This is a genomic window from Methylobacterium nodulans ORS 2060 (assembly GCF_000022085.1).
GTDB lineage: Bacteria > Pseudomonadota > Alphaproteobacteria > Rhizobiales > Beijerinckiaceae > Methylobacterium > Methylobacterium nodulans.
Genome location: NC_011894.1, coordinates 2,582,318 through 2,639,988, shown reverse-complemented (window position 1 = coordinate 2,639,988; position 57,671 = coordinate 2,582,318). Strand labels below are relative to the sequence as shown.

40 protein-coding genes and 2 pseudogenes (1 of these 42 cut by a window edge) are annotated in these 57,671 nt (G+C 65.3%); 12 read left to right on the top strand and 30 right to left on the bottom strand.

Annotation, left to right across the window (positions count from 1 at the left end; genetic code table 11):
* The first annotated feature begins 157 nt into the window (after window positions 1–157).
* Window positions 158–289 (top strand): hypothetical protein, encoded by a 132-nt coding sequence (locus MNOD_RS49930; protein ID WP_280113454.1) that lies wholly within the window; start codon window positions 158–160, stop codon window positions 287–289.
* A gap of 410 nt (window positions 290–699) precedes the next feature.
* Complete coding sequence (locus MNOD_RS12200; RefSeq protein WP_015927380.1) at window positions 700–1,557, top strand: IS5-like element ISMno12 family transposase; 858 nt, start codon at window positions 700–702, stop codon at window positions 1,555–1,557.
* A 771-nt stretch (window positions 1,558–2,328) separates the two neighbouring features.
* Here MNOD_RS12200 and MNOD_RS12195 read toward each other — a convergent pair.
* Genes MNOD_RS12195 through MNOD_RS12185 form a run of 3 tightly spaced genes read right to left on the bottom strand, consistent with a single transcriptional unit; the run spans window position 2,329 to window position 5,944 of the window.
* Window positions 2,329–3,450 carry an HlyD family secretion protein gene (locus MNOD_RS12195; protein ID WP_015929195.1) on the bottom strand — a complete coding sequence of 374 codons (1,122 nt, stop codon included), beginning with the start codon at window positions 3,448–3,450 and terminating at the stop codon, window positions 2,329–2,331.
* A gap of 15 nt (window positions 3,451–3,465) precedes the next feature.
* The gene (wecB, locus tag MNOD_RS12190; protein ID WP_015929194.1) at window positions 3,466–4,590 is read right to left on the bottom strand and encodes a non-hydrolyzing UDP-N-acetylglucosamine 2-epimerase; all 1,125 of its coding nucleotides are present in this window, start codon (window positions 4,588–4,590) and stop codon (window positions 3,466–3,468) included.
* Between the two features lie 25 nt (window positions 4,591–4,615).
* Window positions 4,616–5,944, bottom strand: coding sequence for a glycosyl transferase family protein (locus tag MNOD_RS12185; RefSeq protein ID WP_015929193.1), 1,329 nt, complete (start codon window positions 5,942–5,944; stop codon window positions 4,616–4,618).
* Window positions 5,945–6,690: 746 nt separating this feature from the next.
* Between MNOD_RS12185 and MNOD_RS48960 the strand changes: the two are divergent.
* Window positions 6,691–6,918, top strand: a pseudogene (locus tag MNOD_RS48960) (transposase); the annotation flags it as partial.
* 1,066 nt (window positions 6,919–7,984) lie between these two features.
* On the opposite strand, the gene MNOD_RS43065 reads toward MNOD_RS48960, so the two are convergent.
* From MNOD_RS43065 to MNOD_RS12165, 5 genes are all read right to left on the bottom strand, one after another.
* Window positions 7,985–8,392: a hypothetical protein gene (locus MNOD_RS43065; protein ID WP_083786392.1), complete on the bottom strand. Its 408-nt coding sequence runs from the start codon at window positions 8,390–8,392 to the stop codon at window positions 7,985–7,987.
* A 283-nt stretch (window positions 8,393–8,675) separates the two neighbouring features.
* Window positions 8,676–21,038: a DUF4347 domain-containing protein gene (locus MNOD_RS12180; RefSeq protein WP_015929191.1), complete on the bottom strand. Its 12,363-nt coding sequence runs from the start codon at window positions 21,036–21,038 to the stop codon at window positions 8,676–8,678.
* 1,377 nt (window positions 21,039–22,415) lie between these two features.
* Window positions 22,416–23,087: a lytic transglycosylase domain-containing protein gene (locus MNOD_RS43060; RefSeq protein WP_341874487.1), complete on the bottom strand. Its 672-nt coding sequence runs from the start codon at window positions 23,085–23,087 to the stop codon at window positions 22,416–22,418.
* 145 nt (window positions 23,088–23,232) lie between these two features.
* Window positions 23,233–24,573, bottom strand: a complete 1,341-nt coding sequence (locus MNOD_RS12170; RefSeq protein WP_015929188.1) for an HlyD family type I secretion periplasmic adaptor subunit — start codon at window positions 24,571–24,573, stop codon at window positions 23,233–23,235.
* The gene (locus MNOD_RS12165) at window positions 24,573–26,258 is read right to left on the bottom strand and encodes a type I secretion system permease/ATPase (RefSeq protein WP_244424780.1); all 1,686 of its coding nucleotides are present in this window, start codon (window positions 26,256–26,258) and stop codon (window positions 24,573–24,575) included. Before MNOD_RS12165 ends, MNOD_RS12170 begins: the two co-directional genes overlap by 1 nt.
* A 685-nt stretch (window positions 26,259–26,943) precedes the next feature.
* Between MNOD_RS12165 and MNOD_RS41395 the strand changes: the two genes are divergently transcribed.
* Together MNOD_RS41395 and MNOD_RS12155 are read left to right on the top strand one after the other, a co-directional pair.
* Window positions 26,944–29,553: a PAS domain S-box protein gene (locus MNOD_RS41395; RefSeq protein WP_157091443.1), complete on the top strand. Its 2,610-nt coding sequence runs from the start codon at window positions 26,944–26,946 to the stop codon at window positions 29,551–29,553.
* A gap of 164 nt (window positions 29,554–29,717) precedes the next feature.
* On the top strand, window positions 29,718–30,314 hold the full coding sequence (locus MNOD_RS12155) for a response regulator (protein ID WP_015929185.1): 597 nt from the start codon (window positions 29,718–29,720) through the stop codon (window positions 30,312–30,314).
* Window positions 30,315–30,487: 173 nt separating this feature from the next.
* Here the strand turns inward: MNOD_RS12155 and MNOD_RS12150 are convergent, their stop codons facing one another.
* From MNOD_RS12150 to MNOD_RS12140, 4 genes and pseudogenes are all read right to left on the bottom strand, one after another.
* A complete protein-coding gene (locus MNOD_RS12150) occupies window positions 30,488–31,054 on the bottom strand; it encodes a helix-turn-helix transcriptional regulator (RefSeq protein ID WP_015929184.1) in 567 nt (188 codons plus the stop codon).
* Between the two features lie 169 nt (window positions 31,055–31,223).
* Entirely contained in the window at window positions 31,224–31,454 is a 231-nt protein-coding gene (locus MNOD_RS43055; RefSeq protein WP_015929183.1) for a hypothetical protein, read from the bottom strand.
* A gap of 734 nt (window positions 31,455–32,188) precedes the next feature.
* Window positions 32,189–32,782: pseudogene (locus MNOD_RS50585) on the bottom strand (transposase); the annotation flags it as partial.
* A gap of 407 nt (window positions 32,783–33,189) precedes the next feature.
* Entirely contained in the window at window positions 33,190–33,999 is an 810-nt protein-coding gene (locus MNOD_RS12140; RefSeq protein ID WP_244424717.1) for a site-specific integrase, read from the bottom strand.
* 10 nt (window positions 34,000–34,009) lie between these two features.
* Here MNOD_RS12140 and MNOD_RS46400 point away from each other — a divergent pair, with 10 nt between their 5' ends.
* On the top strand, window positions 34,010–34,348 hold the full coding sequence (locus tag MNOD_RS46400) for a hypothetical protein (RefSeq protein WP_198157597.1): 339 nt from the start codon (window positions 34,010–34,012) through the stop codon (window positions 34,346–34,348).
* 57 nt (window positions 34,349–34,405) lie between these two features.
* On the opposite strand, the gene MNOD_RS12135 is transcribed toward MNOD_RS46400, so the two are convergent.
* From MNOD_RS12135 to MNOD_RS41385, 3 genes are read right to left on the bottom strand one after another with little or no spacing between them, the layout of a single operon-like run.
* Window positions 34,406–36,172, bottom strand: coding sequence for a hypothetical protein (locus MNOD_RS12135; protein WP_015929182.1), 1,767 nt, complete (start codon window positions 36,170–36,172; stop codon window positions 34,406–34,408).
* Window positions 36,172–37,509 carry an alpha/beta hydrolase family protein gene (locus tag MNOD_RS12130; RefSeq protein ID WP_157091441.1) on the bottom strand — a complete coding sequence of 446 codons (1,338 nt, stop codon included), beginning with the start codon at window positions 37,507–37,509 and terminating at the stop codon, window positions 36,172–36,174. The genes MNOD_RS12135 and MNOD_RS12130 overlap by 1 nt, the downstream gene beginning before the upstream one ends.
* Before the next feature lie 2 nt (window positions 37,510–37,511).
* A complete protein-coding gene (locus tag MNOD_RS41385; protein ID WP_015929180.1) occupies window positions 37,512–38,603 on the bottom strand; it encodes a trypsin-like serine peptidase in 1,092 nt (363 codons plus the stop codon).
* A 261-nt stretch (window positions 38,604–38,864) separates the two neighbouring features.
* On the opposite strand from MNOD_RS41385, the gene MNOD_RS41380 reads away from it, so the two are divergent.
* Window positions 38,865–41,096, top strand: a complete 2,232-nt coding sequence (locus MNOD_RS41380; RefSeq protein ID WP_015929179.1) for a DNA/RNA non-specific endonuclease — start codon at window positions 38,865–38,867, stop codon at window positions 41,094–41,096.
* Between the two features lie 196 nt (window positions 41,097–41,292).
* On the opposite strand, the gene MNOD_RS41375 is transcribed toward MNOD_RS41380, so the two are convergent.
* Complete coding sequence (locus MNOD_RS41375) at window positions 41,293–43,656, bottom strand: lysozyme family protein (protein WP_015929178.1); 2,364 nt, start codon at window positions 43,654–43,656, stop codon at window positions 41,293–41,295.
* Between the two features lie 143 nt (window positions 43,657–43,799).
* Between MNOD_RS41375 and MNOD_RS12105 the strand changes: the two genes are divergently transcribed.
* Complete coding sequence (locus MNOD_RS12105; protein ID WP_015929177.1) at window positions 43,800–45,179, top strand: lipase/acyltransferase domain-containing protein; 1,380 nt, start codon at window positions 43,800–43,802, stop codon at window positions 45,177–45,179.
* Between the two features lie 402 nt (window positions 45,180–45,581).
* Here the strand turns inward: MNOD_RS12105 and MNOD_RS12100 are convergent, their stop codons facing one another.
* From MNOD_RS12100 to mmsB, 3 genes are read right to left on the bottom strand one after another with little or no spacing between them, the layout of a single operon-like run.
* Window positions 45,582–46,115, bottom strand: coding sequence for an amino acid synthesis family protein (locus tag MNOD_RS12100; protein WP_244424716.1), 534 nt, complete (start codon window positions 46,113–46,115; stop codon window positions 45,582–45,584).
* A gap of 49 nt (window positions 46,116–46,164) precedes the next feature.
* On the bottom strand, window positions 46,165–47,400 hold the full coding sequence (locus MNOD_RS12095; RefSeq protein ID WP_015929175.1) for an ABC transporter substrate-binding protein: 1,236 nt from the start codon (window positions 47,398–47,400) through the stop codon (window positions 46,165–46,167).
* A 49-nt stretch (window positions 47,401–47,449) separates the two neighbouring features.
* Window positions 47,450–48,337, bottom strand: coding sequence for a 3-hydroxyisobutyrate dehydrogenase (gene mmsB / locus MNOD_RS12090; RefSeq protein WP_015929174.1), 888 nt, complete (start codon window positions 48,335–48,337; stop codon window positions 47,450–47,452).
* Between the two features lie 221 nt (window positions 48,338–48,558).
* On the opposite strand from mmsB, the gene MNOD_RS12085 reads away from it, so the two are divergent.
* Entirely contained in the window at window positions 48,559–49,461 is a 903-nt protein-coding gene (locus MNOD_RS12085) for a LysR family transcriptional regulator (RefSeq protein WP_015929172.1), read from the top strand.
* Between the two features lie 49 nt (window positions 49,462–49,510).
* Here the strand turns inward: MNOD_RS12085 and MNOD_RS12080 are convergent, their stop codons facing one another.
* The gene (locus MNOD_RS12080; protein WP_015929171.1) at window positions 49,511–50,398 is read right to left on the bottom strand and encodes a LysR family transcriptional regulator; all 888 of its coding nucleotides are present in this window, start codon (window positions 50,396–50,398) and stop codon (window positions 49,511–49,513) included.
* A 125-nt stretch (window positions 50,399–50,523) separates the two neighbouring features.
* Between MNOD_RS12080 and MNOD_RS12075 the strand changes: the two genes are divergently transcribed.
* Window positions 50,524–52,023, top strand: a complete 1,500-nt coding sequence (locus MNOD_RS12075; protein ID WP_015929170.1) for a CoA-acylating methylmalonate-semialdehyde dehydrogenase — start codon at window positions 50,524–50,526, stop codon at window positions 52,021–52,023.
* A gap of 172 nt (window positions 52,024–52,195) precedes the next feature.
* Here MNOD_RS12075 and MNOD_RS12070 read toward each other — a convergent pair whose 3' ends face one another.
* From MNOD_RS12070 to MNOD_RS12050, 5 genes are all read right to left on the bottom strand, one after another.
* Entirely contained in the window at window positions 52,196–52,765 is a 570-nt protein-coding gene (locus tag MNOD_RS12070) for a LysR substrate-binding domain-containing protein (protein ID WP_050783315.1), read from the bottom strand.
* 88 nt (window positions 52,766–52,853) lie between these two features.
* Complete coding sequence (locus tag MNOD_RS12065; RefSeq protein WP_015929169.1) at window positions 52,854–53,894, bottom strand: tyrosine-type recombinase/integrase; 1,041 nt, start codon at window positions 53,892–53,894, stop codon at window positions 52,854–52,856.
* Between the two features lie 8 nt (window positions 53,895–53,902).
* Complete coding sequence (locus MNOD_RS12060; RefSeq protein ID WP_015929168.1) at window positions 53,903–54,106, bottom strand: hypothetical protein; 204 nt, start codon at window positions 54,104–54,106, stop codon at window positions 53,903–53,905.
* Window positions 54,107–54,228: 122 nt separating this feature from the next.
* Window positions 54,229–54,462: a hypothetical protein gene (locus MNOD_RS12055; protein WP_015929167.1), complete on the bottom strand. Its 234-nt coding sequence runs from the start codon at window positions 54,460–54,462 to the stop codon at window positions 54,229–54,231.
* Window positions 54,463–54,477: 15 nt separating this feature from the next.
* Window positions 54,478–54,927 (bottom strand): hypothetical protein, encoded by a 450-nt coding sequence (locus tag MNOD_RS12050; RefSeq protein WP_015929166.1) that lies wholly within the window; start codon window positions 54,925–54,927, stop codon window positions 54,478–54,480.
* A gap of 187 nt (window positions 54,928–55,114) precedes the next feature.
* On the opposite strand from MNOD_RS12050, the gene MNOD_RS46395 reads away from it, so the two are divergent.
* A complete protein-coding gene (locus MNOD_RS46395) occupies window positions 55,115–55,471 on the top strand; it encodes a hypothetical protein (protein WP_157091439.1) in 357 nt (118 codons plus the stop codon).
* Window positions 55,472–55,553: 82 nt separating this feature from the next.
* Here MNOD_RS46395 and MNOD_RS12045 read toward each other — a convergent pair whose 3' ends face one another.
* Window positions 55,554–55,823, bottom strand: coding sequence for a hypothetical protein (locus tag MNOD_RS12045; protein ID WP_015929165.1), 270 nt, complete (start codon window positions 55,821–55,823; stop codon window positions 55,554–55,556).
* A 167-nt stretch (window positions 55,824–55,990) separates the two neighbouring features.
* Here MNOD_RS12045 and MNOD_RS12040 point away from each other — a divergent pair, with 167 nt between their 5' ends.
* Entirely contained in the window at window positions 55,991–56,242 is a 252-nt protein-coding gene (locus tag MNOD_RS12040; protein ID WP_015929164.1) for a hypothetical protein, read from the top strand.
* Window positions 56,243–56,286: 44 nt separating this feature from the next.
* Here MNOD_RS12040 and MNOD_RS41370 read toward each other — a convergent pair whose 3' ends face one another.
* The 4 genes in view from MNOD_RS41370 to MNOD_RS12020 are tightly spaced (at most 2 nt apart) and all read right to left on the bottom strand, a layout consistent with a single transcriptional unit that may run on beyond the window.
* Entirely contained in the window at window positions 56,287–56,844 is a 558-nt protein-coding gene (locus MNOD_RS41370) for a hypothetical protein (protein ID WP_015929163.1), read from the bottom strand.
* A 2-nt stretch (window positions 56,845–56,846) separates the two neighbouring features.
* The gene (locus MNOD_RS12030) at window positions 56,847–57,044 is read right to left on the bottom strand and encodes a hypothetical protein (RefSeq protein ID WP_015929162.1); all 198 of its coding nucleotides are present in this window, start codon (window positions 57,042–57,044) and stop codon (window positions 56,847–56,849) included.
* A 1-nt stretch (window position 57,045) separates the two neighbouring features.
* A complete protein-coding gene (locus MNOD_RS12025) occupies window positions 57,046–57,288 on the bottom strand; it encodes a hypothetical protein (protein ID WP_015929161.1) in 243 nt (80 codons plus the stop codon).
* Window positions 57,288–57,671, bottom strand: partial view of a hypothetical protein gene (locus MNOD_RS12020; RefSeq protein ID WP_015929160.1) — the 3' portion only. The gene runs 33 nt beyond the window's last position; only the last 384 of its 417 coding nucleotides appear in the window; its start codon lies off the right edge, out of view; the stop codon is at window positions 57,288–57,290. Before MNOD_RS12020 ends, MNOD_RS12025 begins: the two co-directional genes overlap by 1 nt.

The following is a 57,671-nucleotide window of genomic DNA, read 5'->3' as shown; positions in this document are numbered from 1 at the left end:
GCTGATCGCACAGGGAGAGAGCGTGGTGCAGACGATCCACACGATCGCGGTGAGCGAGGTCGCGTCCTGGGATTGGGATGGCCCCGCTTTCGGTACTGCTGGCGAACCGGTGAGTCGGCTGAGATGGGGCGGACGTTCCGCATGGGATGAATGCGCCGTGATCCGGAAGGTTCACGATGTCGCTTCCCCCGGCGGCGCTGGTCCGGCCGAGACCGCCGTCGTCGCTCACGCCTCCTTCCCACGCGGCCACGCCTGCCTCAGCCTGCGCGACGCCCTCGGCCCGATCTAGGCCGACAGCCCGTTCGCCGGCCTCCTTGCCGCCTGTAGCAAGAGCCAGCCGAATGTCCCTGGCGGCTGGCTTTGATTCTGCTGGCGTCGTTCGCCCAGAACTGGCTGATTAGCAGTACAGCTCAGTGAGGGGCAGGCCATCCAAAATGGGCAACGCACGCGGCTGAGCAGGAGGAGGGCGTGAGAGCCGCGCGAGAGGATCGGTTTGCAGGCTAACTCGAGCTGGATCCTGTCCGGCTGGGATTTTTGGACGAGACCGCCGTCACCAGCATGGAAGGCGCTGCGGCGGAGTGCGGCGGCCCGCACGGTCAGCGACCTCTGAGAGGCGATCCGGCGCGCTTTTTCGGTCGTCAAGCCATCTGAGAGTCCGTTGGGAAAGGGTGGCCAAGAGAAAATGCGGGATGATAGAGCATGTCTGCTCGTCTCGAATGGATGAATGGCCCCTCCTTGGTCTGGACCGCTGCAAATCGGCCGCGCTATGATCGTCGCAGCCAGAGATACCCGAGTGATATGACGAACGACGAGTGGCTCACCCTGGAGCCACTGCTTCCTGTCGCGGAGGGGATCGGGCGGCCCCGGACCTATCCTATTCGGGACATCATGAACGGCATCCGCTACGTGCAGCGGTACGGCATTCCCTGGGATGCCATGCCAAAGGATCTGCCGCCCGCCAGTCTCTGCTACGATTACTGGCGGTTGCTCACCGATGGCGGCCACATGGACCGGATCAACCATCATCTCGTGATGAGGGATCGTGAGAAGTCCGGGAAAGAAGCCAGTCCAACGCTGGCGATTGTGGATGCCCAGGCGGTGAAGTGTGACGCCCCGCAAGGCGAGCGCGGGTACGATGCGGCGAAACAAGTGCTGGGGCGCAAGCGGCATCTGGCGGTCGACAGCGACGGACGCCTGCTTGCGGTGATGATCACTCCGGCCAACGTTCAGGATCAAGAGGGCGGGATCCCGCTCGTCAAGCGCTTGGTTCGTCTCTGTCCCTGGATCAAGACAATCGTGGTGGACGGTGGGTACAAGGCCCGTTTCATTGAGGCGGTTCAGGCTGGCACGAGCCGTGTCGTGGAAGTGGTCGTACGGCCGCAATTTGGGAAGGGCTTTGTGCTTCTGCCGAAACGATGGCGGATTGAGCAAAGCATCGGCGCTCTCACGGTGTCGCGCCGTCTCAAGCTGGATTACGATACGCTGCTTCACATCTCGGCGGCGGCTATGCTTTTCGCCTCTATAACTCGGCTTCTCGCGTCAATCACTATGAAATGACCCTTTCCCAACGGACTCTGAGAGCCGCAATGATTTCGCGCGGCTGGATACGACGCCGATGATCCTACAGGATCGGGCACTGCTCAAATGCAGGGCAATCCCACCGAACGGCCTTCGCCGCCCGGACGTGCGAGCTGGCGGGCGAGGGCAAGCAGGTTCTATCGCCTGTCTCGGTGCTTCTGAGCGTGCCAACCACGATAAAGACGCAATACGGCACGGGTCCTGATTGGAACCTTGGCCAGCGCGATCATGGAGTCGCGCAATGCGTATTGCCGGCGCTGCATCGGGACACGGCGAATATTGGACCGACGTAGATGCTGCCGTTTGCTGTCTACGGTCCCATGGCGATTACGACGGTGCTCTGAGCACCAAATCTTGCTGCATAGCACGCGTGCTGACTTCGTAACACTCGTGGAGGAGGCGGCGCACCGCCTCCTCGCTCTCCTCATATCCCCTTGCTCGGTAATTCGCTGCCCGTGATCCCGACCAACCAGCGCGATGGTCATGGCTTGTCTTGAAAGGAACGAGTGAATGTTGAAGAGGCGGCCTTGACGATGCAGAGCGAGGCGTGCGTGGCCTCGCCATAGGGCTTGCGTGGTAGATGTCCGCTATTGATGCTTTCGGACTCTGGCGCCATGCGGCTCTGTAGCCTGAGTGTCGGTACGACTGGCGCGTGTCCCGCGTACTTCCCAAGTACGCGCCGGGGTGAACCGATCCATCACTTGATACGGTAGGACGCTCCGCTTGGCGCCAAAGATCCGCTTCAGCGGATCATAAATCTGGTCCGACACGCATCGCCCCCTTTTTCGTCACTCTAGCTTCGCGGTCAATCCGTTGGGCTTGGGCTGGGCTGGAAAACAGATTGCTCAGCGTGACGATTACCCGAGACTTGGCTTGCTCGACGTAGCTGTCCTTGCATCCTGTGACGATGCAGCTCGATACGCGGATTTTCTGCTCGACCGCAAAGCGATTAGCATCGTTCAGCGAGATTTTTACCACCTGTCCGCGGTCGCGCGCCTTGTTTGGAGGCTGGAATTCCGGTGGCAGCGCGTCGGTGACCGGCAGGATCCGGGCGATCTGGCCCGGTACGCTCTGGTGGTGCGCCGAGACCTGCACCGGCTGGCCCTCGGACACGTCGAAGAGGTAGCTTTCCGGCATGTAGGCGAGCACGAAACTTGTGCCGGTGTAGATGGAGGCCAGCCGGTTCGAGCCCGGTGTGAGGACCTCTCCGGGATTGGCGATGGCGCTGCCGATCACACCCGACACCGGGGCGGTCAGCACGCCCTCCGCATAAACCTTGCGCAAGTTCTCAGAAGCAGCCGTTATCTCGGCGAGCGCCGCCCGGTTCGACGCCAGTTCCGTGTCAAGCGAGGTTTTTTCCGACGTGATGGTCATCAGCCGCTCGGTCGCGGTGAACGAGGCCGCGGTGACCTCGTGCAGCGAGCGATTGAGCGCAAGGCCCGAGATCTTGGCCTTGTTCAAGTCGGCCATGAACTCGTTGGCCTGCTTCGCGCCGACCTGAGCGATCGGCACCATGGCAGCAACGATTGCCTTGCGAGCTTCGAGTTGAGCAATGCGTGAGGAGATCTTCGCGCGCTCGACGGAGAACTCCGCGAGGGACTTCGAGATCGACGGCGAGTCGACGACGGCCACCTTCTGGCCGGCGAAGACCGAGTCGCCGGGGCGAACGAACACCTCGCGCACCCGCGCGTCATAGGGCGTCGCCACGTAGACTCGGTCGCGGGTGACCAAGCCGTCTGCGCTCAGCACCAGACCACCATTCGAGTAATAGTAGGTTCCTGCCGCGCCACCGCCGATCACGGTGGTGCCGACCAGGAACACCCGGAACAGCTTGCCCCAGCCAACCCGGCTCGCCTTCAGTTCAGCAGACATATCTCTCTCCCACGTTCAGGCCGCGATCGATTGACGGAGGTTGCGCGCGATCAGCGCATCGGCGATCCGTACCGATGCCGTTCCATCGCCGAACGGGTTAGAGCCGCCTAGTCGACGCGGTGCATTGCCTTGCGTCAGATCGCGCGCCATCGCGGTGATGGCGTCGTAGTTGGATCCGACCAGGGTTCCGAAACCTGCCGTGACCACCTCCGGTCGCTCAGTCGTATTCCGGGTGATCAGAATCGGCAGGCCAAAGGTCGGGGCCTCCTCCTGCACACCGCCCGAATCGCTGACCACGAGCCACGCGCGGCTGAGCAGATGGACGAAATCGAGGTACTGGAGCGGCGCAAGCAGACGCACGTTCTCGATCCCGCCGAGCATTCCCATTACGTCACTGCGCACCTCCGGATTGAGATGCACCGGCAGCGCGACGACCTTGTCCCCATCCTCGGCGAGCGAGCGCAGGGCGCGCAGCACGTCCCGCATCGGGCCGCCGATGTTCTCGCGGCGGTGCATGGTCGCGAGGATCAGCTTCTTGTCGGCCGAGATCTCGGCCACGCCCGGGTCGATCGGCGCGTAGTCCTCGCCCACCTTCGTGCGCGCAAAGAGCAGCGCGTCCACCACAGTGTTGCCGACCGTAATCACAGAAGCCGGCGCGACCCCCTCGTTGAGCAGGTTGTTGGCGCTCTCCACAGTGGGCGGGAAGTGCAGGCTCGCGCTAACCGAGATCGCGCGCCGGTTGTACTCTTCCGGCCAGGGTGAATAGAGATTTCCGGTGCGCAAGCCAGCCTCGACATGCGCCACGGGAACCCGGGATAAGAACCCCGCGGTGGCCGCGGCCGAGGCCGTGATCGTGTCGCCCTGGACCACGATCCAGTCGTAGTGCGTCGCGCGGAGTGTTGCAGCGATCTGGTTCGTCATTAGGCCGAATTTCTCGGCCAGACCAGGCTCGTTCATCACTGCTTCACCATGACATGTGACAGTGATGTCGAACAGTTGCAGGAGACCGGTGGCCAATTCAATGTGCTGACCAGTCCAGTAGGCGTCGACCTGAATACCCGGATGTGCCGCAAGGGCGCGATAGACTGGGCCGAGTTTGATGATTTCGGGACGAGTCCCGAAGGCGATAAGAATACGCATGTGCCGTCCTTTGGGGCGTGTCTGGTTAGCGCGTGGCAGTCATAAAATTTTCTGGTAGGTCGTGTGTTGTTTTCGACCACACGATCGGCTTCGTTGCGAACTGTGACTCCCCGATATAGGTCTTCCACGCACGAAAGACGGCTGCCGCGTTGATGTAGAGCCCGATCGGCCAGCGGTATGCGATACCTATCAGATCATAGGTGCCGTAGACTTCGTGGCTCGCCACTACTCGAATGGTGTATCTCACAATGAGCGCGGCGAGATTTAGGTAAATCGATGCAACAAAGACCGGCTCTATCGGGTCCGGCATCTCTGATGGATCAATCAGGCCGAGCACGATCAATACGAGGAAGACAAATGAGACAGGCGGCAGGAAGTTGGTGATGATACCCTTCCGATCGCGCACAAAAAAGTATTTGTCCCAGGCATTGCCTTCCCAGCCGAGCTTGTGCGTGGCCTCGAAGTTGATGCCGTAGACCCAGCGAGTCTTCTGCTTGATGCTCGCGGCCAAGGTCTTCGGGAAGAACTCGCGCGTAGCGACGTAGTTGAGGCCGCTCGCGTCGTCAGCGGAGACCGCCGCGAAGGCCGCGCTGAATCCGGCGCGCTTGGCTTCCACCCCGAGAATGTAGTCCTCGGTAACCGTGCCCGACATCAGCACCTGCCCGCGCGTCGCAAGGAAGTACTTCAGCAACTTCTTGGTCATCGCGGTGCCGACCCCGGCCGAAGGGATCGCCGCGCCGACCGCATTTCTCACGATCATCTCGCGAGTGTGTCGTTCGGCGAATTCGTCCATATAGGTCGAGGCGACCGGCAAGCCCTTCCCGCGGCTGAGCGAGAACACCGGGACCTGAATGAAATCGTGATCCTGGCTGTACTGCGCGTAGATGGGAAAGGTACGCGGATCAATCACGTCTTCGCTGTCGTGCAGCACAGCTATATCGGGGCAATCCTCGCGCTCGAATACCTGCTGGAACATCTCGTTCAGCATCTGTCCCTTCGAGGTAGGGCCATTGAGCGTGTTGATAATGACAGTGACCCGGTCCGGGTACTTCGCCTCGAGCTCCTTTGCGACGCGCAGGGTGCCCGTGTCGTTTGGATAGACGCCAAGGAACAGGCTTACAGAAGGGTAAGGAATGCGGGCGAGGTTCCCCTCGACCATTTTTCCAAGAACTTCCTCCTCGTGCCAATTCGCGACGAACACGGCGATTCGGGGAATGTCAGTCCTCTCGGCGAGACCAGGAAGACCTTTTCGAAGGATGCCGAATGCAATGATGTCGATGAAGGCGTCGTCAAGGGATGAAACATTGATCAGCAAACTTACGACGAGCATTACAACCAGAATGGTATCACCCATAACGCCACATCCTACGCGTGCAGAAAGTCCACGACGGTGGTGCCGGGGTCTTCTGGGATTAAACTTTTCTTAAAATCTGAGACCAGTCCAGTCAACTGGCAGGAGTACGAGTACGTACGGATTCCGACTTATCCCCTCGGACCTAGGCCTTCCGGCTTATCCATTTTCGTAGACTCTGTTGATGGCGCGGCGGTGCAGGATGAATTGCAGTAAATTTGGTATTCAGAAACAAACGGTCTAATAATGGTGACGCCATGCCGGCTTCTGGAGCATACGCCGTGTCTACAATTTTATGCTATCCAAATTGAGGTCTTGCTTCTGTGCCCCGATAACGCTCATCTCTACGTGGCGGTCCGTTCGGATCGTTGGTCGACTTGCGGCCTGTTCACCACGAATATTCTGATCGGCGCAGACGACTGGACGAGCGCAGCCGGCCGAGTCGTCAGGGCAGGCAAGTTGTCATGGCCGCTCCAGCTATCGATGATGATCTGGGCGCAGAGGATCTCCCGACTCGGAAATCCGTTGGCATGTCATCTCGACCGAATCGAGGGACGGATCGCTGCCGCCACAGTTTGACCCCGAGAGACCAACACCGCGACGGTCACGGAGCAGACGGGAGAGCATATTTGCTCCGCGGTCTGTCACATGCTCACGCCGCGCTTCTCGCATTGCTCTGGTCATGCGGTGCCGCTGCCTGCTCTGCGTACACAAGACGAGATTTGGCACCTGCCCAAAAAGCCCGAATTTCTGATGCTAGCCGGCTCTGTCAGGAGCTCGATGAGCGCGTGAACGTCTTTTTCGGCCGACCCACCGAGGGCGAATGGCGGTACTCTGGATCGACGGGACTCTCGTGAAGGTGCGCGAGGCTGGCCGCATGGTCTTCGGTGGCAGTGGGCGTCAACGTGGACAGTCGGCGCGTGGTGCCGGGCATGGACGTAAGTCCGGCCGAGGTCGAGACCGTCTGGACGGCGTTTTCAGGCCGCAGGTAAGTGACCGACAAGTCCAGCCTCAAGCTGCCGAATCTTGCGCAGGGCAGCGCCGCGCGACTGCATCAGGTCGGTCACGGCCCGTCCGAGGTCGACGTCCGAGCTCCCGTTGTCTAATTCAATTGAGTACCTTACCGGAGTACATCTTCCATTCGTATTCGTTCATTCCGTCTATAAATGCGTCCGCACGCTTGATGCCGATCAAGAAAAAATTCCGAATGAAAGCGGTTTCAATGTATTCGCAGGTTGTGCTGCTTCTGATGATCCCGCCGGATGTGTTTTCTGTGTCAAATGTAACGAATCTCGCACTATAAACCAGATTGTACTCTTTAGCAAATGAGGCAAATTCAGTTTCTGTGGGAAAAATCATTTTGTGACCTGTAAGATACTGATATCTGCTGAGACTAGGAGTCCCGCGAAAATAAACCTTTGAGCTAACAAATCTATAACTCGAGACAGATGATAAGCGGGCTCTGATCGCTTCAGAGCAAACTTTGTCTATCTTCCAATCCGCGATAAAATCGCAAGATCCTAGGAGGACAGGTAAGCCTAAAATCAGGATCATTTTTCTTAGAAAGAACAAAGGATCCACCATCTAGAAGGAATTGGTCCAGTGCTGGTTTCCGATCTCAGTGGAGGGGTCTTGGCACATCTCACCCGCTTATTAACTTAGATCATTCTGTCGCTGTGATCAAACTGTATCTACCCTGTTTCCTTCGTCTTTGTTGGGAATTGCGCATGGGGCAGCCTTCTTCCCGGCCTGCTTTTGCCCTTCCAGGGGAGTCAGACTGGCTCCGGTCATCGAGATGCGGTTCTGGCAAAGTCCGTCCGAACAGAAACAATTTTGTCATCCCGAGGGCGTGCGTGAGGACGGGTCACCCTTTTTTCGGCCGGATCACGATCAAGGCGGCGATACTTCGGGGCGCGCACCCGACGGCCCCGTGGCAGCATTGCGGTCGGAACGCTCGTCACCGGCCATGTGGGCCCTGGTCTGTTGCATCCAGCAGATCCGGTTCGCGCATCCCGAACCTTCCGCTGGCCCTCAACCGAGTAATCACCCCGTAGACGACGGCGAGGCCGTGGTGGATGCCGTTCGCCCAGAAGCCTCAGCAAGGCTCGCGGCGCACGCTCCCGCCGTCTCGGGAGTGAACTGAAGCGCGAGTTGCGTGCCCCCGGTCACCTGCACGACCAAGATCGGCATCCCGCTGCTTTGAGATCGACCGGTAGCCCATCTCTCGACCGGAAAATGGCAGTTGTCGATCCGCGTGCCCTCGGGATGCGGAGCGGTGCTGCTGCAGACCGCGCTCACCGCCAGAAGCGCACGACCCAACTCGCCCGATTGGGCAGTTGTCAGTCCGATTGGGATCACGCGGCCGCCCGCATGCACCTTCATCAGCGGCGTGGTGTCGAAACCGACCTCGACCGTGAAGCTGACTTGAGAAGGCGTCGATGACTCAGACATGGCGGGCTGAGGACTCGATGGACAAGTGAAGGCAGGATCGGCGCGCAACCGAGCGCACCTCCATTCACTGTCGTTGGGGGCGAGTCAACGCAGGCACTTGTGTTTGTCGGCGTAGGGCTCGCGGGACACACGTAGAGAGGGGTTCTCCCCCGCTGAAGACTTGTTGCCGCTCAACTAAGTAAATTCTAAACAGAGCGATAGCCTTCGGCCGAAATGCAAAGAGGCCCGGCGTACCGGGCCCCTTCGCGCTTTCGATGAGTGTCAGCCCAGGAGTGCTGGGATCTCAGGCAAGGCCGAGGTGCAGCGGGTCATACATGACCTGCGCATGCCCGGCGCTGTCCTCCGTGATCTTGAAGGCCGCGGCATCGTACGTGCCCTGGAGGTTCAGAGCCGCCGTATGCACCCCGTCGCTGACCGTGAGCACACCACCCGTGCCCTGCGCGTTCGCTGCATAGGAGGCTGAGGTTCCAGTCCCGAACAGCAGGTCGGCGAGGTCGATCTGATCGCCGGCCCCGAACCCGGTGATGCTGCCGTTGAAGTGGAAGCTGTCGTCCAGCTTCAACGTGCCGTCACCCTGGCCGAGATCAACGTGGGCCGAGGAGGCCGTGCCGAACTCGACGGTCGCGTTGCCGTCGATGACCGTGGTGCCTGAGCCGGTCACCGCACCCTCAATCGTCACGTTCCCGCCGTGCGCCCACACCGTTCCGGTATTGTCGAGCGCGCTCTTGACCACGAGGCCGCCGCTGCCGGTCGCCGCGAGGGTACCGGCGTTCTCGACCACGGTCGTGCCAGTGTCGATCACGAGGGCGTGGCTGCCGTCAGCGACGATCTTGCCGGAGGCCTCGTTGGTCAGCGTGAGCGAACCACCGCCGAGCTGGCCGGCGCCCGAGATCGTGTTGTCCACGTTCGTGAGCGTGACCGTGCTCTTGGTGCCGGCGATGGCGTTGCCATCGTCGTCCGACATCTTGACCGTGCCGCCGCCGGTGAGGGTGATGCCTTGATCGATGACCTGCAGCAGGGTGCCGCCGCCGGTCGAGTTGAGCTCGATGGTGCCGGTGTTGGTCACCGACCCGCTGAGCGGCAGCATCGCACCGTCGCTGAGGGACATGGTCCCGCTGTTGGTCACCGCCGGAGGCTGGTCGAACACGAAGTTCGCCGCGCTCAGGTCAGAGGCGTGGACGTGATCGAGTGTGATCGTCTGGCCGTCGGCGAGCGTGATCACGGCGTTCCCGGCACTGTCGTCAGCCAGGTGGGCTTGGACGTCCGTGAAGCTCGTGAATCCGCTGTAGCCGATCAGGTCGATCTTATCGGCCGCGACGTCGAAGCTGTAGATCTTGTCCTCTCCGATGGGGTTGCCGAACACGAACAGGTCCGCGGCGGTGCTGCCGGTGAGCGTGTCGTGTCCAGACCAGGCGAAGATCGGCGAGCCCTTGGCGTAAGCCTCGACGTTATCTGCGATGGTCGTCGTGCCCATGGTCCCGTCGGCGTTGGTCCAGGCCATGGTCACGTTCAGGACGGCCGCGCCGGTGTAGGTTGCCGGCGTGGTGACGCTCAGGGATGCGAGATCGGTCGTCGTCACGGTCCACGAGCCGTCGGCATTCTTCATGCCGTTGCTCAGGGTCCAGTCGGACGGGAGATCCGTGACGGTTACTGTGACCTCGGCGTGCTTACCTGTAGGATCTCCAAGCGCGAGATTGATAGGCTCGCCAGCAGTGCCCGCCGGCGCAATTTTCGTCGCTGTCTGTGCGGTAAGGCTAGCCGTATGATTCTGGAGGTCCGTGTAGCTGGCTGTTGCTCTAAAGAAGTAAATCCCCCCAGTCTCCGGGTTCTGCCCGCCCGCAGGCGAATAAGTAGAAGTTGATCCGGTTCCTGTGGATGTGCCTTTGCCCGGTTGCCAGTTCACACCATCTGTTGATCTCTCCCAAATCCACGTAACACCGGAGCTAGGAACACCGTCGGCATCCGAAAGACTTGCAGTGAGACTCGATGTCTTCCCCTGTCCGGTTGCGCTGGCTGAAATCGACACCGAGCCGGCCCGATCGACGTCGGTCACGGATGCCGTGGCCGCGCTGGTGGCTGTACCCGCGTGACCCTGGCCATCGGTGTAGGACGCCACCACCCGGAACTGCTTGCCGCTATCCGAGTAGCCCAGCGTGTAAGCCGAGGCGGTCGCGCCCGACACGTCCGTCCAGGTCGTGCCGTTCGTCGAGGACTGCCACTTGTACGTGGTTGAGCTCGGGTTGCCGTCCGGGTCGGTCACCGCACCCGCCGTGAGGGTCTGGCCCTCAGTGGCCGTGCCGGTCACCGCGCCGATCGAGCCGGCCCGATCCACGTCGGTCACGGATGCTGTGGCTGCGCTGGTGGCTGTACCCGCGTGACCCTGGCCATCGGTGTAGGACGCCACCACCCGGAACTGCTTGCCGCTATCCGAGTAGCCCAGCGTGTAAGCCGAGGCGGTCGCGCCCGACACGTCCGTCCAGGTCGTGCCGTTCGTCGAGGACTGCCACTTGTACGTGGTTGAGCTCGGGTTGCCGTCCGGGTCGGTCACCGCACCCGCCGTGAGGGTCTGGCCCTCGGTGGCGGAGCCGCTGATCGCCGCGATCGAGCCAGCCCGATCCGTGTCCACAACGGCAGAGGTCGGATCGCTGAAGACGCTGACCGTGTGGTTGTCGCCATCGGTGTAGGAGGCGACCACCCGGTAGACGTCGCCCGCGGTCTTGAAGCCGAGGTCGAACGACGAGCTGGTGGCACCCGAGACGTTGCTGAAGTCGCTGTCGCCAGCGTGCTTCACCTGCCACTGGTAGCTGACCGAGCTCGGGTTGCCGTCCGGGTCGGTCACCGCACCCGCCGTGAGGGTCTGGCCCTCGGTGGCGGAGCCGCTGATCGCCGCGATCGAGCCAGCCCGATCCGTGTCGGTCACCGCTGCCGTCGGAGCGCTCGACACCGTCACGGTGTGACCATCGGCATCCGTGTAGGTGGCGTTCACCCGGTAGACATCACCCGCCGTGGTGTAGCCCAGAGCCAGCGTCGAGGCGGTGGCACCCGAGACGTCATGGTACTGACCATCCGTCCCGAGCTTCTGCCACTGGTAGCTGACCGAGCTCGGGTTGCCGTCCGGGTCGGTCACCGCACCCGCCGTGAGGGTCTGGCCCTCGGTGGCGGAGCCGCTGATCGCCGCGATCGAGCCAGCCCGATCCGTGTCCACAACGGCAGAGGTCGGATCGCTGAAGACGCTGACCGTGTGGTTGTCGCCATCGGTGTAGGAGGCGACCACCCGGTAGACGTCGCCCGCGGTCTTGAAGCCGAGGTCGAACGACGAGCTGGTGGCACCCGAGACGTTGCTGAAGTCGCTGTCGCCAGCGTGCTTCACCTGCCACTGGTAGCTGACCGAGCTCGGGTTGCCGTCCGGGTCGGTCACCGCACCCGCCGTGAGGGTCTGGCCCTCGGTGGCGGAGCCGCTGATCGCCGCGATCGAGCCAGCCCGATCCGTGTCGGTCACCGCTGCCGTCGGAGCGCTCGACACCGTCACGGTGTGACCATCGGCATCCGTGTAGGTGGCGTTCACCCGGTAGACATCACCCGCCGTGGTGTAGCCCAGAGCCAGCGTCGAGGCGGTGGCACCCGAGACGTCATGGTACTGACCATCCGTCCCGAGCTTCTGCCACTGGTAGCTGACCGAGCTCGGGTTGCCGTCCGGGTCGGTCACCGCACCCGCCGTGAGGGTCTGACCCTCGGTGGCGGAGCCGCTGATCGCCGCGATCGAGCCAGCCCGATCCGTGTCCACAACGGCAGAGGTCGGATCGCTGAAGACGCTGACCGTGTGGTTGTCGCCATCGGTGTAGGAGGCGACCACCCGGTAGACGTCGCCCGCGGTCTTGAAGCCGAGGTCGAACGACGAGCTGGTGGCACCCGAGACGTTGCTGAAGTCGCTGTCGCCAGCGTGCTTCACCTGCCACTGGTAGCTGACCGAGCTCGGGTTGCCGTCCGGGTCGGTCACCGCACCCGCCGTGAGGGTCTGGCCCTCGGTGGCGGAGCCGCTGATCGCCGCGATCGAGCCAGCCCGATCCGTGTCGGTCACCGCTGCCGTCGGAGCGCTCGACACCGTCACGGTGTGACCATCGGCATCCGTGTAGGTGGCGTTCACCCGGTAGACATCACCCGCCGTGGTGTAGCCCAGAGCCAGCGTCGAGGCGGTGGCACCCGAGACGTCATGGTACTGACCATCCGTCCCGAGCTTCTGCCACTGGTAGCTGACCGAGCTCGGGTTGCCGTCCGGGTCGGTCACCGCACCCGCCGTGAGGGTCTGGCCCTCGGTGGCGGAGCCGCTGATCGCCGCGATCGAGCCAGCCCGATCCGTGTCGGTCACCGCTGCCGTCGGAGCGCTCGACACCGTCACGGTGTGACCATCGGCATCCGTGTAGGTGGCGTTCACCCGGTAGACATCACCCGCCGTGGTGTAGCCCAGAGCCAGCGTCGAGGCGGTGGCACCCGAGACGTCATGGTACTGACCATCCGTCCCGAGCTTCTGCCACTGGTAGCTGACCGAGCTCGGGTTGCCGTCCGGGTCGGTCACCGCACCCGCCGTGAGGGTCTGACCCTCGGTGGCGGAGCCGCTGATCGCCGCGATCGAGCCAGCCCGATCCGTGTCCACAACGGCAGAGGTCGGATCGCTGAAGACGCTGACCGTGTGGTTGTCGCCATCGGTGTAGGAGGCGACCACCCGGTAGACGTCGCCCGCGGTCTTGAAGCTCAGAGCCAGCGTCGAGGCGGTGGCACCCGAGACGTCATGGTACTGACCATCCGTCCCGAGCTTCTGCCACTGGTAGCTGACCGAGCTCGGGTTGCCGTCCGGGTCGGTCACCGCACCCGCCGTGAGGGTCTGACCCTCGGTGGCGGAGCCGCTGATCGCCGCGATCGAGCCAGCCCGATCCGTGTCCACAACGGCAGAGGTCGGATCGCTGAAGACGCTGACCGTGTGGTTGTCGCCATCGGTGTAGGAGGCGACCACCCGGTAGACGTCGCCCGCGGTCTTGAAGCTCAGAGCCAGCGTCGAGGCGGTGGCACCCGAGACGTCATGGTACTGACCATCCGTCCCGAGCTTCTGCCACTGGTAGCTGACCGAGCTCGGGTTGCCGTCCGGGTCGGTCACCGCACCCGCCGTGAGGGTCTGACCCTCGGTGGCGGAGCCGCTGATCGCCGCGATCGAGCCAGCCCGATCCGTGTCCACAACGGCAGAGGTCGGATCGCTGAAGACGCTGACCGTGTGGTTGTCGCCATCGGTGTAGGAGGCGACCACCCGGTAGACGTCGCCCGCGGTCTTGAAGCTCAGAGCCAGCGTCGAGGCGGTGGCACCCGAGACGTCATGGTACTGACCATCCGTCCCGAGCTTCTGCCACTGGTAGCTGACCGAGCTCGGGTTGCCGTCCGGGTCGGTCACCGCACCCGCCGTGAGGGTCTGGCCCTCGGTGGCGGAGCCGCTGATCGCCGCGATCGAGCCAGCCCGATCCGTGTCGGTCACCGCTGCCGTCGGAGCGCTCGACACCGTCACGGTGTGACCATCGGCATCCGTGTAGGTGGCGTTCACCCGGTAGACATCACCCGCCGTGGTGTAGCTCAGAGCCAGCGTCGAGGCGGTGGCACCCGAGACGTCATGGTACTGACCATCCGTCCCGAGCTTCTGCCACTGGTAGCTGACCGAGCTCGGGTTGCCGTCCGGGTCGGTCACCGCACCCGCCGTGAGGGTCTGACCCTCGGTGGCGGAGCCGCTGATCGCCGCGATCGAGCCAGCCCGATCCGTGTCGGTCACCGCTGCCGTCGGAGCGCTCGACACCGTCACGGTGTGACCATCGGCATCCGTGTAGGTGGCGTTCACCCGGTAGACATCACCCGCCGTGGTGTAGCCCAGAGCCAGCGTCGAGGCGGTGGCACCCGAGACGTCATGGTACTGACCATCCGTCCCGAGCTTCTGCCACTGGTAGCTGACCGAGCTCGGGTTGCCGTCCGGGTCGGTCACCGCACCCGCCGTGAGGGTCTGGCCCTCGGTGGCGGAGCCGCTGATCGCCGCGATCGAGCCAGCCCGATCCGTGTCGGTCACCGCTGCCGTCGGAGCGCTCGACACCGTCACGGTGTGACCATCGGCATCCGTGTAGGTGGCGTTCACCCGGTAGACATCACCCGCCGTGGTGTAGCCCAGAGCCAGCGTCGAGGCGGTGGCACCCGAGACGTCATGGTACTGACCATCCGTCCCGAGCTTCTGCCACTGGTAGCTGACCGAGCTCGGGTTGCCGTCCGGGTCGGTCACCGCACCCGCCGTGAGGGTCTGACCCTCGGTGGCGGAGCCGCTGATCGCCGCGATCGAGCCAGCCCGATCCGTGTCCACAACGGCAGAGGTCGGATCGCTGAAGACGCTGACCGTGTGGTTGTCGCCATCGGTGTAGGAGGCGACCACCCGGTAGACGTCGCCCGCGGTCTTGAAGCTCAGAGCCAGCGTCGAGGCGGTGGCACCCGAGACGTCATGGTACTGACCATCCGTCCCGAGCTTCTGCCACTGGTAGCTGACCGAGCTCGGGTTGCCGTCCGGGTCGGTCACCGCACCCGCCGTGAGGGTCTGACCCTCGGTGGCGGAGCCGCTGATCGCCGCGATCGAGCCAGCCCGATCCGTGTCCACAACGGCAGAGGTCGGATCGCTGAAGACGCTGACCGTGTGGTTGTCGCCATCGGTGTAGGAGGCGACCACCCGGTAGACGTCGCCCGCGGTCTTGAAGCCGAGGTCGAACGACGAGCTGGTGGCACCCGAGACGTTGCTGAAGTCGCTGTCGCCAGCGTGCTTCACCTGCCACTGGTAGCTGACCGAGCTCGGGTTGCCGTCCGGGTCGGTCACCGCACCCGCCGTGAGGGTCTGACCCTCGGTGGCGGAGCCGCTGATCGCCGCGATCGAGCCAGCCCGATCCGTGTCCACAACGGCAGAGGTCGGATCGCTGAAGACGCTGACCGTGTGGTTGTCGCCATCGGTGTAGGAGGCGACCACCCGGTAGACGTCGCCCGCGGTCTTGAAGCCGAGGTCGAACGACGAGCTGGTGGCACCCGAGACGTTGCTGAAGTCGCTGTCGCCAGCGTGCTTCACCTGCCACTGGTAGCTGACCGAGCTCGGGTTGCCGTCCGGGTCGGTCACCGCACCCGCCGTGAGGGTCTGGCCCTCGGTGGCGGAGCCGCTGATCGCCGCGATCGAGCCAGCCCGATCCGTGTCGGTCACCGCTGCCGTCGGAGCGCTCGACACCGTCACGGTGTGACCATCGGCATCCGTGTAGGTGGCGTTCACCCGGTAGACATCACCCGCCGTGGTGTAGCCCAGAGCCAGCGTCGAGGCGGTGGCACCCGAGACGTCATGGTACTGACCATCCGTCCCGAGCTTCTGCCACTGGTAGCTGACCGAGCTCGGGTTGCCGTCCGGGTCGGTCACCGCACCCGCCGTGAGGGTCTGACCCTCGGTGGCGGAGCCGCTGATCGCCGCGATCGAGCCAGCCCGATCCGTGTCCACAACGGCAGAGGTCGGATCGCTGAAGACGCTGACCGTGTGGTTGTCGCCATCGGTGTAGGAGGCGACCACCCGGTAGACATCACCCGCCGTGGTGTAGCCCAGAGCCAGCGTCGAGGCGGTGGCACCCGAGACGTCATGGTACTGACCATCCGTCCCGAGCTTCTGCCACTGGTAGCTGACCGAGCTCGGGTTGCCGTCCGGGTCGGTCACCGCACCCGCCGTGAGGGTCTGGCCCTCGGTGGCGGAGCCGCTGATCGCCGCGATCGAGCCAGCCCGATCCGTGTCGGTCACCGCTGCCGTCGGAGCGCTCGACACCGTCACGGTGTGACCATCGGCATCCGTGTAGGTGGCGTTCACCCGGTAGACATCACCCGCCGTGGTGTAGCCCAGAGCCAGCGTCGAGGCGGTGGCACCCGAGACGTCATGGTACTGACCATCCGTCCCGAGCTTCTGCCACTGGTAGCTGACCGAGCTCGGGTTGCCGTCCGGGTCGGTCACCGCACCCGCCGTGAGGGTCTGACCCTCGGTGGCGGAGCCGCTGATCGCCGCGATCGAGCCAGCCCGATCCGTGTCCACAACGGCAGAGGTCGGATCGCTGAAGACGCTGACCGTGTGGTTGTCGCCATCGGTGTAGGAGGCGACCACCCGGTAGACGTCGCCCGCGGTCTTGAAGCCGAGGTCGAACGACGAGCTGGTGGCACCCGAGACGTTGCTGAAGTCGCTGTCGCCAGCGTGCTTCACCTGCCACTGGTAGCTGACCGAGCTCGGGTTGCCGTCCGGGTCGGTCACCGCACCCGCCGTGAGGGTCTGGCCCTCGGTGGCGGAGCCGCTGATCGCCGCGATCGAGCCAGCCCGATCCGTGTCCACAACGGCAGAGGTCGGATCGCTGAAGACGCTGACCGTGTGGTTGTCGCCATCGGTGTAGGAGGCGACCACCCGGTAGACGTCGCCCGCGGTCTTGAAGCCGAGGTCGAACGACGAGCTGGTGGCACCCGAGACGTTGCTGAAGTCGCTGTCGCCAGCGTGCTTCACCTGCCACTGGTAGCTGACCGAGCTCGGGTTGCCGTCCGGGTCGGTCACCGCACCCGCCGTGAGGGTCTGGCCCTCGGTGGCGGAGCCGCTGATCGCCGCGATCGAGCCAGCCCGATCCGTGTCCACAACGGCAGAGGTCGGATCGCTGAAGACGCTGACCGTGTGGTTGTCGCCATCGGTGTAGGAGGCGACCACCCGGTAGACGTCGCCCGCGGTCTTGAAGCCGAGGTCGAACGACGAGCTGGTGGCACCCGAGACGTTGCTGAAGTCGCTGTCGCCAGCGTGCTTCACCTGCCACTGGTAGCTGACCGAGCTCGGGTTGCCGTCCGGGTCGGTCACCGCACCCGCCGTGAGGGTCTGACCCTCGGTGGCGGAGCCGCTGATCGCCGCGATCGAGCCAGCCCGATCCGTGTCCACAACGGCAGAGGTCGGATCGCTGAAGACGCTGACCGTGTGGTTGTCGCCATCGGTGTAGGAGGCGACCACCCGGTAGACGTCGCCCGCGGTCTTGAAGCTCAGAGCCAGCGTCGAGGCGGTGGCACCCGAGACGTCATGGTACTGACCATCCGTCCCGAGCTTCTGCCACTGGTAGCTGACCGAGCTCGGGTTGCCGTCCGGGTCGGTCACCGCACCCGCCGTGAGGGTCTGACCCTCGGTGGCGGAGCCGCTGATCGCCGCGATCGAGCCAGCCCGATCCGTGTCCACAACGGCAGAGGTCGGATCGCTGAAGACGCTGACCGTGTGGTTGTCGCCATCGGTGTAGGAGGCGACCACCCGGTAGACGTCGCCCGCGGTCTTGAAGCTCAGAGCCAGCGTCGAGGCGGTGGCACCCGAGACGTCATGGTACTGACCATCCGTCCCGAGCTTCTGCCACTGGTAGCTGACCGAGCTCGGGTTGCCGTCCGGGTCGGTCACCGCACCCGCCGTGAGGGTCTGGCCCTCGGTGGCGGAGCCGCTGATCGCCGCGATCGAGCCAGCCCGATCCGTGTCCACAACGGCAGAGGTCGGATCGCTGAAGACGCTGACCGTGTGGTTGTCGCCATCGGTGTAGGAGGCGACCACCCGGTAGACGTCGCCCGCGGTCTTGAAGCTCAGAGCCAGCGTCGAGGCGGTGGCACCCGAGACGTCATGGTACTGACCATCCGTCCCGAGCTTCTGCCACTGGTAGCTGACCGAGCTCGGGTTGCCGTCCGGGTCGGTCACCGCACCCGCCGTGAGGGTCTGACCCTCGGTGGCGGAGCCGCTGATCGCCGCGATCGAGCCAGCCCGATCCGTGTCGGTCACCGCTGCCGTCGGAGCGCTCGACACCGTCACGGTGTGACCATCGGCATCCGTGTAGGTGGCGTTCACCCGGTAGACATCACCCGCCGTGGTGTAGCTCAGAGCCAGCGTCGAGGCGGTGGCACCCGAGACGTCATGGTACTGACCATCCGTCCCGAGCTTCTGCCACTGGTAGCTGACCGAGCTCGGGTTGCCGTCCGGGTCGGTCACCGCACCCGCCGTGAGGGTCTGACCCTCGGTGGCGGAGCCGCTGATCGCCGCGATCGAGCCAGCCCGATCCGTGTCCACAACGGCAGAGGTCGGATCGCTGAAGACGCTGACCGTGTGGTTGTCGCCATCGGTGTAGGAGGCGACCACCCGGTAGACGTCGCCCGCGGTCTTGAAGCCGAGGTCGAACGACGAGCTGGTGGCACCCGAGACGTTGCTGAAGTCGCTGTCGCCAGCGTGCTTCACCTGCCACTGGTAGCTGACCGAGCTCGGGTTGCCGTCCGGGTCGGTCACCGCACCCGCCGTGAGGGTCTGACCCTCGGTGGCGGAGCCGCTGATCGCCGCGATCGAGCCAGCCCGATCCGTGTCCACAACGGCAGAGGTCGGATCGCTGAAGACGCTGACCGTGTGGTTGTCGCCATCGGTGTAGGAGGCGACCACCCGGTAGACGTCGCCCGCGGTCTTGAAGCCGAGGTCGAACGACGAGCTGGTGGCACCCGAGACGTTGCTGAAGTCGCTGTCGCCAGCGTGCTTCACCTGCCACTGGTAGCTGACCGAGCTCGGGTTGCCGTCCGGGTCGGTCACCGCACCCGCCGTGAGGGTCTGACCCTCGGTGGCGGAGCCGCTGATCGCCGCGATCGAGCCAGCCCGATCCGTGTCCACAACGGCAGAGGTCGGATCGCTGAAGACGCTGACCGTGTGGTTGTCGCCATCGGTGTAGGAGGCGACCACCCGGTAGACGTCGCCCGCGGTCTTGAAGCTCAGAGCCAGCGTCGAGGCGGTGGCACCCGAGACGTCATGGTACTGACCATCCGTCCCGAGCTTCTGCCACTGGTAGCTGACCGAGCTCGGGTTGCCGTCCGGGTCGGTCACCGCACCCGCCGTGAGGGTCTGACCCTCAGTGGCGGAGCCGCTGATCGCCGCGATCGAGCCAGCCCGGTCGGTGTCTTGGACCGCGGCGGTCGCCGCGCTGTAGACCACGATTCCCTGTTGGCTCTGTGCGTCAGTGTAGGTGGCCTTGACCCGGTAGACGTCACCCGCCGTGGTGTAGCCGAGGCTCAGCGTGGAGCCCGTCTGACCCACCACATCATGGAATTGGCCGTCGGTGCCGAGCCTCTGCCATTGGTAGCCGACCGTCCCCGAGATGCCGTCCGCGTCGGATACGATCCCGGCCGTCAGGACCTGCCCCTCCTTGGCGGTACCCGTGATGGTCGAAATGGCCCCGGTCTGATTGAGCAAGAAATCCGAAGCGGCCAGTGTCGTGACGTTCTGTAATTCGATTTTCAGATCGGCGGTGCCGTCGCCATTAGTGTCAGCGTAGACGAAGGCGCTGGTTCCGCTGGTGGTGTACCAAACGGAATTGGCAGCCCCGCTGGCAGTTCCATTCCAGGCAAGCTGTCCTAGCGCGCGCAGATCGATCTTGTCGCCCTGTGTGGACGAGAAATTCGTGATCTGGTCCCAGCTGGTGGCCGAGGCCGGAGCGTCGGTCGCTGCCTTGTAGACGAAGAAATCGGAGCCAAGACCGCCCTGAAGGACGTCCGCGCCAGCGCCACCTTGGATGATGTTGTGGATTGCGACGTTGCTGTTGATGCCCTGAATCACGTCCTTCCCGGCGCTGCCGTCGATGTCGACGGCAGTGAGCGTGGCTTCGGTGGTTTGGTTGGCGGAAAGTCTGCTGTTCAGGTAGGCAACGAATTGTGCTTTGCCGGCATCCGTGTTTGCAAAATCGGCGGTGCTGATTGCCGAAGTTCCGTAGAGGCCGAGTTCGCTGCTCGTCTCAGCGACATGGTAGCCACCATTCACGTCGCGATAGGTCGTGTAGTACTTGTTGTCGGCGGTCTTGAACGTGAGCAGCAGACTGCCACTGTTGAACGCCGACTGAATGGTCAGCGTCTGCGTTGCGTTGGTGGACCCGAACAGCGCGTTGTAGGCTTCCGTCCAACTGACGATCTCAACACCGCCGAGATTGTTCTTATTGCTTGAGTCCAGGACGTTGAGGTTGTCAACCGTGGTCCCGTTAGAAGTCGTCTGAGTAGCGGCCACGGCGAAATATCCTTCCTGAGCAGAGGGGGTGAGCGGCGCAGCGGCGCCAGCGATGTCGGAGGAGATCGTCCAGGTCCCGCCGAGGGCGGCGTGACCGATAAGCGATTGGGCAACAGTGACAGGGGCGCCACCTGCCGCCTTGAGCGCGCGCGTCAGCGCCGCGCCCTCAGCGCCTGCGCCCGCGTGACAGCTCCAGACGAGAAGTTGGCCGTCCTCGCCGAGTGCGCGGCCGACCAGGGCCAATTCGTCCGCGTGATCGCGTACCGTGTCGGCTGTGACGGCGCCCGCGGCGAAGTTGATCGATCCGGGAGATCCGTGCGCCAAGATATGGATGGCATCGAGGTCGGCGCGTCCGCGCAGGGCCTGCGCTATCTGGAGTGGAGCGGGGCTCGATGCCTCCAGCAGGATCGGCTCAATCTCGCGGCGCAACCCAGCCCGCAGCACTTCGACCGCATCCAGCCCCGGATCGATGAACGCGACCTCGCGCGCGCAACGGGAACACTCCGCCGCGTCAGGGCGGACCGGACGAACAGCCTTGACTTCCATAAAAACCCCCACCCACTCCCCGCGCGAGCAGAACACCGTCTGCTTCGTTCTTGTCGTTCCGCATACACGGTCGACTGAACACCCGCCATCATCCATTCGATCTAAGCTACGTACTTTGACGCATCTTTAGGCCTACTACCGTTTCGAAAAAGCAACAGTTTAGCCTTGCGATCCGGACTGATCCGGTAGGTTTTGTTGACCATCGCTCAAGCTGTCCGGATTTTGGGATGTCTTCACTCAACGCGCACGCCAAGCTTTCAACGCGTATAGCGCGCGGGCGCGAGCCGAGAGTCCGAACAACGTCGGCACGCCACGGTTTGGGGGCCGAATCGGTCATACACCTCGAGCAAGTAGAAAGACCCGCTTAGACAGAGCAGATTCACCAACCCGCTCATCACACTGACCCCCATGAGGGCCAGCTTACAGCGCATGAGTGCTGCGAATAGCATTATCGCTCCACGCGCATCAACGTCCGCTCGAGCGTCGGCCAAGTCCCACACACTCACTTGAATCCTCCTGAGACTTCTGGTGCAACTCTCATCCTTGACTAAACCCGACCAGATGCCTCTATGGATGGAGCTTGACTACGTACCCAGGAGATTTTCACAAGAAAGGCCACCTCGCTCTGTGTTGAGGCGGCGTGCGCCTGTGATGCGGCTCTTCCTATCCAGAAGGGTGTCCTGACACATCACCCATACGGACTACGATTTCACACTTTCTTAAGTGGTATAGCCGTTCTGACACAACTAAGTGCGGCGACGGTCAACTGGGCGCGGCCTAATACGATAGATCTAAGCCTTCCAATGTGGGTGATGGCAGCCCTGGCCATCGTACAGGCAGCAATCTCATGGCGGAATAGCGCGTCGCCGCGCTGGCAGCTTGTAAAAACTGGTCGAGTATCGGCACTATGTAATCTGAATTGTGCCGAGTTTTCCAGAATCTGGACGTCGCTTTCAGCTTGATCAGGTGGCTCTCATCAGCCGGATCTTCTCCGGGAGCAGGCTCGGGTGCTCAACTTTCTGGAGGAGACAATAGGCGGCCAACCGCGGTACGCCCGGCCGCTTTGATGCGGACTGGGCCGCTGACCGATCGTGATTGTCCCACCTAAAAGCGGTCAGGCTCGGCACGAACACGTCGCCATTCGGGTTGAGGTACGGGTCGTACTACGGATCAACTAGAGACACCCCTCGGCCGGCTTGATCGAGAAGGTTCAGCAGTCGCCTCAGCTCCACCCTCATCGCGTACTCTTGCGCTCTGGATGTGGTTCGCAGCTAGCGAACAGCCCGGCTTTTGCGGCAAATACCCGGTGGTCTGTCAAAACAAGGCAGCCAGCACGCTCCAGACCGGATTCGTCACCCATCGTCCAAGGCAAGATGTCTAACGCCTGTGCATCACGGAAATCCGTGTCCACGCCTCTGCCACGCGCATGCGGTTTGCAGCCCAGAATGCAGGCGCGTCTTTCACAGACACGATCTTTGGCCCCCCCGATGCGGAAGAGTTCCGAGGCACAACGGCTGTTCGCGTGGGCTGCACCTTCGGAGCCGGGGAGGGCGTCGGCGCAGCCGGCGCGCTTGAGCCTGGCTCGGGGGACCATCCGAGGCTGGCAAGATGCGTGCGCGCGCGCTGGCAGTATTCGACGCTGAGCGGGCTCATTGTCTTCTCGCCGTGCCCCGCGCGGTACTTCATCAGCGTGCGGCAGAGATCTCCGCCCGCCAAGCGCCAGGCTTCGGCCAGGTAGGCCACGCCGTAGTGGAGGTTCGTCTCGGGGACCGCGAGGTCCGCGTCGGTCCCGCGAAACCCCAGCATAGCGGCGGTGGCCGGCCGCACCTGCATCAACCCGATTTCCCCCACGGACCCGATTTGACTCGGATCGTACCCGCTCTCGATGCGTACGACCGCATCGGCGATCTGGGGCGGCAGCCCCCGCGCGAGCGCCTCCCGCATCAGGATCGGCAGGTACCGCGACCGGCGCGGGAATTGTCGCGACAGAGCATCGTCTGCCCCGATCGGTGCTGGTTTCGTCTCGGTCGTCGCGGTTCTGCCCTGCATGGCAGACGCCGGAACCGACGCGCACACCAGCAGCGTCAGAGCGAGCGCCGCTCCTCCTCCGAATCGTGATGTGCGCATGAACGTCCCGCGCTGGCCTGCCGCCAGTCTGCCCCCGACCCGTTAGAAATTGCTTGCCGCGGCAGAGCTACCCCTCGCGCCAAGCCTTCGCGACCTGGTCGGCCAAGGGCTTTGTCAGGTAACTCAGGACCGAGCGCTGTCCGAGCTGCATAAAGCTCTCGACCGGCATGCCGGGCACGAGCCGGACATTCCCGAGCCGCGCCTTCTGCTCCTCCGGCACACTGATACGGGCGGTGTAGTAGCTCGCCCCGGTCTTGGGGTCGGTGCTCACGTCCGCCGAGACCCGCGTCACCACGCCGTCGATTTCCGGCGTGGTGCGCTGGTTGAAGGCTGCGAAGCGCAGCACCACCGGCTGGTCGAGCCGCACGTTGTCGATGTCCTGCGGCTGGATTTTCACCTCGACCGCGAGTTGGTCGGCCGAGGGTACGATCAGCATCGCGGGCTCGTTCGGGGTGACGAGGCCGCCGATCGTGTGCACCGTCATCTGGTGCACGATCCCGTCCTGCGGCGCGCGCAGCTCGACCCGCTTGAGCAGGTCCTCGGCCGCGACGCGCTTCTCGACGAGCTCCGACCACTTGCCGCGGATCTCGGCGAGGTCCTTGCCGACCTCGGTGCGCATGTCTTGGTCGATCTGCAGGATCTGCAGCTCGATCTCGGAGAGTTTGCCGCGTGCGGAGGCGGTCGAGGCGATCAACTGCCCGCGCTCGCCCTCGAGCCGCACCGCGTCCCGCTCCAGTGCCGTGAGGCGCGGCAGCTGCACCAGGTTCTTGGCGTAGAGCTCGCGCACACCTTTGAGCTCGCTCGCGATGAAGGCGATCTCGCGCTCCTTCGCGCCAGCCTGCTGCGTGAGCCCGGTGATCTCCTGCTTGAGCTGCGCGAGGCGCTCGCGCAGCTGCGCCTTCTGGCCCTCGCGGGCGTTCACCCGTGAGGTAAACAGGCGGGTTTCGCCCTCGATCAGGTGCGCCACGGTGGCGTCGGTTCGGGCCCGCTGCAGGAGGTCCGCCGGGAATGTGATCGCGCTCGCCCCGTCCCGCTCGGCTTCGTCGCGGGCCCGCCGCGCCGCGAGTTCGTCGAGCGCCTTGAGCACGATGTCGAGGTTGGCCCGGGTCTGCGTCTCGTCGAGGCGGATGAGGACATCGCCCGCCTTGACGCGGTCGCCGTCCCGCACCCGCAGCTCGCCGACGACGCCGCCGGTCGGGTGCTGCACCTTCTTGACGTCCGACTCGACCACCATCTGGCCCGGCGCGATCACCGCGCCGGAGATCTGCGTGAAGGCGGCCCAGCCGCCGACCCCGCCGACCAGGGCGACGCTGAGGAGGAGGGAGGCCTGGAGATGGCGGCGGATCGAGGCATCGGCGGTCGCGGGCGGGCGCGCCGGGACGACGCTGGGATTGAGGCTCGCGGCCATCACGCAGTCCCTCGTTTCATCTCGTTGAGCGGCATCGCCCGGGGAAGGCTCGGCTGAGCCAAGGGCGGGCTCGGCGCAACAGGCTGCAGCACGCGCTTGAGCACCTCGTCCTTCGGCCCGAAGGCCTGGGCGCGTCCCTCGGCCATCACCAGCACGGTGTCGACCGCCGCGAGGGCGCTCGGCCGGTGGGCCACGACCACGCAGATCCCACCGCGCTGCCGCACGCCCAAGATCGCCTGCGTCAGCGCGTTCTCGCCTTCGCTGTCAAGGTTGGCGTTGGGCTCGTCAAGCACCACCAGGAACGGGTCGCGGTAGAGCGCACGCGCCAGTCCGATCCGCTGCCGCTGCCCGGCCGAGAGCCCGGCGCTCGCCTCACCGATCCGGGTATCGTAGCCCTCCGGCAGGCGCAGAATGAGTTCGTGCACGCCCGCGGCGCGCGCCGCCGCGATGGCGAGGGACGGGTCAGCCTGCGGCTCGAAGCGGCTGATGTTCTCGGCGATCGTGCCGGCGAAGAGCTCCGCCTCCTGCGGCAGGAAGCCGATATGCGCGCCGAGCGCCCCGCTCGACCACTGGTCAAGGGCCGCCCCGTCGAGCCGCACTTTGCCCCGCAGGGGCGGCCACACGCCGACGAGCGCCCGCACCAGCGAGGACTTGCCCGAGGCCGAGGGCCCGATAACGCCGAGCCCTTGGCTCGCCTGCAGGGCGAGCGAGACGTCCTGCACCACGACCCGCTGCGTGCCCGGGGGCGACACGCTCACGCTCTCGACCCGCAGCGACTGCGCCGGCGCGGGCAGGGCGTGCGGCTCATTGGCGGCCGGCACCCGGCTGAACAGCTCGTTCAGGCGAGCCCAGGCCTGGCGCGCCTGAACGAAGCCCTTCCAGTTGGCGATCGCGAGCTCGGCCGGCGCGAGGGCCCGCGAGACCAGGATCGAACTCGCGATGATGATACCGCCCGTCGCCAGGTTGTTGACGACGAGCCACGCGCCGAGCGCCAGCACGCCCGACTGCAGCGCCATGCGGAAGATCTTGGAGACGGCGCCGAGGCCTCCGGCCACGTCGGCCACCCGGCGCTGTTCGGTCATGTAGTCGTGATTGGCCATCGCCCAGCGCGCGGCGAACCGCGCCTGCATGCCCATGGCGGCCAGCACCTCAGCGTTGCGCCGCCCGGCCTCGGCCAGCACGTTCCGGCGCATGCCGTGGCCCGTGGCCGCCTTCGCGGCCCCGCGGGTCGCCCGATCGGTGACGAGCGTCAGGAGCGCCAAAACAGCAGCCCCAAGGAGGGCGGCGAGCCCGATCAGCGGATGGAACAGGAAGCAGACGATCAGGTAGACCGGCATCCACGGCAGGTCGAAGAACGCGCCCGGCCCCGATCCCGAGAGGAAGCTGCGCAATTGATCAAGGTCGCGCAGCGGCAGAAGGCCGTCGCCGGGCGCCACCCCCTTGAGGGGCGCGCGCACCACGAGATCGAACACCCGCGCGGAGAGGGACTCGTCGAGACTGGCGCCGACGCGAGTGAGGATCCGTGAGCGCAGGGTCTCGAGCAGGCCCTGAAAGACGTAGAGGACGAGGGCGAGCGCCAAAAGCCCGATCAGGGTAGGCACGCTGCGGCTCGGGATGACACGGTCGTACACCTCGAGCATGAAGAAAGATCCGGTGAGATAGAGCAGATTCACCAGCCCGCTCATCACACCGACACCGACGAAGGCCAGCTTACAGCGCTTGAGTGCCGCGGGCAGCGTCACTGCTTCACGCGCGTCGATTTCCGCGCGAGCGCCAGCCGAGTCCCCCCCACTCATTTTTGATCTCCCCCTGAGACTTGCGGTGCAAGTCCGGTCAATCACTCATACTGAAGAGCCGCTTTCATGGATCGGGGCTCGACTACGCAGCCAGGAGCCCTCCACAAAAGAGCCGCCTCGTCTTGTGCTGCGATGGCGTGACCATCCCTAGCTGGCACGGTGTTCTGATGCATCACCCATACGGACTACAATTTCATACTTTGTTAAGTGTTACAGCCCCGTTCTCGCAACAGGGCGCCGTTACGGTTAATCAGCACGACCTAATTCAACCAGCATAAGTCGCCGGGTGCTTGTAGCGCCAGCGCCGCACAATGCACTGGCATCGAACGATTCACACGATGGATTTCGAGGATTCGCCCCGCATGCGCGCGCAACGCCAAGTTCGCGGGAAAAGTCTTCGCGCTGGCCGCCTACTTTGACCAATTGGCAACGGACCCCATCGCAATCATACTTCAACGCCATACCCGGTGCGGGCCAGGATGAGCAGCGGGCGGGGGTGGGCAGTCAAGCTGGGCGGGAGACTCCCACGAGGCGCATCCTCCTGTAAGAGCCTGACCTCCAGGAACCGACTTCGGTGCGCACAGCCGCGCGTCCCGCTGCGGACATCCATCATCCCTGCAGAACCGCGTACTGCCCAGGCTGCGAATTTTCGTTACGCTGCATCCTGGGCTGCTCGCTTGTATGTCGGCCCTGCGGAGGAACCTTGACTGAACCAGCGCACAGCCCATCGGACGGGAGAAATCTCATAAACCGCATGCTCGGCTTGAGGAGCACACAATACGGCCTGGCTGTTCTCGCCACGACGGGCGCGTTTCTGCTGCGCCTCGGTCTTGATCCGGTTCTCGGTGACCGCTCGCCCTTCCTGCTCTTCACGCTTCCCATCCTCGTCACGGCGCTCAGCGCAGGAACCCGGCCGGCCCTTGTCGCGGCCGTCCTGGGCGGCCTGTCCGGCACCTACGCGTTCGTTCCGCCGAACCCGTCACTGCGCCTCGTGACCCCGGGCGACTGGCTTGAGGTGGCCCTTTTCTCGATCACGGCAGCGCTGATCATCCGGGTCGTGAATCGGCGGGCGGCCCTGCGCGCGCAGCACAACCAGGCCGTGGAGGAGCTGCGCACCAGCGAGGCAATCAAGGCTGCTATCCTGCGCGGCGCGCTCGACGGGATCGTCACGACGACTGAGGACGGACGCATCCTTGCCGCCAACCCGGCCTTCTGCCGGGCCTTCGGATTTCGGGCCGAGGACGCCGTCGGGCGTCGGCTCACGGACCTCCTCGTCGTACCTGCCCCCTCTCTCCTTCCCGGGACCTCACCGGAGCGCGTCGTTGCCGCGCTCCCCGGCATCCGACCGGACCATCGCGTCGAGGGCGAAGCCCTCCGGTCGGACCGGTCGCGGTTTCCGGCGGAGATCGCCATGACTTTCACGCGGCATCAGACGCACAACCAGCTCACCTGGTTCATCCGCGACGTCACGGAGCGCAAAGCGTTCGAAGACGCGCTGCGCCGGACGACACGGCAGCTGACCGTCGTGCTCGAAAACGCCTCCGAGTCGATCTTCCTGCTCGATGAGCAAGGCTGCTGCGTCTACATGAACCCCTCGGCGGAGAGCCTGACCGGTTTCACGCTCGCGGAGGCCAGCGGCCGGAGCCTGCACGCCCTCATCCACCACATCGGCCCGGACGGCAGCCCCTGCCCGGAAGCGGATTGCGCGATCGCCTGCGCCAGTCGCGGACAGACCAAGCGCTCCGGACAGGAGGTCCTGATCCGCCGCAACGGCGACTTCGTTCCAGTCTCCTACATCGCGAGCCCGATCCGGGACTCCAGCCATGCGGTGATCGGCGCCGTCATCGAGATCCGCGATGTCACCGAGGAGCGCCGGCGGGACGCCTTATTGGACGAGAACCGCCGGCAGTTGCTGCGGCAGCAACAGGCCCTCGAAACGCTGCACCGGCTCGGCATCACGATCGCGGCCGAGCTCCACCCCGATCGCTTGGTTCAGACCGTGGTGGATGCGGGCGTCACCCTGAGCGGGGCCCAGGTCGGAGCGTTCTTCTACAATGCCACCAACGACACGGGCGACCATTACGTCCTCTATGCGCTCGCTGGCGCCGAGCGCAGCGCCTTCGACCGCTTCGGCCTGCCGCGGGCCACCCCGCTCTTTGGGCCGACCTTCCGCGGCGATGGGGTGATTCGCTCCTCCGACATCCTCCAGGACCCACGCTACGGGAAAAATGCGCCCCATGCGGGCATGCCCGAAGGCCACATTCCCGTACGCAGCTATCTCTCGGTGCCCGTGGCGTCGCGCGATGGCAACGTCATCGGGGCGCTCTTCTTCGGACACGCGGAACCCGACATCTTCGATGAGGCCGCGGAGCGCGCCGTGATCGGGCTTGCCGCTCACGCCGCCATCGGCCTCGACAACGCACGGCTCTTCGAGGCTGTCGAGAAGGCGAAGCAAACGCTCGAAGAGAAGGTCAGGACGAGAACGCAGGCTCTCGAGGAGATCAATGCGGAGCTCGACGCCTTCAGTTATACGGTGAGTCATGATCTGCGCGCACCTTTGCGTGCTGTTCAGACGCTCGCATCCATTCTGCTCGACGACTTTGGGGAGCGCTTGGGCGAGACCGGGCGACAATACGCCGAGCGGATCGTGGGTGCGGCGCAACGCATGGACGACCTCGTGCAGGGGCTCCTGCAATATAGCAGGCTGGCGAGAACTGACATTCAGCTCCAGCCGATCAGCCTGCGCTTCGTCATGGAGAAGGTCAGGCAAACGCTGGAGCGCAACGAAGAGCTTGACGATGCCGTCCTGGATCTCTCAGAGAACCTGCACACGGTGTACGCGAATCCGACAATCCTGCAGCAGGTTCTTCACAATCTCGTAACGAACGCCATCAAATACCGCCACGAGGAGCGTCCCGCCCGTGTTAAGGCCTGGTCGGAACTGAGGAACGATCGCGTCGTGCGCATCTGGATCGAAGACAACGGAATAGGTGTTGCACCCGACCAGCTGGACAAGATCTTCGATGTCTTCTATCGGGCACCGGGCACCATGTCTCGGCCTGGTACGGGCATCGGACTTGCTGTCGTCAAGAAGGGAACGGAACGCATGGACGGACGGTGCGGAGTCGAGTCCCGTGACGGCGAGGGTAGCCGCTTCTGGATCGAGTTGCCGACCCCGAACTGAGCATCCGGCCGCCTGAGCGCGGATGCCGGGGCGCCGCACCGCTCTTGGCGGAACCGCGCTGTTCACCCAAGCCGACCTGCGTTATCGTTGTGTCGGACGCTTCTCCATAAGGCCAGGATCGCTCCCGGACGACGTCCGGGCGTCGCTCAGGCGAGTCGCGCGTGATGCTTACGTTCATCGTCGATGATAATCCGGATGACCGGCTGATCATTCTCCATCAGCTACGGGGCGAACTTGCCCACGCGACAGCCGTCGAGATCGGCACGGCGGAGGAACTCGATGCCGCCTTCGCGCATCATCGCCCCTCTCTCGTCATTACCGATCTGGCGCTCGGGTGGGGAACTGGGATCGACGTCCTTCAGCGCACGAAGTCGCAGCATCCGGCCTGCCCCGTCATCATGTTCACGGGTGCGGGCGACGAGCAGGCAGCCGTCGAGGCGATGAAGATGGGGCTCGATGACTACGTCGTCAAAGACCCGAGAAGGCTGTCCCGGCTCAGGCAGGCGATCCGGGACATCGCTGATCGGGGCGGCCGCTCCGCGCAGGCGCAGACGCCTGCCGCGAGCCCGGATTATCCCCCCGGCGGGGAGCTGTTGCGGCGCGTGCGCGATCAGGTTCAGGACGTCGCGCAATCCCTGGCGGGCGCGTCGGGCCTTTCGGGCGGGGCCCAGGATGAGCGGATCGGCCTCATCACCGCGAAGATCTCTGACGTGCTCGAAGAGCTCGATGCCGCTATGGCGCAGCCACACCCGGAGACCTGAGCGGAGTTGCGGTGGCGAGCCACCGCGTCGTGCGCCTGAGAGCAGGTCCAAGGCTTTCGACAGGATCGGACCAACGCGGCGTTAGTGATCGGCCGCATGTCCGAACGGAGAAGTGGCACCGCGTGTCCGAACCTGTTTCGGCGGCACGCGGCACGAGCTGACGCTCGGTGCAGTTATCCGAGCATCGCAATGCGGTTGAGAAACGCCACGAGATCCGACTGGCGCGCGGTCCCCGTTTTCGCGAAGATCGAGCGAAGCTGGACCCGCGCCGTGTTCACGCTCGTCCCGTTCTCTTCGGCGCATTCCTCGAGCGTTCCGCCTCTGGCGAGCTGCAGAGCGAGCTTGGACTCGGCATTCGTGAGAGAGAAGAGTTGCTGGAGCGTTGCAGCTTTGGGCTGCAGACGCTCCTCGAGATCGACGAGGAGGAGGACGTAGCTGGACTCCTCCCGCATCCCCGCAGGCTGCTCAAGGGAACAGAGCAGGCGACGTGTTCCGCTCTGGATGACCCACGGTTTCTTCGGTATAGCGTCGGGCTTGATCGAAACGCCCAGAAGCTGCCTCAGCAGCGCGTCCCCCTCGTTCGAACGGAAGCGATAGATTTCTTCGCCCTGCGCAACTTCACGTTTCAGAAGCAGTGCCGCCACCGCATTCCCCGCTATGACGAGACCGGTCTTAGTGATCAGGAACGCGCAGTAGCCGAACCGCTGTAGGACCAGAAGGAGTGCCTCTCCTGCGATCATTACACAACCAGGAGCTGAAAATTACACCTCACCAATGATTGCACCCAGATTCTGGAATATCAAGCACGCAGGTCTTGCAATGATAAGTTTAGGACGCAACGGTTAAAACAAATTACAGCCCTCAAAGCCTACAGATAACATTTACTGGCAAAGAATTTGCGGAATGTATTCACAGGTCGGTGAGAGCGTGGGCCCAAGATTCGACCTCTTCAATGTTCTTGAATATGACGCCTTCGCGATCACATGGTCCAAACCCGACTTTTAGGAACCAACCCTCTTCAATTCCGAGTTGGGGTTCCGCATAGATACGTATAACAATCGCTGCCAGCACGCTCCTGACCATGATGAGTCGCGCTTCTTCCGTGCCTTGCGTTTGCGCGACTTCGATGGGGACAGACATCAATCATTCGTCCGCGCGCATCAGAGCAACCGCCGGTCGGCAGCCGCGCTTGTCCGTTAAGTATACGAGCAGATCCTGACGCCCGCCATCATCCAAACGGACTAGCGCAGTCGTAATGGCATTTTACGACCACCCGCGCGGATAGCCAATCGAGCCACAACTCAGAATACAGCTACTTAGAAGCAAATCACCTCCAAGTAAAGCACCCCAAACCGATTATATCGATGCTCGCGCCGTTTAAGCGAAATAAATCCCACGGTAGCCATCAAGATCTGTTTCTGCCCGAGAAGTTGTCAAGCAACAATATCATGGAAAGACAAAATTGAGGAATCTGTTTACAGCGAACCTGATTGCAGAGTACGGATATGCGTAGGACGACTGCACTTCGGAGGGTATCTGACGCCCCCTTCTGGCTCGAAACCAATTCAGGGCGGACCACTCCGCGGATTCATCGCCGAGTTTGATACCGCTGGCGAAGTCGGGAGGAGCGTCGGATCGAGCGAGTCGAGCTCGCGTTGAGGCAAATTCGTCCGCCTCTGCGAGGAGAACACGATGTCGCCCCGCCCCAGCAATCCAGTCGCCATCCCTGAAGAGACCGCGCAGGTAGCCCGCACCGCTTTCCCGCGAGGGCGCCGCTGCTGAGCCTGCGCGACGAGCTCGGCCCAATCTTCCACGGACTGGGATTGCCCCGGTTTGGATACTGCTGGCGAATTCGGGATGTCAGTAGCCTGGCTGATAAGGCGGGCGAAGGTGGATTGGCGGGTTATGGTGAGGGACACTCCGGCCAGCCAGGCGGCAAGTCGGACGAGGTTGAGGGCGGCCGCGGTCAGCACGTACTGGAGATGGACCTTCAGCCCGATGTAGCGAGCGCGCCGCAGGTGCAGATCACGGACGCCCTGCGAGAGCGTTCCCTCGATGCCAGCCCGCCAGCAATACTGGTAGCAAAGCTCGCATCAGCCTCCCGCGCCCGCGCCGCATCCAGGGCAGCGTGCTCCTCGCCCCGCCGTGGCGTGAGCAACCGGCGCGGTGAGCGCGTGCAGCGCGCAGGGCTTGCAGTCCGCGCTGGAGAACCGGATGCGCATCACCGTCCGCCCCTGGTTGTGATCAGCGCTCCAACTCGTGCTGGCGTGGCCGGCCGGGCCGGTGGCGACCTCCCGGTCCCAGTCGATCCGGAAGTCCTGGACCCGGAAGGCGCCCGGCGTGCGCGCCTGCCACTGCGTGTCCTGCGGGGTCGGGCCGAGAAGCGTAACGTCGTGATCGCGCGCGTTCGCCAGCAGTTGGTCGGCATCGACGTAGCCGGCGTCGACCAGATGGGTGTCGGGCAGCAACACGCTTCACTGAGGCGACCGGAGAGCGAGCGACAAGAGTACCAGCCCGCGGCTCTATGCGAGGACGGGGGGGCGAATCAACGGTGCTCATGCACCGGGGTAGGGCAGGACGCCTGTGCCGAGCAAGAGGTCGTACAGACCTATCTGGATGGCCCTAGAGCGGTTGCCAAAACACCCTTCGCTACACCACGAACAGCCGCATTACACCTTTCCGGTTTGGCAACCGGTCGCGCTGATCGCTCGGCAAAATTTCAAGCGATAAACGTTCTTTTAATCTGTAGGTCCTGGGTTCGAGTCCCAGCGCGCTCACCAAATCTTCTAAACAAACCAGCAACTTAAGCGGCGTCATGGATGCGGCCAGGGCCCTGCTGTGTCCAAGATTTGGCAACCTGTGTCCAAACCCACCCTCAGTGGTGGGATGCAGCGTCCGACCCGAACAGGTTCGCACGGGTCTCCTTCCACACCTCCTCCAGCTTCTTCATGCCGTTCACGGCGAGGCGCCGCTTGTTCACGTCGCGGGCATAGTGGCGCACCATCTGCTCGCTCATCTCGACGATCGCCGACACCTCGGCCTCGGTATTGCCGGCCTCCAGCAGCATGTTCACGGCGTTCTTGCGCAGGCCGTGAAACACGAAGCCGCCCTCGCGCAGCCGCTTCATCGCGGCCTTCTTCGCCGGCGAGGCGATCGTGGGCTGACCCTTGGCGTTGATGCTCGTGAAATCGCGCTGCCACGCGGTGCGGTAGGCCGCGAGCGTCCAAGGCGCGCCGTCCTCCCGCAGGTGCAGCGCAGGGTGATCGATGTGGATGCGGGTGAGGATCTCGCGGTACTCGGAGTGGATCGGGACGTAGACGTGCACGCCGGTCTTGCGAGCGATCATCTCGATGGCGTTGGCGCCCGGGGCCGGCCGGCGCATCGGGATCACGTCGATCGAGCGCTGGCCGGTGTAGAGGGCGGAATAGACCGGCGGGTGCAGACCGGGGCGGGCGTGCTCGAAGAACGCTTCGAAGGCCCAATCGGTCCAGGGCACGTGCGGCTCGACCTCATGCTCGACCTTCTCCGTCCCTTTCGCGACGTTCACGGTGCAGAAGCCGCGCGGGATGCCGAAGGACAGAAGCTTGGATAGGACCGATCGGTAATAACGGGCGACTGCGGGCGTGGGAGCCCAGGCGTCGATGACTTCCTGGCTGAGGACCAGGCGGTGCTGCGGGCCGGGCACACGGACTTACGTGATCAACGAGGCGGCCCTGGCGTCCACGCGCGGGCGCTCCCTGGCCGGGCCGGCGCTGGCGGCCCACCCCAGCAAGGTCTTTCCCCATGAGGCGAGGTGGCGGGCGCACCTGACCGCACTGGGCCTGGATCAGCTGGCGATTACGCCCGATCCGGTGACGATCGCCACCGAAGGGGCGCTCTGGGGCGCCATCGCGCACCATGGGCTGCTGCGGCAAGCAGTGATCGTCTCGCCGTGGCATCACCGCCTCCGCCCACCCTCAGCAGCATGGAACCAAGACCCACCACCCCGGATCAAGGCACTCGCACACAGGTCTCATATTCTGATGTATGATTGAAGTGTCCGATTAAATCTGAAATCTTCTTCGTCGCTCAATTTGAGCAGTCACTTCGATCTATCTGCCGAAATCAAGCCAGACCTCCAAAGTCCCGGATGCTGGACGCTTCGGGAAGGTTAGAAGTGGCACGACTGTCAAGCCGTCTCGAGAACTTTTCTGATCTGAGGGGAGAAAAGGCTTTAGTGTTTTGGCAACCTGCTGCGCCACTGCTTGGTCCTCCTGCCAGAAGAAGCGCACTTCCCGCCGCCCGGTAGCGCTCTGGATCAATTCGGCCGGAGGTGTCTGCACCCCGATGGCGTCGAGGGCGGCGAGCGCGGCGTTCTTGCGCTCCTCGCTGCCCTGGTACTGCAGGTAGACCGTCGTGCAGAACTGCCGCGGCACGACGACCTTCGCCCAATATTGCGGGCCGAGCGAGCGGTCGTACCGGATCGGCGCCGAAGCGACAGTGACGGTCGACCCGGCCGGCACCACGCCGGCGACGGTTCCAAGATCGTAGGACGGGCTCGGCCGGTCGGCGCGCAGGCGGATATCGCCGCGCGCGTCGATGGCGACCTGCTGGTTCGGTCGCAACTGGCTCGGGTCGGTCTTATCGGCGAGGCGGCTGTCCTGGGGGCTGCCGAACCAGAGATAGCCCTCGCAGGTCCCGGCATTCGTTACGGGAGCTGGAACCGCGTTCGGTGGGGGCGGAACGAAGCCTCGCGACGCCGGCGCCTGACTCTCGATCTGCGCCGTGGACGCCACGGTCTGCTGGCTGAGGGTCAGCCGGTTGAGCTCGTCGGCTTCGACGTCGGCGAGCCGGCCGAGCAGGGCCTTCAAGGGGGCGAGATCGCCTCCGTTTCGATTGAGAGCGTTCACGGCAGCGCGAGCCTGGCTCCTGATTTCGGTCTGGACGGAGAACCGCGCCGTCGCCACCGCTTGCTCTGCCTCGAATTCCGCCCGGGCCCGGCTCGCCTCGGCCTCGAGTCGATGCTGTCGTTCGCGCACGACAAGCAGAAACGCGAGGGCCGCCACCACGATCACGCAGATGACGGCCAGCACGAGGTTGAAACGCCAGCGCCGGGCCCGCTCCAGGCGCCTGAAATGCTCCTCGCTGGCTTCTACGAAGGTGCGGATATCGGGATCGTCCTCGGTGTAGAGCGAAGCCTCGGCGAGGGCCTTGCCGGCGAGGAGATAGCCCGCCCGCGCCTCCGGAGGCGTGGCGAGCCATTGCCGGGCGAGCGCGCCGATGCGGATCACGGCCCTCGTCCTGGCGAGCGCCTCGATATCCGGCGAGGGTGGGGGCTGCGGCGGGGCCAGCTCCGTCGGAGCGGGCTCGGTCGCGCCCGAGCTGAAGGTCGTGAACCGTTTCAGCACCGTCCCGACGATCGTCGCGACGCCCGAGCGGTTCGCCCGGGCACTGGCGGCATCGGCGGAGATCGCCTCGGCCCCGATCGCCGCTGGCGGAGAAGGGGCGGCCGCTGTGGGCGAGGCCGCCTGCGGGACCGCGGTCGTCTCCGGGGCGACGGCCGCGGCGGGCGGCGCCGGAGCCGGCCCGTCCCGGGCGGAGGTCAACTCGGCGGCTGCGGGATCGTAGGGCGCCAGCGTCGGCACATCCGCCAGTGGGTCGCCCCGCGCACCGGCTTCCGCCGCCCAGTGATACAGGATCTGGCGCAGGCGGTCCCGCTGCCGCCCCGGCGCCGTCGAGGCGCCGGCGGCGGCGACCTCGTTTATGAAGGTCCGGCATTCCTCGGCCGAGATGGTCTCGCCGGCAACGGCGCGCCCGATCATGGCCTGATGGCGCTCGCGCAAGGCGTCGATGCCCGACGGGGACGGGTCGGTGCTCATCAGGGCACCCAGAGCGCGCATAGCGGCGGCACGCGGGCGAGGAGCGCGTCGAGCTTCGTCTTGAGCACGGCACAGCGCGCGAAATCGGCCTTCAGGAGCTGGTCGATCTCAAGGAAGTTGCCACGCACGCTCGCACGCAGGTCCTCGAAGCACTCCCGGACGCGCGCGAACGCGGGATCGTCCTCGCCCGGCGCTGCGCCGGGCGAGACCGTCGCCTCGTACTGGGTCAGGGCGTCCGACATCGGGCCCGTCAGCGACTGGATCTCGTTCGGCGCGGCGGACACCGCGCGCAGGTTGGTCCGCACGGCGGTCAGGATAGGCGTGACGGCCACCATCCAGCCCAGCTGCGGATCGTAGAGGTGCTCCTCCATCTGGTAGAGGCGCAGATCCGTCGCCTGCCAGACCGCATGCTCCATCAGCCGCCGACGCAGCGTGTCGGCAAGGTCGATCGCCGCGTCGCGGGCCCGATCGAGGTTCCGGCTCTCCGACATCTTGGTGAACGCCGCGCTGAAGGACTTCAGCGGGAGGTCGCGGGACACGCCGAACAGGATCTCGTCGATGTGCGGCATCTCCGCGATCAGCAAGGCGCGCAGCTGCGAGCGGGCCTCCCTGATCGCGTCGGGCTGGCCCGAGGTCAGCAGGGTCTTCGCCCGGTCGAGCGCCCGTAGGCAGCGCTCCTGGCAGGCGACGCCCTCGGGCGGCAGGCCGGCCTGGCTCGCGGTCGCCACCTGCTGCGCCCGGTGCACCAGGGCGAGGGCAGTGGGCAGCAGAGCCGGCGGTTCCTCCGCCTGCGACCAGTCCAGCCAGCTCGCCCCCAGCACCTGCAGGGTGTGGAGCCCGTCATGCAGGCCTTTCAGCCCCTCGAAGGCCTCGAAGCAACGGGCCAGGGCCACCAAGGCGTCGCGGATCTCGCACAGGGCGGTGAAGATCACGGGATCGCCGATGTGATCGGCGCGGGGCTTCTCAGGCAGAGCGTCGACGAGCGCCTGCAGGGCGTCGGCCACGATCGTCACTTGGCCCTCGACCTTGCGCGGCGCGCGCACGAGGATGGGGGCCGTGCGCAACGCTTCCCGCCGCAGCGGATCAAGGCTCCATCGGTTCTCGAGCACCCGGAGCAGGAAGGAGTTGACGAGCAATGCCTGGTCGGTGGCGATGCGGTCGAGGCAGACCTGGACGATCCTCTCGAAGGTCTGGCCCTCGGGAATGGTCTCGGCCCGGCCAAGCGAACCGGGATAGCGGTTCAGGGCCGCCTCCAGGTCGGAGAGCGCGCAATAGGTCACGATCGCCTTGCGAAGGCCGTCGATCTGGACAGTCGTGAGCTCGAAGTCGGCCGTCACGATCACAGCCCCAAGCGGTCGCCCTGCCCGCGTGCGACAAGGCTCGCGCGCACGCGGTCGATCGGGACACCCTGATTGTAGAGCGCCGGGCCTCGGGCGGGATCGCCGAGATGATGCAAGGCGACGAGATCGAGCTCCATGGAGAAGCACGGCGATCCGGACGAGCCGGGGAGCGTGTTCGTGTGATAGCGCAGCCGCAAGTCCTGGTGGACGAACCCGGTCACCGCCGCGGTATCGAGGGCGAATTTCAGCGAATCGCCCTGCGGATGCTGGACGATGATCAGCGGGTCGTCCTTGGCGATGGGCGGCGCCGGTTTCAGCGCCACGAAGCCGCGCGCCTTGGTTGCTTCCGATAATTCGAGCAAGGCGTAGTCGAGTTCGTCGGCCTCCGGCGGCGGCACGTCGGGTGTGGCGGTGAGCTCGGCCGGGCTGCAGGGCCTCTCGTCGAGGACGCCCGTTACGGGGACGAGCGTGCCGGCCTCGACCCCACCGTCGGCGAGGCGGTTGAAGTCGAACCGGCAGCCGAGCCGCGCGAGGGCACCGCGCTTGCGCGCCTCGTCGATGACGTGCCAGTTGGTCAGGACGAGGCCCGAGCCCACCAGGAAGCCGGTGCCGAGCGGCGCGTTATCGGCCTCGATCCGGCAAACCTGCCGCGAGATGGCGTCCGCCCGGTCGAGCCAGAGCCTCAGATCGATCTGCTTAAGGGCCGGTTTGACGACGCGTTGCAGGCCCGGCCCGCCGTCCGCGAGATCAGGGCGCCTCAGGCCGGCATCCTGCACCACGAAGCTCGGCGTTGGCGCCTGGGCGGCCGGCGCGATCTGCGGGTAGAGCTGGAGGAGAAAGCCACGCAGTTCGGTCTGGAACGGCTTCTCCCGATAGACGACCGCCGCGAGCCGCTCGGTGACGGCATCCCGCTCCAGGGCCTCGATCAGCTTCTCGATCGTCGGCCGCAGCGGCAGGCCTGGGCCGACATACTCGACGAACAGCCGGTCGCCGGTGGCAAGGAACACCATGCGTTCGAGCTGAGAAAAGTCGACCGCCTTAGCCAGCAGCCGCGAGAGTCGGTCGATCTCGTTCGCGTTGAGAGGGCGCATGATCGCCTGACCTCGGGTGGACAACGCAAAAAGGTGTCTCGACTGCGGCACAATAGGTGCTATCATAAAACCGTCAAGATAAAATGAAAGAATTCTCTGCCGCATCACCGTCAAGAGTGAAGGCACGCCGAAGCACTCGGATTGGAATCCTCATCCGCCTCCTGTCGTTAAGGCGCGTCGTGATAGATTTTAAATCTTTTTATGTTATTTTAATGCATTCGTCACGCGAATGTTTGTCCTGATTCTGAGAGGGGAAGACTCATGAAGAACCGCCGGACCGAGCGTATTCGTTCCTATCTTCAGGATATCGCGACGGACGACGACATCCGGCAGTTCCAGGTCAATGAAGACGATCTCGAGGCGATGCGGGCGGCTCACGCGACCCAGGAGAGCGTCGGCGGACTCGAGACCCTTGCCCGGCCGGTCAGCGCGCAGGCTGTGAACGACGGCCTCGAATCCCTTGCCAGGGGCGAGCCTCTCGCGCCGGATCAGCAATTTGGCATCGAGGCGATCATCATTCCCGACAAGCGTCCCGCCATGCCGCTCGCCGGCGGAACCTACCAGGCGACGCACAAGCTCTGGCTCCACCTCAACGACCCCGAGATCAAGGCGCGGCTGACCGGCGCGGCGCGCTCGATCGGACGCATCGAGGTGCCGGGTTCCCCCTATCCTTACGGCGGCACCGGCTTCGTCGTCGGGAAGAACCTGGTGATGACCAACCGGCACGTGGCCGCGATCTTCGCGCAGGGTCTCGGGGATCGCCGCATCACCTTCATTTCCGGCATCACGCCGGGCTTCTCGCGAGCCTTTGCTCCCGACAATGCCGAGCAGCCGCCGCTCACGGTGCGCCGGGTGGTGATGATCCATCCCTATTGGGACATGGCGCTCCTCGAGGTCGGGGGCCTGCCCGAGGAGGCGAAGCCGCTCACGCTCGAGCCGCGCGCGATCGAGGGTTTCGTCCGGGACGAGATCGCCGTCGTCGGCTATCCGGCCTTCGATCCGCGCAACGACCGCGCCGCGCAGAAGACGGTGTTCGACAACCGGTTCGGCATCAAGCAACTGCAGCCCGGCCTGCTCAAGGAGCGCTTCGATACCGAGAGCTTCCGCAAGGTCGTCAACGCGGTCACGCATGACTGCTCGACGCTCGGCGGCAACTCAGGCTCCGCCATCGTACACGTGAAGAGCGGCCGCGTGCTGGCGCTGCATTTCGGCGGCACCTATCTCGCCCGGAACTACGCCGTGCCCGCCTCCGACCTCGCGCTCGATGGGCGGGTCGTGGAAGCGGGCTTGACTTTCGACCCCACCGCCAATCCGGACAAGCCTCCCTCCTGGAGCGGCTACTGGTCGGCGGCGGACGGGGAGGAAGCGGCCGACGCGGCCCCGCAGGATCCGCCGGCCGGCGGGGGCGCCTCGTCCGCGGCCCCCACGCCGTCCGCCGACGCGGGCGTCTCCGGCATGGGCGCGGCACGCACCATCGATCTCGTGATCCCGATCCATGTCAGCATCCGGGTCGGTCAGGCCTCCGCTCCGGTCGGCGCCGGCGAGGCGCCGCAGGCACAGATGGAGCGCCTGGTCGAACCCGCGCGGGACCGGGACTATACGAAGCGCAGGGGCTTCAACGAGATGTTCCTCGGCCTGCGCACGCCGATGCCGCAGGCGGCCCGCCCCGAGGTGCTGGCGCGGACGCGCACCGGCGGAGATCGGCTCGATTACCAGAATTTCTCGATCCGGATGCATGCCAAGCGCCGCCTCGCCCTGATCGTGGCCTGGAACGCCTATGCGGCCGATCCGGTGAAGCGGCCAGAGGAAGGGCGCATCTACACCCGCAAGGTCCTGGGCGAGCTCGGCGAGCACGATCAGGAGAAATGGTTCCCCGATCCGCGCCTCGACGAGGCGCTGCAATTGCCGGACGTGTTCTACACAAAGGACGACGGCGCCTTCGACAAGGGGCATATCGCCCGCCGCGAGGACGTCGCCTGGGGCCGCAGCTTCGAGGAGCTGAAGCGGGCGAACGGCGACAGCTTCCACGTCACCAACTGCTCGCCGCAGGTGGCAGGCTTCAATCAGTCGGCGCGCGGTACCGACAATTGGGGCGACCTCGAGAATGTCGTCCTGCAGCAGGCGGAGTGCGAGAAGCTGTGCGTCTTCGGCGGGCCGATCCTCGCGGCCGACGATCCGCGCTTCCTCGGCGCCTTCGGCGGCGGCCGGCGCCAGGCGGTGCAGATCCCAGCGCGCTTCTGGAAGGTCATCGTTGCCCGCACCCTCGACGGGCTTGCGGCCTTCGGCTTCGTGCTCGAGCAGGACCTGTCCGATGTCGACCTGACCGAGTTCGTCGTTCCCGACGCCTTCACGCGCTACATGGAGCCCCTCGGCCGGATCGCGGCGGCGGCCGGCTTGGTGTTCGCCCCCGAGATCATCGCGGCGGACGAGTTTGAAAACCGCGGCCTTGAGGTAGCCGCCCAGTCCGGCGTCGGTCGGCGCGGCCAGGCGTGATACCAACGGGCCTTGAAAAGGCCCGTTGGTTCCGTTCTCGGATTTTCGCCAAGCCTCGTCAACAAAGTCTCCGGCTTGGCATCGACACTTCGAGACGGGTCAACGGCCCGATGCGTGAGCATGCGCGTCAGCACTTGGCTTACGTCAGCAGCCCGGGCCGTTGGTATGAGGCCGCGTCCCCGATGCCGTGGAGGGTTCACAAGCTCCATTCAGAGGCTTGGTCGTAGTGGTCCTTATCCTCGCGCACCGAGATGTGGACGTGCTTGTTGTGGGGATTGCGGCCGGTATAGGACCGCCAGGTCCACGGATTCACCGTCGCGCTAAAAATCTGGCGGTTCCAGATCACGTATTTGATGCGCGGGTCCCGTCCGGCCCGCAGCGCCTCGGCGAGCGCCCCGGCGTCGCAGCCGCCGGCCGGATCGTGCGTGAGATCCATGCCGGTCACCACCCCGGTGCCGGCGTCCACGATCCAGGGATTGTGGTCGGAGGTCCGCACCGCGTGCGCGGCATCGCCGATCGTGCCGTCACTCGCCTTCGAGCGGTGCGGCGCACGGGCGTTCACCTGCCGCCGCAGCACGAGGAGAGCCTCCGCGACGCGCCAGGGACGCACCGCCTCGAGACCGGGCTCGGGCGCTTCCGGCAAAGGCGCCTCCGGATCGGTATGGGCGTCCTCGTCGAGGGGGACCGGCGCTTCCGGCGCATCGTCGTAAAGGTCGAGCGAGCGCAGGCTCTCGAGCGGCGGCGCCTCCGTCGTTCCGTCCGCCAGCAGCGCGAGCTTGCGCTCGGCCTTCGCCGCGAGGCGGGTGGCGTCGCGCTCGGTGAGATCGCCGCCGGCGAGGCACAGCCGGCGGAACGCTTGTTCCGCCGCTTTCGCCTCATCGAGCTTGCCCGCAGCGAGCGCCGTCGTCAGCGCGTCCCAGGCGGTCTTTAGGTTGGGAATCTCCATCCAGTTGTCGCGCTCGCGCAGCCGCTGGATTTCGAAGACGAGATAGGGATAGTCCTCGAACGGCTGCCCGTCGGCGTCGAGGAGGCGGAAATCCTCCGGGTCGAGGCTGAAGCCGTCCGTCGATCCGATCTCGTCCCGCCTCGCGCCGATGCTGACCCAGATCCCGGCCTTGAGGGGCTCGAAGCCGCGCACCGTGCCGCATTCGAGGCTCGCGGCGTCCGAGGTGCCGAACAGGAGATCGGAGGCCTTCTTGACCGGCGCCACGAAGGGCTGGGCCGCCGAGAGGAAGCCCGACGACACCGTCTGCGAGAGGTCGCTGATGAGGGACAGGTACGGGCCGGCGAGGTCGCTCGACTTGACGGAGAACAGGGCGATCGAGAGGCGCAGATCGCCGCGATAGGGCATGGGGCCGAATAGCGGCCGGTCCACCTGGAGGAGCTTGCCCGGGCCCTTGGGATCGATGTCGCGGAACCCGTCCGGCGCCAGCACCGCCTGGCGCTCGATACGGTCCTGGCCCAGGCCTTCGTAAAGCATGCTGCAAGTGGCGTGGACGGCGCCGTGATAGAGGCTCGTCCAGCGCCGGGCATTGACGATGCGCGCCGCGAGCACGCGCACGGCGACGTAGTGCTCGTCCCGCTCGATCGGGCCGTCATCCCGATCCGGCCGGGAGAGGGCGAACATGACGTGATCGCGGGTCGGTTCCTGCACCACCGAACGAAGCCAGCCGCCGATGGTCGAGAAAAGCCCTTCAAGTCCCGCCGCCTCTGGGGCCGCCGGCGCACCGGCGGGGATGGCTTCGAGCGCCGCGGATTCCGGCCGCGCGGAGCCCGCGGCCAAGCCGCGTTCGAAGAGCTTCGCTTCCGCTTCCCGGCGCAGGAGAAGGCCGCGCAGCTTCGGGTTGCCGGCCCAGAGCCGCTTCATGGACCGGAACTCGCCCGGAATGAGGTCGAAGCGGCGGTCGATCATGTGGTCGCGGATGGCGCGCATCTCCCGGAAGCGGTCACCGTCCTTGCTGAAGGCGGGACCGCGGTTGTAGGCCAGGGACACCAGCGCGCCCAGGCAATGCGGGTGCAGCAACCGGGTGTTCTTCAGAGCGCGCTCCGTGCGCGCGACGAATTGCGGGACCGAGCGGGCCGCGAAGACGCGATTCGCGGTTTCGAAGGGTACGGTGATGTCGCGCAGCTTCGGGATAGCGTGCGCGGCGGCGGGGCCGAGCACGCCGCAGGAGGCCGCTAGGCGCTGGATGAGTTCGCGGGACAGTTCCTCGCTCCAATCTTGCGCGAGGACGGCGGGGCTGACGGTGCCGACATCGTAGCCGATGCCGATGGTGACGCCCGACTGGCCTCCCGGCCAGATCGGGTGGCTGAACTTCGCGCGGTAGGCCGCCTCGCTCGAAACTTCCGCCGCGATCAGAAGATCGATCGCGTCCTTGGAGATCGGTGTCGTCGACCGCTCAGGGAAGCCGCCGGGGCTCTCGAGCAGGTCGGCCTCATCGTCGAAGACGCGCTCCCGTGGAGCGGCCCCGTGCTCGGCGGTCTCCTGCGCCAGCTCCGACAGCAATTCCTCGAAGGCCACGGCTTCGGTCGGCGCGCTCTCAGCATGGTCGGTGCACATGCCGCTCTCCTGCGGTCAATTTCGGAACTGCCTCGTCTCGAATCGGGCAGTCTCGACATAGTTCACCAACTGTGGGATGTATGCTACTCAGAATACCGCTACAGCAAGAACAGCAGGCGACCAAACGGGACCAGAGGTGAAGCATGGAGGTCGCGGTCGTCGTCCCCGGCATTATGGGTTCGCGCCTGCGGCTGCCGGGCGAAGGCGGCGGGCCTGACGAAGAGGTCTGGCCTCCCGAGCCGCTGGAGACGCAGTTCGGCTACAAGCGGCGGGAAAAGCTTGCCTCGCCCAAGATCGTTGTCGGACCAATCATCGAGAATGTTCTCTGCTTCGACTTCTACGGACCTTTGTTCGGTCTGTTTCGAGAGCTGGGCTTCACGGAGAGCAGTTCGGACCAGCGCCTGATCAAATTTCCGTATGACTGGCGCCTCGACCTGTTCACAACGGCCGACCGCCTTGCGGATGTCCTCGACACAGCGCACCGGGACGGAGCCCGCGCGATCTCGCTCGTCGGCCATTCCATGGGCGGTCTGATCTGTCGCCTTGTTCTCGAGAGCCCCGTCTATCGCAGCCGCCCCTGGTTTGGGTCTCTCCGTCAGTTCGTGGCCGTGGCAACGCCGCATGCGGGCGCGCCCGTGGCGCTCGCTCGCGTGCTCGGCGCCGACAGTGCACTGGGCATAAGCGGCAAGGATTTTGCCTGGCTTTCAAGCCAGGAGGCCTATCCATCCGCCTATCAGCTTCTGCCGGGGCCCGGGGAGGATACGTGCTGGGACCAGGCCAGCGAGGATCTCGAGCCCCTCGACATTCACCGCCCCGAGGTTGCCGCCCGGCTCGGCCTCAATCACGCGCTGCTGGCGCGCAACGCGGCGGTTCACGGCGTGCTCGGCGCGGGCCAGCGTCCGGCCGGCGTGCGCTATTTCTACTTCGCCGGGGCCGGGCACCGCACGGCCACCCGGGTCAATGTCTTCGCCAGCGGCACGGGAATCGAGCGGGAGCGCACCGTCGTGAGCCGGACCGAGGATGCCGGTGACGGCACCGTGCCGCTGTACAGTGCGCTCGCGCGGGCGCCCCAGCGTCACATCGCGACGAACGAGCACGCTACGGCCTTCAAGGGCTCGGCCTTCCGGGCCGTCTTCCTCCGGCTGTTCGGCGGCGATGCCGGCCCTGCGCTCGAGGCGCTGGTCGGCCCGCGCCTTGCCCTGTCCTTGGAGACCCCCGTAGCGCAGGCGCAACAGGACATCGAGGTCCTGCTCTATGCCGACCTGCCCTCGGACGAGGCAACGGCGCCGCTCGATGCCGTGCAGGGCGAACTCTTCCTGCGCAAGATCCGGGACGGGGACGCGCCTGTGAGCGCGGAGATCCGGCGCGTGCCCGTGTCCTATGCCGGCCCCCGAGTCAATCGCCTGCGGTTCTACCTCGATCCTGTCGATGAACCCGGCCATTATGAGTTGCGGTTTGAGGGCGCGCCCGAGCCGGCACGCGTCGCATTTGCAGTCTGCTCGCGGCAATCGGAGATCGAATGAGAGATGCGTCCTTCAGAGTAGTAGAAGGTAGCAGCAAACAGTTCGACCTGATAGATTTCACGGCGACACTTGGATAGCTGAAGCACTGCGGGCTGGGTGCCTTGGCGAGAAATGACATCCAATCTGGACGTTCGTGACCTTTCCAAGGACCTGTTGGCGCCTGACCCAGTCGAGTGCGGCGACGTGGCGGCGAGAGCTGCTGTTCAACACGATCGGCGTGCATATCCGGATGGTGCAGGTGCTGCTCCCCTGCGCGCTGCTGCCGACCCTCACTGCCATGCGCTCCGTCCATGAGCGGGCGCACCTGCGTGGCAGCCGGATGAGATTCCAGGCCGCCCAAGGTTCATCGACCTCCTCACCCGTCCACAGCGTCCTGCAGGGATTGCCGACGGCGTCGTGCGCTCACTTTCCGACGCGGTGGAGCGGACGCCCCCCGATGCCGAGGCAGACCGAGATGACGATTTCGTCCGGCTTCGGCGCATCCGGGATCGTGACCTCGATCGAGTCCATGTGGTCGAAGTCCCAAATGTTGTCCTTGTTCGTCATCGGCATGACGATGGTGGATCCGGCCGCGCCGACCTTCTTCGTGCCCGGGATGATGTCCTTGCCGCTACCGACCGCTGCACGGACGGGAGCGCCGAAGCGGGGGTGCAGCAGAGCCGCGGAGTGCTCGATCTCGCCGTCGGTTCCGATGATCGCGCCTTTCCCGTAGCTCTGAACCTGATCGGGTGCGACACCCAGCAGAGCGACGCCGCGCTCGGCCAAGATCTTGCTGACCTCCGCCCCCAGGTCGTAGAGCGGTGTGAGATCTTCCACGTAGCGCCCGGCATACGGGTTCTTGATCACTGCGGTCACCGCTACCTTCTTGGTCGCGGGCTCGACCGGTCGGCCGCATTCGCTCAGCGTCTCTTCCAGCTGCGAGACGATTTTTCGCAACGCCAATAGGGACATCCGACTGCCTCTCTGATTGCCAGCTAAAGGGCGGTTAATTCTGGGCTGAGACGGGCTGCGTGCTCGCCACGAGCGGGCAGCCTCCTTCCTCGATCGGCCGGAACGCTTCCTCGGCCGGCACCGTCGCGCGAAGCTTGTAGTAGTCCCACGCACCGCGAGACTCGGACGGCTTCTTCACCTCGAAGAGGTACATGTTGTGGATCTTGCGGCCGTCCTCGCGGATGCGGCCTTTGCCGAACAGAGGATCGTCTGTCGGCGAGGCCTTCATGGATTTCACGACCTCGCGGCCGTCATGGGGATTGGCCTCAGCCGCGACTGCCTTCAGGTAGGTGATCGTCGCCGCATACACGCCGGCCTGCACCATGGTGGGCTGGACGCCGCGCATCTGCGCCGAGAAGCGCTTGGCGAAGGCCCGCGTGCCGTCGTTCAGGTCCCAATAGAACGGTGAGGTCAGGATCAGCCCTTGCGCCGTCTGCAATCCGATCGAGTGAATGTCTGTGATGTAGATCAGGAGACCTGCAAGGTTCTGGCCGCCCGAGACGATGCCGAATTCGGCAGCCTGCTTGATCGAGTTCGTGGTATCGCCGCCCGAGTTGGCGAGGCCGACGATCTGCGCTTTCGAAGCCTGCGCCTGCAGGAGGAACGAGGAGAAGTCCGCGCTGCCGAGCGGCACGCGCACGGCGCCGATCACCGTTCCCCCGCTCGCCCTGACCACCGCAGCCGTGTCGCGCTCCAGGGCCTGCCCGAAGGCGTAGTCGGCGGTGAGAAAGTACCACGTCCTACCGCCCGTCTGGACGATGGCCTTGCCCGTACTGTGCGCAAGCGCCCAGGTGTCGTTGGTCCAGTGGATCGTGTTCGGAGAACAGGCCTTGCCGGTGAGGTCGGAGGTCGCCGGACCCGACGCCAGCATGACCTTGTTCTTGTCCTTCGTGATCTGGCTGACCGCGAGAGCAGCGGCCGAGTTCGTCACGTCGGTGATCATGTCGACGCGGTCGACGTCGTACCATTGGCGGGCGATCGCCGCGGCCACATCCGCCTTGTTCTGGTGATCGGCCGAGAGGATGTCGATCGTCCAGCCCTTGTCGCGAAGGCCGGAATCATCCGCAGCCAGCCGCGCCGCGATCACGGAACCCGGGCCGCCCATGTCAGCGTAGGGGCCGGACTGGTCGTTCAACACCCCTATTCGTATCGTCTTGTCCTGCTGCGCGTGTGCGGGACCAAGCGCGAGAGACGCCACAGCAGCCGCGAGCAGCACTGTCTTGAAGCGCATGTTTCACTCCCATTGACGCGTATTGGTCTTGTTGCCGACCGCTGCCGTCCTATGAGTCGGATCTTTCTTTGAGATGCTCGACCACCGCGGAGTAGTCTCTGCCGCGGCCGCCCTGTTCGACGAACTCGCTGAAAATCCTGCGAGCCGCCGCGCCGAGCGGTGTGGCGGTTCCGCTCGCCGATGCGACCTCCTGCGACAGAGCCAGGTCTTTCAACATCAGTTCGGCAGCGAAGCCGGGCCGGTAGCCCCGGTTGGACGCGGCAGTCGGGACGGGGCCCGGAACCGGGCAGTGCGTCGTCAGCGCGTAGCACTGGCCGGATGACGTCGAGGCGACATCGAACAGGGCCTGATGCGAGAGGCCGACCTGCGATGCGAGATTGAAGGCCTCGCTGACGGCAATCATAGTGACGCCGAGGATCATGTTGTTGCAGATCTTCGCCGCCTGACCGTTCCCGGGCGCCCCGCAATGGACGATCCGACGTCCCATCGCCTCGAGGAGGGGCCGTCCGGCGTCGAAGCTGTCGGGGTCGCCACCGACCATGAACGTCAGCGTCCCGGCGGTCGCACCTTCCGTGCCGCCCGAGACGGGAGCGTCCAGGGACAGGAGGCCGGCGCTCCGTGCCAGACCATGCACCTCGCGGGCGCTGTCCACGTCGATGGTCGAGGCGTCGATCATCAGGACGCCGCGCCGGGCCGCTGCGATCGCCTCGCGCCAGACGGAGCGCACGATCGCTCCGCTGGGCAGCATCGTCAGCACCGCGTCCGCATCCGCGACGGCGGCCTCAACGGAGGATGCGACGGTGATGCCGCCGGCTGCGGCCAAGTCCCGGCTGCGAGGAGAAACGTCGAAGCCGGAGACGGAATGGCCGGCCTTCCGGAGATTGGCGGCCATCGGACCGCCCATGTTCCCAAGGCCGATGACTGCGACGCGACGCATCGGCGATCACCGCTGCCGGGCGTTCACGGTCGAGGCGACGAATCGGGCGTCGCCCGCATGCTGCGCCGGGGCCCCGGCGGTCGCGCGGCCACCGGCGATACAGCGGATTGTGTTCATGGCGTGCCTCTCCCTGGTCCCCTCCCGAACTCCTCTACGGCGATTCAAAAAGGGGCAGCAATCGCCTAGTTTTGCGCATCACATGTGCATTTTTGGGCTGCTCCATGTCGGTCGAAGCAAGCTGGGATCATCTGCGATCGCTTCTGGCGTTCGCACGCGCGGGAACGCTGTCGAGCGCAGCCCGGTCACTGGGGGTGAAGCACTCAACCGTGAGCCGCCATCTTGCAGAGCTTGAGCGAAGCGTCGGCTCTCAGATCGTCCATCGCGCCGCCGATGGTCTGACGCTCACGACAGCGGGGGAGCGTCTGATGAACGCCGCCGAGGGCATGGAGGTTCTGCTGCGGCAGGCGCAGGACGACATCGCCGGACGGGACCGCCTGATTCAGGGCACGGTGCGGATCGGCGCGCCGGATGCGTTCGGGTCGATCTTCCTGGCGCCTCGCATCACCCAGTTGGCTGCGCAGCATCCGGCGCTGAACATCCAGCTCGTCGCCATGCCGCGGGTGTTCAACCTCACCAAGCGGGAGGCCGATCTCGCTGTGGCGCTCGCCATTCCGCAACACGGCCGCCTGCTCGCCAAGAAGCTCGCCGATTACGGGCTCGGGCTGTATGCATCCCCCGCCTACCTGTCACGGAGCAGGCCGATCCGGACGCTCGACGACCTCCGGGGGCATCAGTTCATCAACTACATTGACGAACTCATCACGATCGCGGAGCTCGATTATCTCGACGAGGTGTCGCCTTACATCAATGCGCGCTTTCAGAGTTCCAGTATTCTCGCGCAGTTGCATGCGACGGTGAGCGGGTTCGGGCTCTGCGTCCTGCCCTACTTCCTGGCAAAGCAATATCCCGACCTGGTCAACGTGCTCGGCCGGGAGGTTGTCCTGAAACGGACGTGGTGGCTCCTCGTGCACGAGGATCAGAACGAGCTCAGTCGCGTCCGATTGGTGCATCAGTTCATCTACGACACGGTTCGTCAAAACCTCACGCTGCTGCAGTCTCCGTGAGGGTCGGCTGCCACCGGATGGTCCCGTCGCCCGGCTCGGCACCGAAGCGTCAGACAGGGAGGAACCGGGCGCGCTCCTCGCGAAACCGACGGACGATGAAGTCGCGACAGGCAACGATGCGTCGTGCCTCATGGCTGTCGGGATGCGACATCAGCCAGTAGCTCCGTTGAAAACGCGTCTCGGGCAGCACCCGCACGAGGTCCGCGCAGTCGGCGGCCGCGAAGTCGTGCAGGATCCCGATCCCCACGCCTGCCTTGACGGCTTCGAGCTGCCCGATCGCCCCGGCACAGCGGAAGGCGCGCCGGCACCGGCTCTGCAGAAAGGCGCTATAGTCGAGAGCCGAGGCATAGGCGTAGTCGTCGACGCCGATCACCGCGGCGTGGCCCGCAAGCTCCCTGGTCGTCTCGGGCATCCCGGACTGCTCGAGGTAGCGGCGTGAGGCGTAGAGGCTGAGGCTGTAGTCGGTCAGCTTCGAGAGGATCAGGCGGCCATCCACCGGACGGTCGAGGCCGATCGCGAGGTCCGCTTCCCGCTTCGACAGCGAGAACGAGCGCGGAAGCGGAACGAGCTCGATGACGAGCTTCGCGTGCTGACACGACAGCGCGCCGAGTTCGCGGGCCAGGAACAGGTTTCCGAGCCCGTCCGGCGCCCCGATCCGCACTGTCCCGCTCGGCTCGGCTTCCTCGGCCCGCATGCGGGCCGTCACCGAGAGCACGTCCGCCTCGATCCGTTCCGCTACCGGCAACAGACGCTCGCCGGCTTCCGTCAGGCTGGACCCGTTCGGCCGCCGATGAAACAGCGCCGTGCCGAGCGCGGCCTCCAGGCATTCGAGCCGGCGCGCCACCGTGGCGTGATTCAGGCCGAGCTTGCGTCCTGCCTCCAGCATCTGGCCGTGCCGCGCGACCGCCAGGAAGGTCTGCAGATGGTCCCAGTTCATGGGCTTCAAATTCCGCACAACGGTTCGGCGAATTTGCCTGTTGATCCTGAATTTCTGTAGTCCGAAGAAAGGGCGTCCTCAACCAGCCGGTTCACCAGACGGACTGGCCATCCCCGGGATCAGCCATGGCTTCACAGATCGACCATTTCATCGGCGGCCGCCGCCTGGCCGGCCGCAGCGGGCGCAGCGCCCCCGTGTTCAATCCGGCGACCGGCGAGCAGACCGGCGCGGTGGCCCTCGCGGACGGCTCGGAGGTCGATGCCGCGGTGACCGCCGCGGCGGCGGCCTTTCCGGCCTGGGCGCGGACCCCGCCGCTGCGCCGCGCGCGCATCCTCAACAAGTTCCTGCAGATCATCGAAGATCGGATCGACAGCCTCGCGGCCGTGATCACGGCCGAGCACGGCAAGGTCCTGTCCGACGCCAAGGGCGAGATCCAGCGCGGCATGGAGGTGATCGAGTTCGCCGTCGGCGCACCGCAGCTCCTCAAGGGCGAGGTGACCGAGAATGTCGGCACTCGGGTCGACAGCCACGCCCTGCGCCAGCCGCTCGGGGTGGTCGCCGGCATCACGCCGTTCAACTTCCCCGTCATGGTGCCGATGTGGATGTTCCCCGTGGCGCTCGCCTGCGGGAACTGCTTCGTGCTGAAGCCCTCCGAGCGCGATCCCTCGGCCTCCCTGCTCCTGGCGGAGTGGCTGAAGGAGGCCGGACTGCCCGATGGCGTGTTCAACGTGGTGCACGGCGACAAGGAGGCGGTCGACGCTCTCCTGCATCATCCCAAGGTCGCGGGCGTCAGCTTCGTCGGCTCGACCCCGATCGCCCGCTACATCTATGCGACGGCGACCGCGAACGGGAAGCGGGCCCAGGCGCTCGGCGGCGCCAAGAACCACATGATCATCATGCCGGACGCCGACATGGATCAGGCGGTCGACGCGCTCATGGGCGCGGCCTATGGGTCGGCCGGCGAGCGCTGCATGGCCGTATCCGTCGCGGTGCCGGTCGGTGAGAAGACCGCCAACACGCTCGTCGAACGGCTGATCCCGAAGGTGCGTGCCCTCAAGGTCGGGCCCGGCACCGACCGGGACTCCGAGATGGGTCCCCTGGTCACCCGTCAGCACCTCGACAAGGTGCGGGGCTACATCGCGCAGGGCGTGTCCGAAGGCGCCAAGCTCCTGGTCGATGGCCGCGATCTGAAGCTTCAGGGCTACGAGACAGGCTTTTTCATCGGCGGTACGCTGTTCGATCACGTCACGCCGGAGATGACGATCTACAAGGAGGAGATCTTCGGCCCCGTCCTCGCGGTGACGCGTGCGCCCGACTATGCGACGGCCGCCCGCCTCATCAACGAGCACGAGTTCGGCAACGGCACGGCGATCTTCACGCGCGACGGTGATGCGGCCCGCGAGTTCGCCCACGAAATCCAGGTGGGCATGGTCGGCATCAACGTCCCGATCCCGGTGCCGATGGCCTTCCACTCCTTTGGCGGCTGGAAAGCTTCGCTCTTCGGCGACCATCACATGCACGGTCCGGAGGGGGTGCGCTTCTACACGCGTCTGAAGGCGATCACCACGCGTTGGCCGACCGGCATTCGTGCCGGTGCCGACTTCGTCATGCCGACGATGGAATGATCGGACATCATTGATTGCGCACACGGGAGTCGTGCTGTCCCGTCACGCGGGACAGCACGACCATGCCGGGAGTTCGTCCAACTGCGCCTCCGGGCTCAGCGAAGCAGGTCGAGGCTGACCACCGGTGTAATCCGGGAACGGACCCTGAAGCTTCCCCATACCCACGCCAGCTTTACGCTTCGGCAACGGTTGTCGAAGGTGCCTCCAAGACCTTCCCCGCAACCTCCCGCGGCACAATCGAGCGCATCTCGCTGACGAGCCACTTCTCCAAGACACGCAGGTCGGCCCGATCCCCGAGATGGGACGCGATCCAGAGCTTGAGGAGGCGCTGCCCGGGCACGAAGCCAAAGGGAGCAACGAGGCGGCCGGCCTTCACCTCGCTGATCACCAGCATATGGGGCACGACGGCGACGCCGAGGCCGCAGGCGGCGGCCTGGATCATCAGGTAGAAGTGCTCGAAGCTGCGCTTCGGCTCCAAGCTCAGGTCGGCGTATCCGGCGGCGGCGAGCCAGTCGCTCCACGCCTCGGGCCGGGTCTGGGTCGAGAGCAGGACGGCGCGCGACAGGTCCGCCGGGCTGCGCAGACCCGCCGTCCGCAGATAGTCGGGCGAGCAGACCGGGCCGATCCATTCCTGGCCGAGGTCGCGGATCACGGCGTCGCGCGGCGCCGGGATCGTGCTGTTGCGGATCGCCACGCTGATCTTGTCCCGGCTGAAATCGACCCGGTCGTAGTTCGTGTTCAACTACGCCGGTGGGTTTTTGGCTCAATAAAGCCTTGAAATTATACCAGTTTTTTCGAGGTGCGGGATTTTTCGCAGAAGGTGCGGGATTTCAGTCGTCGCCTTTCCAGGCCCGCGGGTTGCGCATCAGGGCCCCCCGCGCAAGCCGCTCGACGTCCGCCGCCCGGGTGTAGGTGGCGCTCTCGCGGCTGCCCGGCCTCCAGCCGAACAGGGCGTTCAGCTCCATCTCGGATGCCCCGGCCTCGGCTGCGCGGCGAGCCGCTGCCTTTCGCAGGCCGTGCGACCGGCCCGGCACGCCGGCCTTCTCGCAGGCCCGCCGGAACCACTTGGCAAAGCTGTCATCGACCCAAGGCGTCCCGCGGCTCGTCACCAGGAAGGCGAGGTCGCCGGTCGGTGCGGCCGCGATCGAGGCGGCGAGCGGTGGCAGGATCGGCCGCACGACCACGGCGCCGGTCTTCTTTGTCCTGATGGTGAAGGTGTCGCCCTTCACGTGCTGCCGGCCGAGCACCACCACGTCGCTGCGCCGCAGCCCCGTGTAGAGCAGCAGATCGAGCGCCAGCCGCTCCTGCGTGCCCACGGGCCAGCGGGCCTCGAACTGGCGCACCTCCTCCTCGGTCCAGGTATGAAAGCCCACGTCGGCATTCTTGCGCGCCAACGGCTTCACCCCAACCGCCGGGTTCTGGTCGATGTGCTCGTGCTCGACGGCCCAGGCGAACAGGGCGCGCATCGCGTACAAGAAGTTGTTGGCGGCGCTCGGCGTGTCCCGGCGCCGGTCGCGGCCGGTCACAATCGCCTTGCGGTCGATGTGGCGCAGCAGCTCGTTGCCGGCCGTCTTCTCGACCGCGCGAAGGATCGCATGCCGGCCAGTCCGCGTCCGCCGGGAGAGGTCGGCCCATTCCGGGCTCGCGACGTAGCGGGCGATCAGCCAGGACAGAGTACCCGGATTCGGCCCGGCCTGCTTCGCCGGCAGCTGGCCGCTTTCGACAGCGAGGCGGTAGTCCCGCCAGAACTCCGGGGAGCCGTAGGTCTCCCGCATCCGGATCCGCTTGCCCTGTCCGACGCGCACATACCAGACGGGCTTTCCGTGGCGGGTGATCTCGCGGACGAGGTGCGGCGGGCGTTCGCGGGGCATGTCGCTGCTCACAGGATGACGTCTCTACGCTCAGCCTCCGGCTCCTCCGGCGGCAAGGCAAACGGCTCTGTCGTGATAGCTCCCTCGGTCGTCTCGACCGCGATGCCGTCCGGCCGCAGCACGACACGGGTCACCGGCAGCCCGGCGTCACGCACCGCGCGGATGGCGCGGGCGATGTCGGCTTGCGTCACGGCGGCAGGCCGGCGCGGCATGGGTCAAATCTCCTCTCGGCTGGGGATGCGCTCAGCCCTGCGCATGGGCTGGTCCTCCTTTGTTCTGCTGACCTCCCGCTCCTGACGCAGGGGCGGATGGGGAGAGGGCGGCGCGGGCGGGATCAATCGACATGGCGCGCGTCCTCCGGTAGCGGCGCCCACTCCACGGGATCTCGGATGGTCGAGCGCGGTCCGAGGTTGTCGCAGACGACCCACTCGCCATCCCAGGTCACCAGACCCGGGAAGGCCTGCCGGATGACCTCCTGATTGCCGCGCACCCACGTGCCGCCACGCACCAGGATGCGGCGGGTCGGGTCGTGCGGTGCGGTCGCGATGTCTCGCCAGTACTCAGCCATGGGGCGGCCTCAGGGTCAGAGCTCGAGCCGGCCCGCCGCGGGGGCGTTCTCGGCCGCGCAGGCGGTGCACTGGTCCTTGCCGGCCCAGCCGCAGCCCCCAGGGCAGGCGTCCTCCTGGGTGCAGCCGCAGTCCCTGCAGATCCCGCCGAGCAGCGAAGGGACGCGCGGTGTGATGCCGTCCTCCGCCTCGAGCGCGCCGTCCGGCAGCGCCTCGGAGACCTCCATGGCCAGCATCCGGGTGAGCAGGACCTGCGCGGCCTCGGCCGCCCGGCCGACGATGTCGCTCAGCTGGTCCTCGTAGACCCGCTGGCGCAGCCGCCAGGAGGCAACCAGTTCGATCGCCACGGCGCCGATCTGCGCTTTCTCCTCCTGGGTCAGCTGCACCCACACCTCAGCGCCGCTGAAGCGTGGGAACGCCGGGCCGTCGACGGCCACGGGCGCGGGAGCGGATTGGGTATCAGCCACGGTTATGCTCCTGCGGATGAGGGATGGGGGCGCCCTGAGGGCGGGGTGAGGCGGGAGAGGCCGCTAAGTGCTTCCGCCGACGTTTCTTCTCCGGGCAAGGCTACGTTAATCAAAACCCCTGATTGTGTGGCACGGCCTGCAACCGGAAACGTTGTCGGTGCGGCTACATCCTGGGGGGATGACCATGATGGGTCGCGACGACGAAGCCTCATGCGCAATTCTGATCATGAACGGTGTTACGTTCTTCGGTCGGGTTACTGCCTCTGAGAAGAATATTCCACTCATACATTCAGAAGGAGAGCCGCAGAGAAAATTCGAACATTTCTTTATCAGCTTTGATGGAGCCTGCGCGCCTATAGATCTGTGGTTGGCTGTAGATGAAAGGCAGATTACGCGCAGCGCATCAACTGAAACTAACACGCTGCAATTGACAAAACGCCGAGCGTTCTTTGGTATCCGCTTGAGAAAAGCGTGGTCACTGGCCTTGATGTGGGTGAGAAATGAGGCCGGCATCGCCACCTCACACCAGCAGCAATTGGATTGAGCTGTCCGGAAAGACGGCATCGAGCGGCACGTCGCTGGTCGGCTTGCGCCCTCTGCGAACGGGTCGGTGAGGCGGGCGGAGGTCATGCCGGCACCTCGATGACCTCAAGCTCCTCAGCGCGCACGAAAGTGCAGCCGACGACTGCAGTTTCGCGGTCCGGATCCGGACGGAACCACAGAAGGCCGGGAGAGACCGCAAGCGTTCCGTGGACAGGATGGCTGAGGAGGACCGCGGGCGGCTCCTCGATTCGTCCGGTGATGCCGATGAGCGGCCGCTTCCACGTTGACCAAAGGGGCCCACCGATGATCCGAACGCGCGTGCCGGGCGTGAGGGCGAGGGCGGCGGAGGTCATGGAGCCACCCCTGCGATCTGGAGGATGCGAAGCTGACGCGGCCGCCTCGCAACCGAGGAACCGCCTAAAGCGTTGCTGGTAATCCGGCGGCAGACCGCAACCTGTGCGAGCTTCGCCGACACCGCGTGCTGCAAGTCCGACGCATGGCATAGGCTGGGGGTGAGCCCATGAACTGCAAGGTCAAAACTCGCAGTGAGGTCGAGGCAATTCTTCTCAACCGAATCCGCGAATTCCCTAACGGCCATCTGGTGCGACGTATTGAAATTGTAACCAGCGGCCTCGGCGAGGAGTTTCCTGGCTTCAATGTCTACATGGAGGACCCTCTGCCCGACAATTCGACAGAGATTGTCGAATTTATTCAGATTATGATGGTCACACTGTACAATATGTATGAGGTGTCCGAAGCACGAATTCAGTAAATGTTGAACATCTGGTAAGTTGTAGTGGCGGATCGGCATGGCTCTCACTCCGCGGCAGCGCGCATCAGCCACGCCTCATCCCGGTCGGTCCACGTGATCAGTTCGACCTTGCCGTGCCCGACGATCCGCTCGTCCAGGTGGGCGACGTAGCCGGGCACGTACTCACCGACGTGGGCGGGATCGATGATCGCGAACTGCGGCCGATGCCGGCGCACCTGCCGGATCGCCACGGCGCCGTTGCGAACGTCGCGCTTCAGCGAGGGGCAGTGCTGCAGGCTGACCGCGGCGCATTCCCGGTGCAGCAACGGCTCGACCTGCATGATGCAGAGGCCGCCGGCGCCGATCCGGGGCCGAGCATGCGACAGCGACACCTTCGTGCGATTGCGCAGCGGCCGGCCGCACAGGTCGCACAGGTCCCGAGCGATGGCCTCGCGCTGCCGCTGGCTGTGCGGCTTGCCGAACCGGGGCTTGCCCTCGCCGGGCGCGACGGCCTGGCAGATCGCGGGCCGGCCCGTGTAGGCGCAGCGGTCGACGCGGAACGCCTCCTCGGCGCTCCACGATGCGGTGTAGGGGACCGGCACCCCGCCGTAGAGAAGGGGCATGGCTACACAAGCCCCTTCTCGGTTGCGACCCGCTCGGGCAGCGTCAGGGTGTGGGTGGCCTTGCCCGCGTCCGGCTCGATCTCGCAGGCGGATTTCGGGATCCAGACCGCCTTCTCGCGGTCGCCGTCCATCGAGACGAGGACGGCGCGCGCGGTCTCGTGGTGCAGGCGCACCGTCAGGTCGACGAGGTCGGAGCGCATTTCAGCGGCCCTCCTCGGCAGGCGCCTCGCGCGCTTCGACAGCGAGCGTGTTCTGCCGCAACGCCTCACGGGCGCGCTGCGGCCAGATCGCGACCCCTTCGCAGCGAAAGCAGTAGGCAGACCGGCCGTTGTCGTAGAGCGGGTTGTCGATCGAGAGCCGCGTGTGATGGATCGGACACCGACCGAGCGAGAGCCAGAACAGCGTCTTCCAGCCATGGAGAGTGCGGGGCCAGCGGTAGCGCATCACCGCACCTCCGCCGCCATCGCGACCACGACCGGCCCCATCACCGTCCCGGGCCGCCGCATCACCGGCCAGTGGGCCCGCACCGGTGCGCTGCGCGGCCGCACCAGTTCGGTCGCCCGGCTCTGCTGGATCACGACCTCCTGGCCCGCCTCCAGCGCCTCGATGATCGGCTGCAGCCGGTCGGCGTAGAGCCCATAGAACTCGGCAAAGTCCTGGAGCCGGCGCAGGTCGTCCCGTTGCGCCGTGGCGTGCGCGCGCATCCGCTTCAGGTCTCGATGCTGGCCCGGCCAATTACCGATGAGTGTCGATTGCCACTCGAACGCCTGCGCGAGCTCGGCACTGTGCTTATCCGCTTCCTTGCGGGCGGCGTCGGCGAGGCTCGG

Excerpts from the sequence above, each read along its gene's own strand:
- MNOD_RS12200 (WP_015927380.1), top strand. The coding sequence starts at position 700 with ATGTCTGCTCGTCTCGAATGGATGAATGGCCCCTCCTTGGTCTGGACC.
- MNOD_RS12195 (WP_015929195.1), bottom strand. The coding sequence starts at position 3,450 with ATGTCTGCTGAACTGAAGGCGAGCCGGGTTGGCTGGGGCAAGCTGTTC.
- wecB (WP_015929194.1), bottom strand. The coding sequence starts at position 4,590 with ATGCGTATTCTTATCGCCTTCGGGACTCGTCCCGAAATCATCAAACTC.
- MNOD_RS12185 (WP_015929193.1), bottom strand. The coding sequence starts at position 5,944 with ATGGGTGATACCATTCTGGTTGTAATGCTCGTCGTAAGTTTGCTGATC.
- MNOD_RS43065 (WP_083786392.1), bottom strand. The coding sequence starts at position 8,392 with ATGTCTGAGTCATCGACGCCTTCTCAAGTCAGCTTCACGGTCGAGGTC.
- MNOD_RS12180 (WP_015929191.1), bottom strand. The coding sequence starts at position 21,038 with ATGGAAGTCAAGGCTGTTCGTCCGGTCCGCCCTGACGCGGCGGAGTGT.
- MNOD_RS43060 (WP_341874487.1), bottom strand. The coding sequence starts at position 23,087 with ATGCAGGGCAGAACCGCGACGACCGAGACGAAACCAGCACCGATCGGG.
- MNOD_RS12170 (WP_015929188.1), bottom strand. The coding sequence starts at position 24,573 with ATGGCCGCGAGCCTCAATCCCAGCGTCGTCCCGGCGCGCCCGCCCGCG.
- MNOD_RS12165 (WP_244424780.1), bottom strand. The coding sequence starts at position 26,258 with ATGAGCGGGCTGGTGAATCTGCTCTATCTCACCGGATCTTTCTTCATG.
- MNOD_RS12155 (WP_015929185.1), top strand. The coding sequence starts at position 29,718 with ATGCTTACGTTCATCGTCGATGATAATCCGGATGACCGGCTGATCATT.
- MNOD_RS12150 (WP_015929184.1), bottom strand. The coding sequence starts at position 31,054 with ATGATCGCAGGAGAGGCACTCCTTCTGGTCCTACAGCGGTTCGGCTAC.
- MNOD_RS43055 (WP_015929183.1), bottom strand. The coding sequence starts at position 31,454 with ATGTCTGTCCCCATCGAAGTCGCGCAAACGCAAGGCACGGAAGAAGCG.
- MNOD_RS12135 (WP_015929182.1), bottom strand. The coding sequence starts at position 36,172 with ATGAGCACCGACCCGTCCCCGTCGGGCATCGACGCCTTGCGCGAGCGC.
- MNOD_RS41385 (WP_015929180.1), bottom strand. The coding sequence starts at position 38,603 with ATGCGCCCTCTCAACGCGAACGAGATCGACCGACTCTCGCGGCTGCTG.
- MNOD_RS41380 (WP_015929179.1), top strand. The coding sequence starts at position 38,865 with ATGAAGAACCGCCGGACCGAGCGTATTCGTTCCTATCTTCAGGATATC.
- MNOD_RS41375 (WP_015929178.1), bottom strand. The coding sequence starts at position 43,656 with ATGTGCACCGACCATGCTGAGAGCGCGCCGACCGAAGCCGTGGCCTTC.
- MNOD_RS12105 (WP_015929177.1), top strand. The coding sequence starts at position 43,800 with ATGGAGGTCGCGGTCGTCGTCCCCGGCATTATGGGTTCGCGCCTGCGG.
- MNOD_RS12095 (WP_015929175.1), bottom strand. The coding sequence starts at position 47,400 with ATGCGCTTCAAGACAGTGCTGCTCGCGGCTGCTGTGGCGTCTCTCGCG.
- mmsB (WP_015929174.1), bottom strand. The coding sequence starts at position 48,337 with ATGCGTCGCGTCGCAGTCATCGGCCTTGGGAACATGGGCGGTCCGATG.
- MNOD_RS12085 (WP_015929172.1), top strand. The coding sequence starts at position 48,559 with ATGTCGGTCGAAGCAAGCTGGGATCATCTGCGATCGCTTCTGGCGTTC.
- MNOD_RS12080 (WP_015929171.1), bottom strand. The coding sequence starts at position 50,398 with ATGAACTGGGACCATCTGCAGACCTTCCTGGCGGTCGCGCGGCACGGC.
- MNOD_RS12075 (WP_015929170.1), top strand. The coding sequence starts at position 50,524 with ATGGCTTCACAGATCGACCATTTCATCGGCGGCCGCCGCCTGGCCGGC.
- MNOD_RS12065 (WP_015929169.1), bottom strand. The coding sequence starts at position 53,894 with ATGCCCCGCGAACGCCCGCCGCACCTCGTCCGCGAGATCACCCGCCAC.
- MNOD_RS12060 (WP_015929168.1), bottom strand. The coding sequence starts at position 54,106 with ATGCCGCGCCGGCCTGCCGCCGTGACGCAAGCCGACATCGCCCGCGCC.
- MNOD_RS12055 (WP_015929167.1), bottom strand. The coding sequence starts at position 54,462 with ATGGCTGAGTACTGGCGAGACATCGCGACCGCACCGCACGACCCGACC.
- MNOD_RS46395 (WP_157091439.1), top strand. The coding sequence starts at position 55,115 with ATGGGTCGCGACGACGAAGCCTCATGCGCAATTCTGATCATGAACGGT.
- MNOD_RS12045 (WP_015929165.1), bottom strand. The coding sequence starts at position 55,823 with ATGACCTCCGCCGCCCTCGCCCTCACGCCCGGCACGCGCGTTCGGATC.
- MNOD_RS12040 (WP_015929164.1), top strand. The coding sequence starts at position 55,991 with ATGAACTGCAAGGTCAAAACTCGCAGTGAGGTCGAGGCAATTCTTCTC.
- MNOD_RS41370 (WP_015929163.1), bottom strand. The coding sequence starts at position 56,844 with ATGCCCCTTCTCTACGGCGGGGTGCCGGTCCCCTACACCGCATCGTGG.
- MNOD_RS12030 (WP_015929162.1), bottom strand. The coding sequence starts at position 57,044 with ATGCGCTCCGACCTCGTCGACCTGACGGTGCGCCTGCACCACGAGACC.
- MNOD_RS12025 (WP_015929161.1), bottom strand. The coding sequence starts at position 57,288 with ATGCGCTACCGCTGGCCCCGCACTCTCCATGGCTGGAAGACGCTGTTC.